The sequence below is a fragment of the Sulfurospirillum arsenophilum NBRC 109478 genome (genome assembly GCF_000813345.1).
Classification (GTDB): domain Bacteria; phylum Campylobacterota; class Campylobacteria; order Campylobacterales; family Sulfurospirillaceae; genus Sulfurospirillum; species Sulfurospirillum arsenophilum.
This window is the reverse complement of record NZ_BBQF01000004.1, coordinates 1-57,671: the sequence shown is the minus strand read 5'-3', so window position 1 is coordinate 57,671 and position 57,671 is coordinate 1. Positions and strand designations below refer to the sequence as shown.

Here is a 57,671-nt window from a genome sequence, read left to right as displayed (position 1 = left end):
TGGAAATGTCGAGAGTGTCGATGAGCCTCATCAAAAGTGTGCCATCCTTAATGCGCTGATGCAAAAACTTCAGCCCGAAGGTGGATACGATGTGATTGAAGCAAATAACCCAATGTATAAAAAAGCAATCGAAAATATAGGTATTTGCGCGCTTCATCCACAATCAATCTCTTTTAAACTCAAAGCAGGGCAAAATCTCACGGAAGAGCGTAGAAATTTGTTGATTGAAAAATTAACAGAGCGTGGAGAGCCACTTGATCTTTTGAGTGTAAAATTGATTCGGCAGATGAACGAGAAAGTGTAAATTTAAGAAGGAAGAGGCTTTACATGTAAAGCCTCTTTTGAGAAAATTCTAATTAAGCGTTTGCTTCTTTGAGCGCAGCTTCAATGTACATTTCACGTAGTTTTTTCACCATAGGACCAGGTTTTCCACTGCCGATAGGCTTACCATCAATCTCGATGATCGGTAGAACAAAAATAGTTGCACTTGCCATAAACGCTTCATCTGCATTTAACGCTTCTTCAATGGTAAATAGACGCTCTTCAACTTTAATGTTATGCGCTTTTGTGTACTCCATAAGAAGTTTTCTACGAATACTTGGCAAAATAGCATTTGAAAGAGGACGTGTAATGATGACACCGTCTTTAATGATAAACGCCGCTGATGAAGTTCCTTCAGTAACGAAACCATCTTCAACCATCCAACCCTCATAAGCACCTTTTTGGTGGACTTCTTCTTTAGCCAAAACTTGACCGAGAAGTGAGATAGACTTGATGTCGCGTCTTTTCCATCTAATATCAGCGCAACTGACTACTTTAATACCTTTGTCTGCAAGAGGGTTTTTGATGATCTCTTTTTTAAAGGTAAATGCCATAAACGTTGTTGGGGTATTTTCAGGGAAGTAGAATTCACGAGGTGCGACACCACGCGTCACTTGCATATAGATGCCACCTTCCACGATCTCATTTTTAGCAATCAAAGTGTCTAAAATGGTTTCAATCTCAACTTTACAAAAAGGCGCTTTAAGACCAATTTTGCTCATACTCGCATTGAAACGCTCATAAAAAGGCTCTTTATCAATTACTTTTCCATTAATAACAGGTACAACTTCGTAGATGCCATCACCAAAAAGATAACCACGATCGAAAATCGATACTTTGGCATCTTCCTCTTTACAAAAATCTCCGTTTAAAAAAACAATACTGCTCATTACAGACTCCAAAAAAAATAATACGTAATTGTATCAAAAGGTTTCTTAGGCATTTGTGCAATTAGTAGGCAGAAGTTTTTTCTTTACATGTAAAGAGTTAATATTTTTTCCTTTTTTGAATTATAATGTATACTGGCATAGGTAAATAAAAGTATATTACTTACAATAATGTAACCAATAGAAATATAAGTTAGCTTAGGATAGAATTTTACAAAATAAAATTACAAGGAACGCATATGAAAAAAACAGTTAATAAAGAATTGGTCTCGATTGAAGCGAACGCAGTTGCCTATTTGACTGCGTTCAATCGCGCAGACGTTGCTGGCATATTAGCAACATATGCTGATGACGGTGTATTAATGGCCCCTGGTATGCCTACGGTAGTGGGCAAAGATGAACTTGCCATGATCTATCCTGCTGTCTTCGATCAAGTAGGATTTGCCATGACCTATGAAATAAAAGAGGTTGTACAAATCAGCATCGACTGGGCGTTTGTTCGAAGTGCGACCAAAGGCATCGAAACCAACAAGGCAACTGGTGTCGCCATACCTTCGGAGTATCAGGAGCTATTCTTGTTACGTAAATCAGCTACTGGAGCGTGGCAGACTGCACGATACAGCACGTCCAAGATCAGTCCTACGGTTTAAGTAGTAAAAGAGGTTAGGGCTTCTCTTTTAACTTTTTGTTTATATCTTCAAGGAATGAAAGGAAAAAAGGGGACAGTTTCCACCTTTCCCCTCCCTTAATTTTTAGCAATTTTTCATTTTAAGCCACTTTTTTTTCATCTTGTTTTAGAAACCTATTCATTTCGTAAACTTGCTTGTTTTTAAACAGGAAAGGAAAAGAGGACAGGCTACTTTAATTAACCTCTAAGCATAACTCCTAAGAAGATAGCGACAATTCCCAAGACAATATTGAAAGGCAATAAAATATTTGGGAGCAATCGCATGTGCTCTTTGGCACTGGCAAAATTTCCTAGATCAAAACATTTTTGTGCTTGCATTCGTTTGATATACATGTACGTATAGTTGAGCGTCATAATCGTCCAAAGGGTTTCTTTTATATGAACCATAACTCCTGATAAACCTGTCCCTTGTATGATGATAACTCCGCAAAGAGCAATGATGCCAATAAAAGGCATAACAAGATGAAACAGCCGACCTACGATGTGTAATGTTTTGCCAAGTTTTATTTTTGGCTCGTCAATGCTTTGAAGCACAGGATGTACGGCAATTTTAATGGCAATCATACCTCCTACCCACACAACCGCTGAAAAAATGTGTAAAAATATAATGATCGTTTTATATTCTTCAAACCATGTTTGCATACGCTTTCCTTTCCATATTATAGCAATGGATTATACTCAATGACCCACCTTTGCATATTGACTTTTTACATGTAAATATTTCGCTTTATATTTTTATTTTTTCAAGCGTATTTTTTTCTACGGAACACAATATGCAAAAGTGTCTGGTGAAATATAAACTCACAAAGGAGAACAAAATGGCTGAACTCAGACAAATTGCTTTTTACGGCAAAGGCGGAATTGGTAAATCTACCACTTCACAAAATACATTAGCGGCAATGGCGCACTACTTCGGTAAGAAAATTCTTATCGTTGGATGTGATCCTAAAGCAGACTCTACACGACTTATCTTGCATGAAAAAGCACAATGTACCATTATGCAACTAGCAAGTGAGGCAGGTACTGTTGAAGACCTCGAACTTGAAGATGTATGTAAACCAGGTGCGGCTGAGTTTGATCCAGATAACACAGATATTACAGAAGGTTTTATTATGTGTGCTGAGTCTGGTGGACCAGAGCCAGGAGTTGGTTGTGCAGGACGTGGTGTTATTACAGCGATTAACTTCCTTGAGGAAGAGGGTGCTTATGACCAAGATTTAGATTTCGTCTCATACGACGTTCTTGGCGACGTTGTTTGTGGTGGATTTGCGATGCCAATTCGTGAAGGTAAAGCTCAAGAGATCTACATCGTTATGTCAGGTGAAATGATGGCTATGTATGCGGCGAACAACATCTCTAAAGGTATTTTGAAATACGCAAACACTGGTGGTGTTAGACTTGCTGGTCTTATCTGTAATGCACGTATGACAGACCGTGAGTATGACTTGGCAAAACATCTTGCTGAGCAAATTGGAACACAACTCATTCACTTCGTACCTCGTTCTAACCACGTACAACGTGCAGAGCTTCGTCGTATGACCGTTGTTGAGTTTGCTGATAAAACAGACCAAGCATTTGAGTACAAAGAGCTTGCTCGTAAAATCATCGCGAACGATCTTAAAGTGATCCCTAAACCGTTAGAGATGGATGACCTTGAGGCATTGTTGATGGAATTTGGTTTGGAAGAAGAAGTCGAAGCAGATGCTATCGGCAAAAAAGCAACAGCTTAATTAAAAAAAGATAAGGAGCACATTATGTTTATTTGCGGATACCACTTCCCAGCATCTTTGGGAAATAAAATTAGTCATGAGCAAGTTGTAGAGAGAGTCACAGCAGAAGTTGGCGATATCTCAGATGTCAGTTATGCAGTCCTTACAAGTGAAAACCGTGATGGCATCAAACAAGAAGATCTTAGAGTTGAAAAAGGATCATTCCTTTTCACAGCATTGGCTGATTACTATAAAAAATCAGACATTGAAGGTGAATACAAAATGATTTATTACACCAACAAGTATCAAATGAGTGAAGTCTCTAAAGCAGTTGACGGTGGCGCTACAGCAGCTGTGTGTAAAAAGCTTGACGATATGCTTCTCTACAGGGTCAAAGTCGCTTAAACAAGCGTTCTAAGTAAAAGCACCAAAATGGTGCATGGGCACTCTGCCGAAGAGATCCCAGTGATAACGTAGTCTTTGGAGCTTTGCTCTAAAGGCGTGTTAAAAAATAGGAAGGAAAAGAGCATGACAACAGAAACACTACTAAGCCAACAAGAAGCCGCTATCGCGGAAGTGCTTGCTGCTTACCCTGAAAAGGCTAAAAAAAGTAGAGAAAAACACCTTGGCGTTGATATGCCTGAGGGTGTTAAAGGTGCTTGTGATGCAACCAAGAGCAACAAACAGACCGTTCCAGGTGTCATGAGCCAAAGAGGTTGTGCTTATGCTGGAAGTAAGGGTGTTGTTTGGGGTCCTGTGAAAGATATGATTCATATCTCTCACGGACCGGTTGGTTGTGGTCAATATTCACGAGCTGGAAGAAGAAATTATTACATCGGAACAACAGGTGTTGATACCTATGTAACCATGAACTTCACAACAGATTACAATGAAAAAGACATCGTTTTCGGTGGCGATAAAAAGCTTAAAGCCGCACTCGCAGAGATTGATGGTCTTTTTCCACTTAACAATGGTATTTCCATTCAAAGTGAGTGTCCTATCGGTTTGATCGGGGATGATATTCAAGCGGTGGCTAAAGGCTACAAAAAAGAGTCTGGCAAGCCTACCGTTGCGGTTTCTTGCGAAGGTTTCCGTGGTGTTTCTCAAAGTCTCGGTCACCATATCGCGAACGATATGATTCGTGATGAGGTTTTACCTGATAATTCGTATAAAAAAGATTTTGAATCAACTCCGTATGATGTTGCGATTATCGGCGACTATAACATCGGTGGTGATGCGTGGAGTTCAAGAATTTTACTTGAAGAGATGGGTCTTCGTGTTATTGCTCAATGGAGTGGTGATGCAACCTATAAAGAGTTAACTATCGCTCCAAAAGCGAAAATCAACCTTCTTCACTGCTACAGAAGTATGAACTACGTTGTTCGTCACATGGAGCAAGAATTTGGTGTGCCTTGGATGGAATATAACTTCTTTGGTCCAAGTAAAACAACAGAGAGCTTACGCAAAATTGCGGCGTTCTTTGATGAGAGCATTCAAGCTAAAACCGAAGCGGTTATCGCTAAATACACTGCAATGACAGACGCTGTTGTTGCTAAATACCGCCCGAAATTAGAAGGCAAAACCGTTATGTTGTACGTTGGTGGTCTACGTCCTCGTCACGTTATCGGGGCTTACGAAGATTTAGGAATGAAAATTATTGGTACAGGTTATGAGTTCGGACATGGTGATGACTACAAACGTACCAAAGAAGAACTTAACGGTACTACATTGATCTATGACGATACCAACGAGTACGAATTAGAGCAATTTGTCAAAAGACTTAAACCAGATCTTGTAGCGAGCGGTGTTAAAGAGAAGTACGTTTTCCAAAAAATGGGATTACCATTTAGACAAATGCACTCTTGGGATTATAGTGGTCCGTATCATGGATACGATGCCTTTGCAATTTTTGCAAAAGACATGGATTTGGCGTTGAACTCCCCAGTATGGGCTCACACCAAAGCACCATGGGAATCTAACTAAGGAGAGCACAATGCAAGACGTAGAAAACATAGTAAATGGGCAAAAGCTCTTTTTAAAACCAGAGTATCAAGAAGTTTTCAAAAACAAAAAGCAATTTGAAAGTAACACAGGTTCAACGAACCCTGAAAAAGTCATCGAAATTGCTAAGTGGACAACCACATGGGAATACCGTGAGAAAAACTTAGCACGTGAGCACATCACGATCAACCCAGCCAAAGCGTGTCAACCTTTGGGTGCGGTTATGGCAGCTCTTGGGTTTGAAAACACGATGCCATATGTTCATGGAAGTCACGGTTGTGTGGCTTACTTTAGAAGTTACTTTACACGTCACTTTAAAGAACCAACTCCGTGTGTGTCTGACTCTATGAGTGAGAGTGCGGCGGTATTTGGTGGTCTTTCAAATATGAAAGAGGGTTTACGTAACTGTAAAGCGCTTTACAAACCAGACATGATTGCGGTTTCGACGACATGTATGGCAGAAGTTATCGGTGATGACTTGAACGCTTTTGTTATCGGTGCGCGTAAAGATGCTGAGGGTGAGCTTGACAATACGCCAATCCCAGCGGCACATACACCTTCATTTGTCGGTAGCCACATCACAGGTTATGACAATATGATGAACGCAATTCTTCAAGAGCTTAACATGGTTGAAGAAGGCGTTGAAGTTGAAAAAGATGCTGAACGTATCAACATCATCCCTGGTTTTGAGCCATACCTTGGAAGTTTGAAAGAAGTGAAAAAAATCGCTTCATTGTTCAGCGACAAGATTGTGATGATCGGTGACCATGAAGAGCAATGGAATACACCAGCAGGCGAGTATAAACTTTACGCTGGCGGCACACCAATAGCGGTTGCAAAAACAGCAAGAGGAGCAGGTGCTACTATCTCTCTTCAAAAGTACTCTACACAGGCTACTGCGAAGACGATCAAGGGTGACTGGAAACAAACTTATGCTACATGTAATCCAATTGGACTTGGTGGAACCGATGAGTTTGTGATGAAACTGAGCGAGCTTACAGGCAAGCCAGTGCCAAAAGAGTTGACATTGCTACGTGGACAATTGGTCGATGCGATGCAAGACAGCTACCCGTATATGCATGGTAAAAAATTCGCTATCTGGGGAGATCCTGACTTCTTGTTAGGTGTTGTCTCTTTCTTGGTTGAAATGGGAGCGATTCCAGTACACGTTCTTTGCCATAATGCGCCTCGTAAAAACTGGGAAAAAGAGATGCAAGCGATCCTTGATAAATGTTCATTCAAAGAAGAGTGTCATATCTGGGGTGGTAAAGACTTATGGCATTTAAGAAGCCTTCTCTTTACAGAACCAGTTGATTTCATGATCGGTAACGTTTATGGTAAAGAGTTGTACAGAGATACAAAAATACCATTGATTCGTATCGGTTTCCCAATCTTTGATAGACACCACTTACATAGATACTCTATCAGTGGATATGAGGGTGCGCTTAACCTTTTAACTTGGATTACCAACTCCGTCCTAGACGCGTTGGATGAAGAGACAAAAGATATCGCAAAAACTGACTACTTCTTCGACTGCGTAAGATAAGTTGAGAGCTTCGGCTCTCTTCTCTTTTCTCTTTTTTTCAATCAATCCCACTACCAATCTGTGATAAAATAAATCTTATATTTTTAACTGCATCTTTGTTGAAAATAAAGGAATAGTTTATGGCAACGAATGACGATTTAAAACAGACAAACAAACTGATACTGCGCAATTTAGAACCCGAAGATTATGCGCAAGTTAAAGAGATTATGGATCGAGTTTATCCTACATTGGGAGGATGGACACTTCTTGAATTTAAAGCCCAATTAAAGACCTTTCCTGAAGGTCAGATCTGCATCGAAGATGATGGCAAAGTGATCGCAGCGGCGCAGAGTTTGATCGTGGATTATGATAAATACGGCGATCGCCACACGTACAATCAAATCACAGGGGAAGGGCTCATCTCAACGCATGACCCTAAAGGCAATACGCTCTATGGTTTAGACATCTTTGTTGATCCTGACTACCGTGGTTTGAGGCTGGGAAGACGGCTTTACGATGCACGAAAAGAGCTCTGCTACAGGCTCAATCTCAAACGCATCATCGCAGGGGGTCGCATCCCTGGGTACGCTGAACATGCTCATGAAATGCCTCCTTCAAAATACATCGAACTTGTCAAAGACAAAGAACTTCAAGACCATGTTTTGGGCTTTCAACTTGCCAATGACTTTCACGTCAGGCGTGTTTTAAAAGGTTACCTCAAAGGCGACACCGCTTCAAAAGAGTACGCAACGCTGCTTGAGTGGAGCAATATGGACTATGAAGAGCCTCACACCAATCCTCGGATCAATCGTGGCATTGTGCGTGTTGGCATTGTCCAGTGGCAGATGCGTAGTGTCAAGAGTGTGGAAGAGTTTTTAGATCAAGTCGAATTTTTTGTGGATGCCATGGCTGGGTATAACGTCGATTTTGTGCTCTTCCCCGAATTTTTTAATGCCCCATTGATGGCACTTCGAACAGATGAAAGTCCTGAAACGGCTATTCGTACCGTTGCGGCACATACGGAGACATTAGTTGAAAAAATAGGGCAATTTGCGGTGCGTTACAATGTCAATATTATCGCGGGAAGTATGCCTGAGTATTATGATAACACGCTTTACAATGCGAGTTATTTGTGCAGGCGTGATGGTACGAAAGATTCTCAGAAAAAACTGCACATTACCCCTGATGAAGAGGCGTATTGGGGCATGCATGGAGGCGATAAACTCTGTGTGTTTGAAACCGATGTTGGGCGTATCGGCATACTGGTCTGTTACGATGTTGAGTATCCTGAACTTCCGCGTCTTTTAGCCGATAAAGGCATCGATATACTCTTTGTTCCCTACTGGACGGATACCAAAAATAGTTACCTCAGGGTGCGTCGTTGCGCGCAAGCCAGAGCGATTGAAAATGAGTGTTATGTTGCCATTTCAGGAAGTGTAGGAACCCTTCCTAGGGTTGACAATATGGACATACAGTACTCACAATCAGCGGTCTTTAGTCCCTCAGACTTTGCCTTTCCACACGATGCAACGATTGCAGAAGCGACGCCCAATACAGAGATGACTTTAGTGGCGGATCTTGATATAAGCCTTCTGAAAGAGCTCCGCGAGAGAGGAAGTGTTCGCAACCTACGTTCACGACGTAATGATCTTTACAGCTTACGTTGGAAAGGTGATAAGGAAGACTTTGTTGTGGTAAGCGGTTAGGTGTCGCGCATCTTACTTTTTACCGATGGCAGTGTCAATACGCAAAGCAATGTGGGCTGTGGTGCGTATGTGAACGTTTATGAAGGTGCGCTTTTTGATGCAGCAAAGCTTCCACCCATTCATCTCAAAGTGTTTGAGCATACCTCTTCTACTAAGCTTGAGCTTCAAACATTGTTGTGGGCGTTAGAAGAGGTTAAAACCTTTGGAGAGCAGATCGTCATTTACACCGATTCCCAAAATATTATAGGTTTGCCAAACAGGCGAGAACGTTTTGAAAAAAATGGCTATATCACAAAGCAGAAAAAGCTTCATGAGCATGCTTTACTCTACCAAGCGTTTTATAAAATGATGGATGTGTTGGAATGTTCTTTAGTGAAAGTGAAAGGGCATAAGCTTTCAGGCGATAAGGATGAAATTGATCGTTATTTTACGCTCGTTGATCGCGCATCACGCGAAGGTGTGCGAAAAAGCGTTTACATGTAAAGAAAAACAAGAGAAGAACTAAATTTCTTCTCTTATTTAGTGGCAAAGATTATTTGCCAAAATGCTTAGACGCGTGGTGTAAGGTAGATTTGGTTGATTGCCAAATAGATTCAACCCCTTTTTTCATAGTATCAAATTTCTCTTCCGTAGCAGCGACAAGTTCAGCAAGTTTGATTTTACCTTCACTCATTTTTTCTTCCAGTTGCTTGATCTGTTTATGCATCTCTATTTGAACCGTTGCACTCGCACTTGAAGCTTCTGCTTTAAATATTTCAACTTGAGCTTTACACTCATCGAATTGTGCCTTGATTTTTTGTTCATATAATTTTTTATCGCTCATTGTAGATCCTTTAATAGTTTGATATAGGTAGAATTTTCTTGGTAGTCGTATGTACGCTCTCTCCTTTATGCGATAGCTTTAAACTTTGCAGTTGTATCTTCGAGCGTTTTTATGATGGCATCCCACGTTACTTCAAAACCTTTTTTCGCTGATTCAAAACTACTTCCTGTCATTTTAATCAATTCCGCAAGTTTTATTTTTCCCTCATCGAGTTGGGTTTCAAGAAGTTTGACGTGTTTGTTCAACTCAACTTGTGAATGAGCACGTGCGGCTAAGGCTTGTGTTCTAAGTTGTATCATTCCCGATTTCCACTCATTGAGTTGAGCCTGTTTTTTTTGTTGGTAAAGTTCTTTATCGTTCATGGTATATCCTTGTTTGCGTTAGTTGCTAGATATTAAATAGAGTGTTGTAGCTTGAAATGTGCAGGGCTTACAAATGTTATTGAACACTTCATCTCTTAGATGCGTTCAAATACGCCTAATGGTAGAAAATACTGGAAGATAAGGTGTTGTGAGCGTTTTATGGAGTCAAGAGTCCTATCTACTATTTTCACTATACTCTTATTTGAAGGATTGTGGTGCTTTTAATGAATATAACTGAAATATAACTTAATTCATTACGAAAGTACCCACTCTCATCTTTTGTGTGATGTGTATAGAGCCTTACATGTAAAGCTCTATACTTTCAATAAAGGGAGCGTCAAAAGACTCTTCTTTTGTTTTAGACTTTAAATTCGTTTAACTTTTCTTGGAGTGCCACGCCCCAATTATCAAGCACGGTTGTAATCTCCATAATCTCTTCACTCTTTTGATAGGTTGCGTGAAAGATCGTTTCTATTTGCAGTGAAGCCTCTTTGATTTGCTCTGTCTCATGTTTGAGATCGACAGATTTTGTTGCAATGGCATTGGAAAGTGCTATGTTTTTATCGGCTACGTTGACCAGTTGTTCAAGCACGACATTGGCATTGGTAGAGACATCTTGAAGGATGTTAATCTCAGAGGCATTGTCTTTCATCTGCTGACTGATAGAGGTGATGGAGCTTACGATGGAGGTGATGGTTGCATTGATCTCTTCAAGGCTTTTTTGTGTCTTCTCAGCCAAAAGTCTGACTTCATCCGCAACAACGGCAAATCCACGACCGTGTTCGCCTGCACGCGCTGCTTCAATCGCGGCATTGAGTGCCAATAAATTGGTCTGATCGGCAATATCGTCGATGACAGAGAGGATGTTTTTGGTCTCTTGCGTGTCTTTACTGAGCGCATTGAGCTGTGTGACTAAAAGGTTCTCTTTGGTGACACTTTGCGCTATTTTTTTACCTAACTCGATGATGTTCTTTTGCGTGTCACTGAGGTAATTTCCGATCTGTTGCATCTCTTCTTTACTCGCATGGGCATTGTGGCTGATGTCATCAAAAACGATTTGCATGTTGTTAACATGCTTGGTGCTTTCATCGATGATGATTTTCTCTTTTTGGGTTTGAGCATGAAAAAATGAGACGATTTGTTGTAGTTGCGCTGAGATTTGGCTGTGGGTTGTGGCATGCGCTTGAAAGCCTAAAATTGCATGTCTGATTTTCTCTTTGAAAAAGACAACAGAGTCAAGCATTTTGGCAGATTCTGCATTGAAGCTGGTGTTGATCTTGATCTCTTTAGTGAGATCCATAGAGGCTAAGGCTTGGTTGATTTTAACGCTAAGATCGACACCCCATTTTTTTTCATCAATATCATGTACGATGAGGATAACGGCGATAGCATATTGAACGATAGCCCCTAGTGTGCTGGTTGTAAAAAAGTAGGCATTGAGTGGAAGTATTAAAAATGCTGCAATATGTATGACTCTCATTCTAAGAAACAGAGATTTCATTATTTTTCTCCTGTATGAAATAGAATTCGCATTCTACTTCATACGAAAAAATAAAAGATTGATCTGTATCAAAAAATAGGATAAAGTTACTCCTTTTTAAAAATAAACAGCTAAAAAGCTTTTACATGTAAAAAGATGAAGAGAAAATATGGATACTTTCTCTTCGATTTGATAGATTATCGGTCGTATTTTTTAGCGTACTCTGCATCGTTATAAATAGCTTCACCATAAAGCTCTTTTCCGAATGTTCGGATAATATTTTGTCCTTCACCTTTGGCTACAAATTCAATAAACTTGGCACTGATCGTTTTTTGAGGAGTATCTACGCCGTTTTGTTTGAGGGTATTATAGGTATTGACTAAGAAAATATCACCTCTAAAAAGAATCTTCATGTTTTTAAGCTCTTTTTGCGCCGCAACCCACGTGCTACTGTCGGTCATAAAGTAAGCACCCGTGGTATCAGCTTTTTTAAGCGTTGCGAGCATGAAATCTTTGTTGATGGTGTACCAGTTTCCCTCAGGTGAGATATTGGCTTTTTTCCAGATCTCTAGTTCTTTTTTATGAGTACCAGAGTTGTCAGCACGGGTGTAAAAAAGGGCTTTTTTGGCGGCAATACGCGAGTAGGCTTCGACAACACTTGATGAGTCTTTAATCAGTGCAGGATCGCTTTTAGGCCCTGTAATGTAAAATTCATTTGAACCAATTAACGCTCTATCACTTGCCCAACCCTCTTTAAGAGCCTCTTTTTCACCTTTAGGTGCATGCACCATAATCAAATCAACTTCTTTGTTTTTAAGCAACGAGAGCGATTCGCCTGAGCCTGCTTTGATCCAACAAAGTGTTATGTCATTGGATGTTGCAAATGCTTCGGCTAAGACTTTGACAAGACCTAACTCTCCAGGACTTCCCGTGGCAAGTTTTATCTCTAATGCGCCTTTGCCATAACGCTCTGTACACTCTGTTGCAAACATAAAACTACACAGAGCAAGCGTTGTAATAAGAACTTTTGAAAGCATGGAAACTCCTTTTGTAAGTGTTTATACTAACGTATCGCAAAATGACTAATCTCTGATTTAAAAAGAAGATTTGAGAGTGAAAAAAATGACAGATGTTTAATATTTGCATATTTCTTTTGTCAAGGAAGCAATTAAAGATCAGAAGCTTTTACATGTAAAGCTTCTGATCTTCTACAACGCCCAATTTTCGAGCTATTGCTACAGCAGCCGTTCTGCCATCCAGTGCGGCATTGACAACCAAGTTTGCTCCACGTACGACATCGCCACCCGCGAAAATGAAAGGATGGTTTGTCTCTTTGTTCTCATCGACGATGAGGGTGTTTGAACGACCCACGGCAAGACCTAGTTCATCGTAAAAGCTAAAATGTTTCGCTTCAAATCCAAGTGCTAAAATGATGCTATCGGCTGGTAAGGTTTGAACACTGTGCGGTTTGGTTTGCAATTTGTTATTTTCATCGAGGTACGTTTCCATAATCTCAAGTCCCACAACACGGTGTTCCTCATCCACCAACGCTTTTTTAGGCAGAGCGTTAAAGATAAACTGTACGCCTTCTTCTTTGGCATTGATGACTTCAGCAGGACTTCCCGGCATACTTTTCTCATCTCTACGGTAAACACAGGTTACGCTTTTGGCTTTATGGCGAATGGCAGTACGAAGCGCATCCATTGCAGAGTCGCCACCACCGATGACGACGACGTGTTTGTTACGCAAGATTGATTTTTGAAGGGCATGGTCAAAAAGGTTTTTTTGTGTTTGCGTAAGAAGCGTCATAACTTGATGCACACCATTCGCATCTTCATTTTCCATGTCAGCACTACGGCCTTTAGGCACACCGAGTCCTAAAAAGACAGCATCAAACTTCTCTTGAAGCTCGCCCAGACTGATGTCTTTTCCCACTTCGGTGCTTAGATGTACTTTCATCCCTGCTGCTTTCATCCACTCAAAACGTCTTAAGATAACACTTTTGGGTAGTTTGAAATTGGGAATACCGTACATCAAAAGTCCACCCACACGGTTTTCTCTCTCAAATAGCTCAACTTCGATGTTGGATCGTAGTAAAAAGGTCGCACAGCTCAAACTCGCTGGACCACTACCTACGACAGCGACTCTAAATTTTCGACCTTCTGCTCGACCATAGTCTGGAATCGCACCTTGCTCGTACGCTTTTTCATTTAGAAAGACTTCCACGTTGCCGATGGAAACCGCATGGTACTCTGTTTTTTCTAGCGTACACGAACTCTCGCACAACCCTTTTTTAGGGCAGACACGACCAAGAATTTCAGGAAAAGGAGATCTGGCATTGGAGAGTTCAAACGCACTTAAATAGTCATGCTCATAGGTTTTTTTAAGCCACCTAGGAATGTTGTTGTTCAAAGGACAGCCTGTTCGACAGAACTTAAACTCACTTTCAAGTCCACGTAAAAGATCGATTGGGCATTGCAGACAACGGCTTGCTTGTGCCTTTGCCTCACTCTCTTCAAAGTTATGATAAATCGGGTAATAATCCTCAACGCGTTCCTCTGCGGGGCGTTTTTTCGGATAGGCTTTTGCGATAGTTTTGTAACTTCTCATCTTTCTTCCTCAATGATCTCTATACTGTTTACATGTAACTCTTGCCCACCTACCATAGCGACATCCTCACTGTGACATTTTGGACAGATAAAATGGTTCTCACTTACGACACTTTTTTCATGGCATTTTGAGCATAAAAGTACCACCTCGCATAGCTCCACAATAAGCGTGGCATCATGGCAGATGGTATTTTCTTTAAAGGTGTCAAAACACTGTTCCAAAAAATGAATTTCGATGCCACTAAGTCTTCCCACACTGATAACAAGGCGTTTGATGGCTTTAGCATGATGCTTTTTCGCCTCTTTTTCGCACAAATCAATGAGTGAAGCGACGATGGAGTATTCATGCATGAAAGCCTAGCCTTTTTGCGCCATTAGCTTTGTGTATTCGTCATAATCCACCACCGAAATAGCACTGGTCGTACAGACGCGAATGCACGAAGGTCCTTCGACTCGGTTGAAGCAGAGGTTGCATTTAACAGCAACTCTACGGTCTTCTTTTTGGATCATCGTGATCGCACCATAAGGACAGACCAGCGAACAAGTACCGCATCCCACACACGCCTCTTCATGAATTTTGACAAAATCATCCATCTTCTCAATGACGCCATGCGGGCAGAGAGCTAAACACGAAGGAGATTCGCAGTGCATACACTGAAGTGGGGCGGTTTTACCTTCAAGCTTGACAACACGGTTACGTGAAATAAGTGGTAATTTCGTGCTGTAGGCTTCTTCAAAGCTTATGCCCGCATATGCCGCGGCACAGGCTAACTCACAACTTAAACATCCGACACATTTGGTACTGTCTGCAAGTATAAAATGGTTTCGCATCTTAACGCTCGGTACACGAGATACAAGGGTCGATGCTGTTGAAAATGAGTGCAACATCGTCAATGCTGTTGTTTGGCATCATCACTTTGAGCGCCTCCCAGTTCATGTAGGTTGGAACTCTCCACTTCATACGCTCAGGCTTTTGCGTGCCATTGGTTTTAAGGTAATACACCAGCTCACCACGAGGCGCTTCGGTACGAGAGATGGCTTCACCCTCTGGAATAAGCGTGCGCGTTGGAAGCACGATATCGCCCGTTGGTAGGGCATCAAGCGCTTGATGAAGCAGTTTCATGGACTCGAGTATTTCATAAAGCCTTACTTTGGCACGAGAGAGTACATCGCCATCTTTTTGCAAAATAACATCAAAGTGGAGCTTGTCGTACGCAGCATAAGGTGCACGTTTTCGCACATCGTTGTTAACGCCACTTGCTCGTGCTACGGGTCCAACCACGCCAAGGTTTAGAGCATTCTCATAACTCAGCACTCCAACACCGCCAATACGAGCAATTAGTGCTGGATCGGTTTCAAATAGAGCGATAAACGCTTCAATTTTACTTTTGTTTTTATCCAATGCCTTTTTAATAGAAGCGATTAGTGTTTTATCAAGATCAAACTTCACACCACCAATAGTGTTGGCACTCAGATCCATACGATTGCCCCAAATGGCTTCTTTAAGGTCTTGAAAATCTTCACGTGTCTCAAGAAGCTGTGTCATCAAGGCTTTGTTGTGAATGAGGTGTGCCAGCATACCAAGGTTAAAAAGATGGCTTGCGATGCGCTTGATCTCATCGGCAACAACACGAAGGTAAAGAGCTCGTTCAGGAAGGCTCAGCGCTGCAATTTTCTCCACCGCCATGCAATAGGTAAACGGGTGGTTGTTGGAACAAAGCGCACATACTTTTTCGGTGATGATGAGATTTTGCAAGAAATTTCTTTGAAGCACGATAGATTCGATACCACGGTGTACAAAACCGTTAATCATATCAACACTTTTAATGGTTTTACCATCACTATTTGGTTCTATTTTAAAGTAAACAGGTTCTTCAAGAGCAACGTCGAAAGGTCCTAAAATGACTTTTGTTTTATCCACGATTGACCCCTTCTTCTGCTTTCACTTTACTCCAAAGTTCTTGACTTACTTTGCCACTCATCGCTGTGGAGAGCGAGTAATACTCTTTTAAAACACTCTCTTTTAGCGCTTCATCGAGAAAAAGACGTTTTGGATTGGGATGATTGACAATAGCGATACCGTAGATTTCGCTAAGTTCTCTCTCCGTCCAGTCTGCACTTTTAAACAGAGGTGTGATGGAGGGAACACTTTTGTCGGTGATGTGCAGTTTAAGATTGAGCATGACACCACTCAGATCAAAGTGATAAACCAGTTCGTGCCCATTTTCTTTTTCATACGCGGTTATCATGCACACACGCGCATTCATGGTTTGGAGGATTTCAGCAAGCTGTAAAAGCAGATTTTTATCCGCTATTTCACACCAAAGGCTATCACTGTTAGGTTCAAAATGACAACGAAGTGCCAATGTTTTGGTTATCTCATTTAGCTTTACATGTAAAGATTTCATTTAAAGGACTCGCTTTGCAAAGGTCTGGTCACGTCTGCATTTTGGGCAGAGTTTAAAGAGAGAAGTAATGGGTTCACTCACGTTTTTAAACCCTCTTTTGAGCATCGTTAGAGGTACATTGATCATGGGTTCATGGCAGTTTGGACACTCCGTATATTCGACCATATTGGCAGTAATTGAGGTGTATTTTTCACTTTGAGGCGAAGATTGAGCTAGATCACTGCTTAATGTTATAGCCCCTGTTGGACAAAAATAGGCGCAGTTACCGCACAACGTACAGGTGTTATGCCAGATGATAAAGTCATAGCTTTGTTGGGGTGTAACGCACGAGATGTTAATCGCTCCAGCAGGACAGACAAAAACACAGGTTTGGCAAAGTACGCATTGCTCTTTATCAAAAGCAACTTTTCCTTTATAGGTGTTCATGCGCTTACCTTCACTTTCCAAAGCTCACAGGCTTTAATGAGTCCTTCTACAATACCTTGCGGTGAGGGTGGACAGCCTGCGATGTTGACATCGACATCCACAAAGCGATCCAATGGTCCCTCTATGGAGTAACTATCGCGAAAGACACCACCGCTAATCGGACAAATACCCATAGCAACCACCACCTTTTGGCTAGGTAAACGTTTCAGGGTAGCTTCTAAAAAAGGTTTGGAGCGTGTGGTGATGGAACCCGTGACGATGACAATATTTGCCTCTTCAGGGTTATTGGTGTAGGTGCAATGAAGGGTATCAAAACCAAATTTTGGAACAAGAATGCTCGCAAGTAGCTCGACATCACAGCCATTACAGGAGCCTGCGTTGATACGATAAACGTTAATATTATCTACCATAAATAGTCTCTCTAGTTTATAGTTTTTTTCTAATATTAATTAAACCAATAAAGATTGATTTAAAGTTGGCATTGTAACACAATAATTGTATTTTTAGAGACATGTATCAATGATAACATCACAAAAAAATTTGTTTTGCAAAGAGTTTTAGATGCAAAGCAGTAAAATACATTATTTACATGTAAAGGATAAAAATGCCAAAAAGAGAAGAAGCGTTGACACTGTTAAAAGCCTATAACGGCGATGCGCTTGTCACACATGGTCTTGCCGTTGAGGGGACGATGCGCTATTTTGCAAAAAAAGCAGGTGAAGATGAAGAGACGTGGGGCATTGCAGGGCTTTTGCACGATCTTGATTATGAAAAATATCCCGATCAACATTGCCATAAAACAGTAGAGATTATGCGTGAAAAGGGTTACAGCGAAGAGATTATCCGTGCCATTATGTCACATGGTTTTGGGATTTGCACGGATGTTGAACCACTCAGTCAAATGGAAAAGACACTTTATGCGGTGGATGAACTCACCGGTCTTATTACTGCGTGTGCACTGGTTCGTCCGAGTCGTTCTGTGATGGATTTGGAGCTTTCATCGGTCAAAAAGAAATTCAAAGATCTTCGTTTTGCCGCTGGTGCGAGTAGGGAAGTCATCCAAAAAGGGGCGGATATGCTAAGTGTCAGCCTTGATGAACTCATTACAGATGTTATAGCCGCGATGAGAGAAATCGCTCCAACGCTTGGGCTGGAGCTTAAAAACTAACTTAGCGACGACGCGCTTTAGAAGGCGCTTTTTTCACAACGGGACGGTAATCGACAATGGTTGCTGTCCCTTTTCCTTGGTAGCGATTCATCTCAAAATGCTCACTCAGTTTGGCAAGAAGCGATGTCATTTTACTGGAGCCATAGGTTCGTGGGTCAAAGTCAGGTGATTGGCGTTTGATGTACGCTCCAGCTGCTGAAACACTTGCCCAACCCTCATCATCTTGTGTCTTTTCCCAGCCTACCAGTAAAAGTTTTATAAGCTCTTTGAGGCTATCGTCATTGGATGCTTTATTGGAGTTTTTGACTTCAGGCGCATCGCCTAGTGTTTCGGCATTGGCACTGAGGTTTTCTGTGAAGATGAAGTCATCGCAGGCATTACGAAACGAGATAGGTGTTTTGTGTTCGCCAAATCCAAAGACGTAAATCTCTGATTCTTTCAGGCGCGAAGCAAGTTTAGTAAAGTCGCTGTCACTTGAAACAAGTGCAAACGCGTCAAATTTTTGTGTATAAAGTAAATCCATTGCATCAATAATCATTGAAGCATCGGTTGAATTTTTTCCTGTGGTGTAGGCAAACTGTTGGATGGGCTGAACCGCAAGCTCATTGAGGCTCTCTTTCCAGTTTTTGAGGTAGCTACTCGACCAGTCACCATACGCACGTTTGACAATGATATGCCCATGCGTCGAGAGTTCGGCAAGGATAAGCTCAATCTTGCTTTGTTGTGCATTGTCGGCATCGATTAAGACAACGATTCGTTTCTCTTCACTGATATTTTTCATGCTCATGCCTTTAAGTCTAATAGAAGCATTATAGCCTAGTTATGATGGCTTGGCGTGTTTCGCCGTTTTCCATAAATAAGGTAAAAAGAGTGCGATGATGATAAGTGCCGAACAACCCTCTAAAAGAAGTGTCTCGGCTGCCCCAAGGTAATGCGAGATCGTTCCGATGAGAAGTGCGCCAAGAGGTTGCATACCAAAAAAAGCCATCGCAAAATAGCTGATGACTCTTCCTCTCATGTTACTATCGGATGTTGTTTGAAGCAGGGTATTGATGATGGTGACGTGCAACATCATGCCAAAGCCTGCAATGGTGCAAAACAGATAGGAAAAGAGCAAGGTATGAGAGAGCGAGAAAAGCAGTATGCCTAGACCAAAAAGTGTGGTCGCGATGATGAGCAGTTTTCTGAGGTTACTGGTGTATTTGAGTGAAGCTAGAAGTATCGCGCCACTAAGTGCTCCCACACCTACAAAACTGTTAAGGTACCCATAAATCGAAGCATCTCCGCCTAAGGTCTCTTTGGCAATAATTGGAAACAAGGTCGTATAAGGAAGCACGAGTAAGCTCATCAAGGCGAGCAACAAGATGAGCACGCCAAGAGAGGGGGTGGATTTCAGATAGCGCAGACCATCTCGAAGATCAGCAAACATCTTTTGCGTACGTGCTTGTGGAATGTGCGCTGGCAATTGCAGCATAAGCAGTGAAATAATAACAGCGATAAAACTCAGAGCATTGAGCATAAAGCAGATGCCAGCACCAAAGGTTTCGAGTATAAAACCTGCAACGGCAGGGCCTATGAGACGGGCTAGATTGACCATGGTAGAATTGAGCGCTATGGCATTGCCAACATCTTCCTTTTTTGCGACCATGTAATGCACCAAAGACTGACGCGCTGGAACATCAAACGCATTGACAATACCCAATAAGACACTAAGTACTATAAGTTCTAGAACAGAATAGTCGGTAAAGACAACCACTAATGTCATCGCAATGGCTTGGAGCATCGAAGCAATTTGTGTAAAGAGCAATACTTTGAAACGATCATATCGATCAGCGATAGTCCCCCCGAGCAGTGAGAGCAAAAAAGAGGGAAATTGGCTTGCAAAAACACTAAGCCCTAGGATAAAAGCAGAATTTGTTTGTACGTAAATAACCCAATATACAGCGGTTCTTTGCATCCATGTGCCCATAAGAGAGATGGATTGTCCTGCAAAAAAGAGTCGATAATTTCGGCTTTGAAAAGCTCTGAAAGTGTTGATGTTCATGGTAATCATTGCTCTTGGATTGAATAAAGAAATTATAGCGGAGTTAAGATGTGAAACTGTTTTACATGTAAAAATTGTTGTACGACACTGCACTATCTTGTGTATTTTCTTTGGGTGTATCAGAAAGTAAACCCCTCATTCTCTCCTTTTCATAATCTCCATAATCTCATACAATCGTCATTCGTGTGAGCTACAATATTTGCATATTTAGATTAAGTATAATAATTTATACTTGATTAAGTTTTGCTTTTACATGTAAAGAATATTAGTTCATACTAAAAGGAGACGCACCTATGTTTGAAAATTTTAAAGCAAGGGCTGAAACATCGGGAAATACCGAAGTGAAGCGTTTTGCAACCACAGCTTTGGCTCTTGGTTTTATTGAAGAGTTCCTCGAAAAAGAGGAGGTTAAAGACGAAACTGGCTCTTATGCCGTTTGGGCAAAAAGCCCCATTTTGGAGCAATTTGATAACGAAGCGATGGCACAGAAATTTCCAGGTCTTAATTTTAAAGTAACCCGTGAATTGGCAAAAGGCGCTAAAGTGGGTATTACCCAGTTAAAATGGGGATTGGCAGAGACTGGCAGTATGGCGCAAGACTCAACCGATGTGGAACAACGCCTTGCATCTGCATTGGCGTGGATTCATGTGGCAATTCTTCCTACTTCAAAAATCATTGCAGATATTCCTGCATTGATGACGAAAATGCATCCTAAATATGATAAATACATTACGCTCATCACGGGAGCGAGTAAAACAGCTGATATTGAACGTGTGCTTGCCATTGGGGTGCATGGACCTGAGCGATTGGTGATTGTGTGTGTCGATGATTTAGAATTAGAAGGAGTAGCGTCATGAAAGAAGGTATGTCAGCATCTATCCATAAAGCACTTGAAAATCAAAACCTTGCAGGCATTTTAGACAGATGGAATTATCCTGCAACGAGAGCAAAAGCGTTTGAAGGTGTCGATTTTGAAGCACTGCGTTCGAAAATCGCAGGCATTAAAGGTGAAGCGGCAGGTCGTCTTGATGAGTTGGCTGAGACGTTTAAGAAAAATGCAGAAGCCAATGGCATCAAAGTGTTTCGTGCCAACAGTGCTGAGGCAGCACGACAATACATTGCGAATCTTTGCAAAGAAAAAGGTGTCAAAAAAATCGTCAAATCAAAATCCATGGCAACCGAAGAGATTCATCTCAACCATTTTCTGGATGAATTTGGCATCCAATCCGACGAAACAGATTTGGGTGAATGGATTTGCCAACTCGCGCACCAAACGCCTTCCCACATGGTTATGCCAGCACTTCACTTAACGAAAGAAGAGATTTCAGACCTGTTTGCTGAGGAGACAAAGCAACCTTTGGATAATGACATTCAAAAGCTGGTAAAAGTCGCACGAAAAGCGATTCGTGAGAAATTTTTTGAAGCCGATATGGGCATTTCAGGAGCGAACATTGCCATTGCAGAGACAGGCTCCATCGTTATTTGTACGAATGAAGGTAATGCTCGTTTAGTAACGACGCTTCCAAAGGTACACGTCGCTTTAGTCGGTCTTGAAAAACTGGTTCCTAACTACACGGATGCCGCACCTATTTTAGCCGCCCTCCCACGCAATGCAACCAGTCAGCTCATGACAAGTTATGCATCGTTTATCTCCGCACCTACGCTCAATGATGATAGGACAATGAAAGAGGTGCATATCGTTTTAATGGACAACAACCGTATAAAGATGGCAGAAGACCCTAAATTTAAAGAAGCGCTTCAGTGCATTCGCTGTGCCGCCTGTTTGAACGTCTGCCCTGTTTACCGCTTGGTCACAGGACACGTTTTTGGCGATATTTACACCGGTGGTATCGGTACAATTTTAACGGCATGGTTCAATGAACTTAAATCGGCTGAGGATATACAAGCGTTGTGTATTGGATGCGATAAATGTAAGGAGATATGTCCTGGTAAGATTGACATCCCTGGACTCATCTTAGAGATTCGTCGTCGTGCTGCTACAAAAGAGGGTTTGCCGTTTATCTATAAAAGTGCGCTTCAAGTCATCAACAACCGCAAGGTGTTCCACACGATGCTACGCACGGCTTCAGTGTTGCAAAAACCTTTTGTGAAAGAAGGATTTATACGACACTTGCCGATGTTCCTCTCAGGTTTGTCCGAGTATCGAAGCTTGCCTTCCGTGGCAGCTGTTCCATTTCGAGATGTCTTTAAAACCATAAAACAACCAAAATGTACCGAAAAAGCAGCCTTTTATGCAGGGTGTGCGCTTGATTTTGTCTATCCAGATGCAGGCGTGGCGATTGTTAAGATTTTGAACAAAGCGGGCATAGAAGTACTTTTCCCAGAAGAGCAATCGTGCTGTGGTATTCCACATTGGGGAAGTGGCTCGTTTGATATGGCAGCGGACGCTGCAGAGCGCAATATCTTGCCGCTTTTAGAAGGAAATCCTGAGTACGTTGTGGTGAGTTGTGCCAGCTGTACCACCGCTTTGAAAAAAGAGTGGATCAAGATACTCAAAGAACAACACAGAGAATCGTTAATCCCCGATGCCAAAAAAGTAGCATCTAGAACCTATATGTTCACCGAATTGGTGGATAAATTGATTAAAGAGAAGAGACTTACGCCAAAAGAGGGCATAGAACTTCACACGTTAACCTACCACGATTCATGCCATGCTAAACGCCATGTGGGTGTTTTCAAAGAGCCAAGAGATGCGCTCAGTGCCGCTGGGTATGAGATTAAAGAGATGAATGAGTGCGATACGTGTTGTGGTATGGGTGGTTCTTATACCCTTAAACAACCTGAAATTTCAATGCAAATGCTCAAACGAAAACTGCAAAACATTGAAGAGACGGGTGCCGAATTTGTGACAGCTGAGTGCCCAGGTTGTCTGATTCAATTAAGAGGAGGTCTTGATAAATCAGGCTCTAAAGTCAAGGCGATTCACCCTGCTGAATTGATGGTCGATAAGTTCAAATAAATCCCTAGCAAGGAAGAGTTCATCTCTTCCTTGTTCTTTAGGATCTTGCGTGCTCGTCTTTGATCTCTTTTGCCGTGGCTTTGCGAACCGCTAAAACCGTGGCAGTAAAGATAACATCAATACCGGCAAGTGGATGGTTTCCATCAAGTGTGACATTGTCTTTGGTAATCTCTTTGATGGTATAAGAGATTTTTTGATCTTCTACTGCTTCGTCTTCATCTTCGATCACTTCGATAAATTGCTCTCCGACATAGATGTTGTCATCAAATTCGCCACGCTCTTCGATAGTGACTAGTGAGTCATCGTATTCACCAAACGACTCTTTGGGAGTGAGTTGTACTTTGATGCTGTCGCCTACAGTTTTACCATCCAACGCTTGTTCGATTTTGGCAAAAACATCGTTATAGCCACCATGAAGGTAAATAAGCGGATCTGCACCTGAGTCAAGCAGATTTTTAGTAGTATCGGTGATGGTGTATTCGAGGGTTACGACAGAATTTTTAGAGATGGTCATTGTTTTTTCCTTTTTTAGTGTTAATTTATTTTTTGTATAAACCAGTCAAATCGTCCTGAGCAGGTTACAATCTCATTGTTATCTTTTATCTCCACGTCAACGCTGATCGATGCGCGACCTTTTTTTGCTAATTGCTCTTCAAATTTTTCTTTCATGGCATCATCAATGTGTGCCAAACCATAAATTTCACCGATTGCTGGTTTTTTGAATTTTATCTCTGATTCTCTTAAAATAGGTACTACATGACCAGACAGATGTGGAAACATTTTCTGCAATGCCTCACCACTAAGGGTTTCCGCAAGTGTAAATTGTGCACTTGCATGAATGGTTTGGATATGGTTTTCATTGCTTTTATTCATAGGTAATGTTAAATAGCCATTATTATTACGTATTAAACCTACTTTTTGGACAAAGGGTATTTCTAATACATTCATCGGAGTATTTCTCTTTTTTGCAAATAATCCCTGAGTCGTGTTATGCCCTCACGCATATGATCAATGCTTCTCGTGTAAGCAAAGCGAAGGTAGTGACGTGTACCATTGCTTCCAAAGTCGATACCCGGAGTGGTTGCAACGTGGATGTTTTCTAAAAGCTCTTTGGCAAAAGCAAAGCTATCATCCGAGTACTTCGAGATGTTCGCCCAGATGTAAAAAGCACCCTCAGGTTTTGCGTCGATCTCAAAAAGGTGTGAGAGTTCAGTGTATAAGAAGTCACGACGGGCTTTGAATTCGGCTTTTATTTCTGCGAGATACGTTTCATCAAACGCTTCAAGGGCTCCGTATTGGCTGAGTGTGGGGGCGGAGATGAAAAGGTTTTGTGCGACGATTTCAGCATGGCGTACTTGCTCTTTGGGGACAATGACCCAACCAAGTCTTTGACCGGGCATGCAGTAATATTTGGAAAATCCGTTGATCACCAAGACATTTTTGCCAAATTCAAGTGCACTGTGGGCGTTTTCTTCATAGGTCAAACCGTGGTAAAGTTCATCGGAGATAAACGCGATATTGTGGGCTTCGCAGTACTCGACAAGTTCTTTAAGATTCTCTTTTTTGTAGATATTTCCCGTTGGATTGGCAGGCGAAGAGATTTGGAGTGAGTCAAGCTGATGCGGTACCAAATCTTTTACATGTAATTCAAAATCGTCCTCTTTACCGATAGGCATAAACAGAGGTTTGATGTCAAGAAGATGCGCAAAGTTTTTGTAACAAGGATATGAGGGATCACTCAGTCCCAAGGTCGCTCCACCTTTTAGGGTAAGCGCATAGGCGATTAAGAAAGCACCGCTGGTTCCCGGTGTTAAGAAGATTTGGTCAATGTCTATTTTCACCTTGTAAGTTGTAGCGTAATGCTGTGCAATTTTTTCACGTAAAGCAATTAAACCATGGCTTTGCGTGTAAGAAAATCGGTTTTCATCAATGCTTACATGTAACGCTTTTTTAACATTAGGAGAGGGTGGAAGATCAGGCTGTCCGATCTCAAAATGGATGCTGTCTTCAAACTTTTCAGCCTCTTTGACGATGTCCATGACAATAAAAGAACTCATTTTTTTGCAACGCATATACTGACCTTTAGGTTTTAAAGCGGATATTATAGCTCATTTGAAGGGTAGAGAAGCGATTGCTTCCCTTAAGCTACGGTTTGGAGAAATTGAACTTTGAGTTCTTCGTAAGGCAAATAACGTCCGATAACCACGAGTAAAGATTTACGCTCGCTCTCAAACGGTGCTCCAAAATCAAACCCTACGACTTTGTGGACACCTTGAACGATTAAACGACGCTCATCACTGTTCACGGCAAGGACACCTTTGTAGCGCAGCATATCGTTGCCGTACTCTTCAACAAGTGTCTCCATAAATTCACCGATTTTTTTGATGTCAAGTTCGCCTGCTTCAAAGACATACGATTGGATGTCATCACTCCAAGATTGGGTCTGTTTTTGAGCACTAAAACTTTTAAACTGAATGTTTTGAACATCTTTAGCTTGGTAGAAACCTTGGTTTACATGTAAAGCATCACTCAGATCAAATGCTCCAATACCTATCCAAATCTCTTTAGGTAAAGCTCCCTTATACGCTTCAAAAATCTCGGCTTTGGAGTTGATGGCATTGATGCGAGAGAGAACGATCTCTTTTTGCATATCATCGATGCTATCGGCTTTGGTGAGGATGATGCGATCGGCAAAACCGATTTGTGATGCGGCAACTCTGTGTTCATCGAGCTGTTTAAGGATATGAATGCCGTCCACCAGTGTAATCACCGCATCCAACATGATGCGCTCACGAATAATCTCATCGACAAAAAAGGCTTGAACAATCGGTGCAGGATCCGCCAGTCCCGTTGTTTCTAAAAGCAGATGATCGGCTTTAAACGCGCCAGAGTCTATTTTTGCAAGCAATTCGTGAAGTGCTTGGGTTAACTCGCCTCTGATGCTACAACAGACACAGCCATTGCTCAGTTCAACGATTTCTACATCGGCATCTTTTTTGAGCAGCGCTCCATCAACATTGACGGCACCAAACTCATTTTCGATGATGGCAATTCGTTCACCCTGATTGTGTTCTAAAAGATAGTTGATAAGTGTAGTCTTACCTGCGCCTAAAAAGCCTGTTAAAATCGTGACAGGAAGTGGGGTAGAAGTTAGATGATGTTCATTAGCAACAGCGTGAACTGCCATTTTTACCTCCATAACGTGCTTCAACACGTTCTCTATAAAATTCTTCATAACTCATAGGTGTTTGTTCTGGATGTGTGAGACGAATGTGTTGCACATACGTATCATAATCAGGCACACCCACCATCAAACGTGCGGCTTGACCCAAATATTTTCCAGCTTTCGCGAGATTTTCAAACATCATTTTTTCCTAGTAAAAGATTGCACAAAGAGGTGATGAAACACCTCTTTGTGATTGTAGATTTAGTGCGCAGTACCGCTTATGATTGCTTCTGCATTTGCAGGCATTGGAGCATAAGGGACTTCATTGGTTGTAGGTTGTTCAGATTTAAGCGCTTTAAGGCACGCTTGAACTGTAAAGCCAATCATAACAACAACGACTGCCATAAAACCGAGGATCAAAACACCATCAAGTTGGTTATTGAAAATAACTTGCTCAACGGATGCTTGAGATTTAAAGACCGCATTTGGTTTAAAGTTACCACTTGTTAAAAGTGCTTGAAGTTGGTTTGCTTTGGCAAAGAAACTGACCGCTGGATCAGAACTAAATGCTTTTAACCAGCCTGCACTCATCGTACAAACAACAAGCCATGTTGCTGGAACAATAGAAACCCATGCATATGCTTGTTGTTTCATTTTGAAGAGAACCACAGTACAAAGCATCAACGCGATCGCTGCTAGCATTTGGTTGGTAATACCAAAGAGTGGCCATAACGTATTGATACCGCCCAATGGATCGACAACGCCCACATAAAGGAAGTAACCCCAAGAAGCAACAACCAACGCTGTTGCTAGTAAGTTTGCAAACATTGAGTTGGTTCTTTTCAAGTTTGGATTGATGAGTCCGAGTAAATCTTGCAACATAAAGCGCGCTGCACGTGTACCTGCATCAACCGCAGTCAAAATGAAGAGTGCTTCAAATAAAATTGCGAAGTGATACCAAAAAGACATCGAACCTAATCCTCCAAGTGCTGAGTGAATGATCTGTGCCATACCAACTGCTAGAGTAGGTGCGCCACCCGCACGAGAGATAATGCTTTTTTCACCAACATCAGCTGCAATTTGAGTGAGAACATCAGGTGTGACAACAAAGCCCCAGTTACTAACGGTTGTAGAAGCTGCCATAGCAATGTCTGCTAAACCTGTTGGGTTCAGTGCGCCCATAGGGCTGTTCATCGCAAAGTAAACACCTGGATCAATGATAGAAGCTGAAATCAACGCCATCATTGCAACGAAAGACTCCATCAACATACCACCGTAACCGATCATACGTGCTTGTGTTTCATTGGCAAGCATTTTAGGTGTTGTACCTGAAGAGATGAGTGCGTGGAAACCAGAAACCGCACCACATGCAATTGTAATAAACAAGAATGGGAACAGACTTCCTGCCCATACTGGTCCATGTCCATCAAAAGCGTATTTGGTGACAGCTGGCATTTGCATATTAGGCATTAAAACAATGATACCAATAGCAAGACCAATAATAGCACCGATTTTTAGGAAGGTAGAGAGGTAATCACGAGGTGCAAGAAGTAACCATACAGGAAGTACAGCTGCAACGAAACCATAGATAACCAATGCCCATGTAAGTGCAACACCGCTAAGGTCAAAGTAAGGAGCCCATGTTGGACTTGCTGCAACTTCTCCACCAACGATAATGCCAAAGATAAGACCAGCAATACCAAAAACAGAAGCTTCAAGAATTTTACCTGGGCGGATAAAGCGTAGGTAAATTCCCATAAAGAAGGCTAATGGGATGGTAAATGCTACGGTAAATGTACCCCAAGGACTGTGAGTAAGGGCTTTAACAACAACCATTGCAAGAACTGCCAAGATAATGATCATGATCATAAAACATGCAATAAGTGCAATAACACCCGGGATGGTGCCCATTTCTGTTTTGACAAGCTCTCCGAGTGATCGACCATCACGTCTTGTGGAGACAAAGAGAACCATATAATCTTGTACAGCACCTGCTATAACAACACCGATTAAGATCCAAAGCATACTTGGAAGATAACCCATTTGAGCTGCTAAAACAGGACCGACCAATGGACCAGCACCTGCGATTGCCGCAAAATGGTGACCAAAGAGAATGACTTTGTTGGTTGGAACATAATCAAGTCCGTCATTATGACGAAACGCTGGTGTCATACGTGTAGCATCAACTTTTAAAACCTTATCTGCAATGTAAAGGCTGTAAAAGCGATAACCAATCAAATAAACACACACCGATGCTGTTAACACCCACATAGCATTAATCGTTTCACCGTGATTTAATGCAATATAGCCAAACGCAATAGCGCCTAGGATGGCTACAAATAACCAAGCAATCTTTGAAGATGTGCTTGAACTGTTTGCTGACATATCTTACCTCCGTATAAAATTTGCAATCGTAACAACAATCAAGGTAACGCTTGACATTGCTAAAGCGTTCCTGAAAGAGAATCACCTTAACAACGCCAAAAGTTAGCATATGTTTTTTTAGTTTAGGATTAATTACAGACATCTTTGATAAAAGATAATGCATTTTGCTGTGCTGTGTTTCAAAAAGTGGTTTATCTCATAAACTAGGGAGTTCACGCATATTTATAATAACCTAAAAAATGTTTTTTAGGTTATTGCTTTTAAGGTTATGACACTTTTGTCAATGATGCACGGAACGCTTCTTGTATATGCTTATAAAAGCTCACTTAAGAGAGGTTCATAATGCGTTTTACTCATGCAACTCCCGAAGCAACGTACGGTTTTGCTAAACGTTTTTCACATTACAAGGACTTTTATGCCAGACATGATGGTCTTATTTTTTCAAAACTGGGTTTTGGGACCTTTAAAAAAGAGCCCTATAAAGAAGAAAATTATACATTTGATTATAAAGAGGCCCTAAAAACGGCTATAAAAAATGGTGTCAATGTCATCGACACAGCCATCAACTATCGCTATCAGCAAAGTGAGCGTGAAATTGGGGAAGTATTGGAAGCACTTTTCAAGAGTGGTGAGGTCAAGAGGGAAGAGCTTATCATTTGTTCCAAAGGTGGCTTCGTACCGCTTGATTTTCCTTTTCCTCAAAATCCTTACGAGTGGATTAGTGAGCATATCATCCAAAAAGGATTAGCGACATCAGATGAGATCGAGTTAGATCAGCACTGTATGACACCAGAGTTCTTGAAAGATTCGCTGGAGCGCTCCCTTGGCAATTTACATGTAAAGTGTTTGGACATCTATTTTTTACATAATCCAGAGACGCAACTCACCAAAATAGGCTACAACCAGTTTCTCAAAAAGCTTGAAGAAATATTCGCATGTTTTGAAAAGATGGTAAGGGAAGGCAAAATAAAAGCGTATGGTTTGGCAGTCTGGAACGCATTTACCTATGAAGAGGGCAATAGCGAGTACATCCGTCTTGAAGATGTTTACGATGTAGCGCACAAAGTTGGTGGAGCAAATCATCATTTTAAGTACATTCAACTGCCATTCAACATCGCTAAAACTCATGCCTACAGTGTGCCAAATCAAAAAATGAGTGATGGCAACTACTACACGCCTCTGCAAGTTGCTCATAAACTAGGGCTTGGTGTCATGAGCAGCTCTTCACTTCTACAGATGCACCTTTTTCAAAAGCCTTTTAAGCCTGAAGTGGGGTATCTTTTGGATTCAAAGATGGAGTTGCAAAGCGATGTTCAGCTTGCCCTTCAGTTTGTGCGTTCAACCAGAGGCATCGTTACTTCGTTGTTTAGCTCTTGCAAAAGTGAACACGTAAGCAGTAATCTAGGCATTGCGACGATAAATGCCACCAACAGTGCCAAATACAATCTTCTTTATAAGGTGGAGCGATAACATGACATATGACGTAGTCGTAATAGGTTCAGGCATCGCAGGGCTTATGGCAGCGATCGAAGCCAAGAGTGAAACCAACAGTGTTGCGATCATCACAAAAAGCAACATTTTTAAGTCCAACAGTGCAGTTGCCAGTGGTGGAATCAACGCTGTTTTAGATGAAAAAAATGAAGTCGAGATTCAAAAACACTGTGATGACACGATGAAAAGCTCCAAAGATCTTGGGGATAAAAAAGCGATTAGTTATCTTTGTCACCAAGCACCTCTGATTATTAAAAAATTAGAAGCGTATGGTGTGGTGTTTGATCGAGATGAAAATGGCGATATTTTGCAACGAAGTTTTGGTGGTGGAAGTTCTAAACGTACCTGTTTTGTGGGCGATAGCACGGGTTCTGCCATCACGCAGGCACTCATTAAAAAAGCAAAACTGGTTGGAGTGGATTTTTTAGTCAACCATTTTGTCATGGATATCACCAAAATAGAAGAGTACATCAGCGGTGTGGTTGCGCTTAAAAAACTAGACTCAACCGTGACCGTTTACCCTGCCAAAGCAGTTGTCTTTGCCGGCGGTGGGTATGCAGGCATTTACAGAGGGTTTAGCACCAACGCGCAAGACTGTACGGGTGATCTTTTAAGCGTGGCATTAAGAGCGGGTATGAGTCTTAAAGACATGGAGTTTGTACAGTTTCACCCAACAGGATTTGCCAAGACCAGTTACTTAGTCTCAGAAGCGGCGCGTGGGGAGGGTGGACATCTTGTAAACTCTGATGGGGAACGTTTTGTCAATGAGTTAGGCACTCGTGATGTGCTTGCACGCGCCATTTTTGAGCAGATGAGGGCAGGTAAAAAAGTCTATCTTGACATGCGTCATATCTCCAAAGAGATTTTAGAGACACGTATTCCTTCTTTGTATAAAAATGCTTACAATCAAGTGGGTGTTGATCTATCAGATGAGCTTTTAGAGATCAAACCTGTGGCACACTACAGTATGGGAGGCATCGCTTCATCGATGACATCAAGTGAACTCAAAGGACTCTTCATTTGTGGGGAGAGTGCAGCACTTGGTGTTCATGGCGCGAACCGTTTGGGTGGAAATTCGCTTTTAGAAGGTGCTGTTTTTGGAGAACTTGCAGGTAAAAAAGCGCGTGAGTACGCATTCAATAAGGGGTTTTTACCGATTGATTACAACGTTGTGATTAAAAATATGGATTTGGTGCAACGCATTTTTGATGGAGATTGTTCCAAAAACTTCAATGCGATGCGCATCTCTGTGGGAAAAATAATGTTTGATAAAGCGGGGATTTTTCGCAATGAAGTAAGCCTTCAAGAGGCATTTGACTATATGAAATACTTGCGTTTAGAGTCTAATACACTGCATTGTATTGACAAAGGGAAACACAATAACGTTGAGTTGATTTCGATTTTAGAACTTCGTAACGCGTTGGAGCTCAGCGAAGCCGTTATACTCTCAGCCATGCAGCGCAAAGAGAGTAGAGGGGCACATTTTAGGGAGGATTTTGCCTTTACATGTAAAGAGGGTGATCGTCATGTTCTCATTAAAGAGCTTCAAAAAGGGTTCTTTAAAGTTCAGTACGAAGAGAGTGGTTTGACGAAGTGGCTCAAGAAAATTTTAACATAAGGGAAAGTCAATGGCAAAAGTAATGCTAAGAGAAGAGGGCGGAGAAATCTGCTTTTATATTGCAAAAAAAGATATGGAAGAGATGATCACAAAAATCGAATTTGAGAGTGAAGAGAAATGGGGTGGCGAAGTGGAGCTTAGCAATGGTGAGACATGGTGGATTCAACCAGGTCCAAAAAAACTTCCTAAAGAAGAGGTTTGTAAAAAACTCTCCGATTGATTTGATTAAAATATAAACATAAAAGATGAACATTAATTGTCCATCTTTCTATATAATATTTTAAACAGTTAAAGGAGTGCAAATGGTTGCGTTTGATGCCAAATGTGGGGATTGCCTCACGACCAGAGAACTGATGACACTCTATGAAACAGCCATGGTTGTTTCAAATTCTCAGAATTTAGTAGCATCGCTTGAAAAAGCGTTATTTATTTTAAAAACGAGATTGCATTTAGAAAAATGCGTTATTCATACACTGAATGATGAAAATCTTTTAACTGTTTACGCCTGTATTGATTTTAGTAAGCATCAAAAAGAGCTTGCAACGTATAAACTAGGTGAGGGCGCAACAGGGTTTGCTGCACAAAGTAAAGAGCCTGTTGTCATTGAAAATTTACATAACGATATGATGTTTTTAAACAAATCAGGCAATCGCGATCAAAACGCTATCTCATACATAGCCGTTCCTATGCTGGTCGATCAAGAGGTTATTGGTGTTTTGGGTGCGAGCATTACGAAAACAACAGCGATTGATTTTGAAAGTACGATTCGTGTTTTGACTATTTTAAGCTCTATTTTTGCGCAGTCAATCAGGTCGCATGACATCAATCTCAAAGAAAAAGAGCGCCTTAAAGAGCTCAAACTTTACTATAAAATGGAGTGGGACTCAAAAGTGCACAATTTTGGCGATATCATTGGTGAGAGCCCAAAAATGAAGAGTGTTTACCATGTTGTTGAGCGTATCGCTGAGAGCAATGTGACGGTTTTGGTACGGGGCGAAACGGGTACGGGAAAAGAACTTGTAGCTGCAGCGATTCATAAGCGCTCTAAACGTCGTGAAGAGCCATTTATCAAACTTAACTGTGCCGCCATTACCGATACACTCATTGAGAGTGAGTTATTTGGGCATGAAAAAGGAGCGTTTACGGACGCTAAAGAGGCACGTAAAGGGCGTTTTGAACTTGCAGATGGCGGTACACTCTTTTTGGATGAAATCGGCGATATTTCAGCCTCTGCACAAGTGAAACTTTTACGTGTTTTACAAGAGCGAGAGTTTGAACGTGTGGGTGGCTCTAAAACCGTTAAAGTCAATGTACGCCTTGTTGCCGCGACCAATCGAAACCTTGAAGAGATGGTTAAAAATGGTAGCTTTAGAGAAGATTTGTACTACCGACTTAATGTTATACCCATTGATCTGCCACCGCTTCGTGAGCGTGGCGATGACATTGCTCTTTTGGTGAATTTCTTTTTGCAAAAATCGATGAGCAACCACAAAAAACGTATCGTCATCACCGATGAAGCGATGGAGATACTCTGCCAGTACACATGGCCTGGAAATGTGCGCGAACTTGAAAATACGGTTGAACGCATCGTTCTAATGGGCAGTGAAGATGGCATAAGTGCCGATGAAATGTTACTACTGCTTCCAGCCTTTAATCAAAAATTGATGTGTCAACGAAGGATATTAAGTGAAGAAGAGTGAATTAGAAGCACAAATTAAAGAGGGCAGTTTAATTCCCTTTCTTGGGATGGGTGTCTTTAAAGAGACTAAAACAGCAGATGGAGATCAAATCCCCTTTGATAGCGACTCAATGATCTTAAGCCTCAACGGTGGTCGTGCGATGTCACCTCGTTTGATGTATGAGTATTCCCGTGCGGCTATGAGTTTGGAGCAACGTAAAGGAAGACCGTTCATTGAGCAGATGACAAACCATATCTTTACACACAAGCCTTACCCCATGCCAGAAGTTTATACATGGCTCAAAACCTTGATGCCACACTATGTAGTTGATCTCAATTTGGATGATTCACTTCTGAAACTTTACGCAGAGGTTGATCATTTTTTGATTACAGGGGTGAGCCGTATTATGGCGGGATATGATCGTTTTTTGGTTTACATGTACACTTCTGTAACCAAAGAGTACCATCGTGTGGAAAAAGAGTTATTAAGTCCGATGTTGCCCATTCTCTTTAAGCCTTTAGGGTGCACGGTTCCTGAAAAAAGCTTTATTATCAGTGATGCAGATTTTGTGGATTGGCTCACGGAAGCGATGGGTGGTTACGCACTTCCTCCATTCTTGAAAACGTTTAAAAATGACAAAGAGTATCTGTTTTTAGGGATTGATTTTGATCGTGATACGTATCGTATGGTTGCGAATGAAGTCACATTGGGGCTTAATGGCGGATACTTAGTGAATGATAAAGAAAAAATCAGTAAAAAAGAGGAGAAGTTTCTAACATCTCATAAAATTGAAAAGTTAGAAACTCCATTGGGAAGTTTTTTAAAGGGTGCCTAATAAGGCACTCTTCTTTATATTATTCTTCGACAGTTACTTCAACAGGATCGCTTTCCCAAACACCGTGTTTTGTACAGTAGCTTTGAGCAACGAGGTTTAGTTTTTTACCCGTTGGAACGATGGTAAACGTTACTTCTGCTTGTCCTTTTTTGTCTTGTCCCCCAAGGGTTCCAGAGACAAAATCAGCGCGTGCTAAAAGAACATCTGCATTGTAAAGTTGAACGTTTGCGATGTAGTGGTCAAAATCATCGGGATGAGTATAGGCATTGCCAACTTTGACAGTCACTTTAAAGGGTGCATTTTGTTTTGCAGTCGCGTCACAGGCGATAAATGGAGAGTGTCTATCGATATAATCTTTTCGTGCTTCTCTCTCAACGGTGTCAATATCAACATAACGATTGATTTTTGGCATTGTAAAACTCCTTTTTAATATTAAGTTGTGAAATGATATTAAAGTCTCACACAAATGTCTCTTAAGAAAGAGATAAAATAAGTCCTATTTATATTTTTTTAAGGAGCAGAGACGAGCTGCTCCTTAGAATGAAGGTTAGATAAGAGTTATGGCTACTTTGTGTTGATCCAAACCAATGGCTTTTTTATTGGTTTCACCAAAAGCAAGCAGTAGCAGTTCTGCAAGGCTTAAAACGCTCAGCCCAATATCGCGTCCTGAAACTTTTTCAAGCTCTTTTTGGTAAAAATCAAACATGATAAAGCTTCGTGCATCACTTACCAGTACAAAATCAGCGGCATTGTCAAACATATCAAGCATTGCTTTTGAACCTAGTTTTTTAGCAAGGAGTGGTGAAGCGTCAAAAACTTCAAAACCATCACTCTCATAAGTGCTTTCGTGTTTGATCTGTTTTAGTTTGATAAGGTCAAGAAGTTGGATTAAGAGATCTTCTTTACGGTATTTTTTAGCCCTGCATGCGTTAGAGCCTAAGAAACGAGCTGTTTGAAAGTTTCCAAATGGATTTTTAAGCAAACTTGCCAGTTTTTCAGCGCCCACTTCTTCAAGAAGCAGTTGTTCTAAAGAGACAACATTGACGTCTAAATTAAGCGATACATTATGCTTTTGCAAACGCTCAGCGATTTCAAATTTAAGGTTAGCATCGTTTAAAAGAATATCTTTAGTATGCGCATGCGAGATCAAAGAACTTTGCTCAAAACAGAGAATATCGCGTTTCTCATCGGCTGCTAACGTAAGGTTATAGGCATAATGCTCTAAAAATTTGAGACGGTCTAGCCCCATAAACTCACTTCCAAGATCATTTTTTGCCCCTTTGAAAGAGGGTGCGTCAATGTTTAAAAGTTCGATGAGTTTTCGTGCCGCCAAAATCATTGGGGCCGTTTTTTCACGTTGGATTAGGGTATCAAAAAGAAAATAGTTTTTCATGGCTTTATCCTTACAAAAGATCGATGTAATGCGAAAATTTTTCAACAAGTGGGTTAGCAAATGGTCTGAGTTTCATCACTTCGTTTTTAAGCTCGGTGATCTTCTTCTCAACATCTGCACCACAAGGGTAAATTTTCTTACACAGTCTTACATGTAAAAATACGCCAGTGTGTTCATTGGCAACAATTTCTAAAATTTCACGTTTACGTTCAGGGTGTTTCTGCATCATATCATAGGCAAACGCAAAGAGCGCGTCGCCTTGGAAGCCTTCGATCAAATCAAGAACGCTTGATGCGTAATGGTAGATAATATACTGCTCAAAAAGTGCTTTGTCCTTAATATCAACCAACGTTTCGATCAATGCAAAACTTTTGTAAAAATCATCGGTATTGATGATCATATCTTTGGTAACATGCTTGGTGTTGAGAGGCTCTAATGTGAGTGATTTTCCAAAAGAGGTAATTATGCCATCGATACTTGCATCGCTAAAAAGCGCTTTGCCATTGATTTTCAAGGCAGCTAATTTGCCTTTTGGGTAATCAAAACTGCAATCTTCAGATTGAATAAGGGCAAAAAGATCGTTAACACTAAGGCTACGATCGATCGTGATAAAATGTTTTTTATAATAAGGTAAAAAATCCGTTTTAGCGTCAAAGCGAAAGACGCTCAGCTCGAGCTTACACTCCATATTTGAGGACTCCTTTTAGGTAATTAATTTATTCTATCGCAAGATTACTTGTAAGATTCTGTTACACAAAAGTTAACTATAGCAGTTGTTTGCGTTTGTGAGGGTGTTGTTTCTTTTTTGTGAGGATCTTGCCTAATGGCTTCTTAATGCACAACATCCTACAATAAGAAAGTTTAAAGCACTAAAGGTGCGTGGGCATTCTGCCAAAGAAAACCAAGTGTTAACGTAGTTTTCAAAGCTTTGCTTTGAAAGCGTATTAAAAGTTCTGCAAGAACTCTAATGTGAGAGGCAACATGTCAAAAGAGGCATTTTTTATCTCCAACTTTTCGAGCCAAATGATTGGCGATGATGGGGCTGTTATCGGTAAACAGGTTTATTCAAAAGACCTTTTTTGTGAGGATATTCACTTTAAAAGAGCGTGGATGAGCTTGCCTCAAATCGCTGAAAAAAGCATGTTGGTTAACTTCTCCGATGCCATTGCAATGAATGCCAAGCCCAAATGGGCAATGATTGGAGTGGTGATTCCCAAACAGTTTAGTTACGCGGAGCTGAATGAGCTTGCTCAAGGCTTCCAAAACGTTGCTAAGGCTTATGGCATAGAGATTATCGGAGGCGATACCACTGCTGGGAAAAAGCTGATGATCTCCATCAGTGTCATCTCTGAACTTCAAGGCAAAGCGCTTTACCGTAAAAATGCAAAAGTGGGTGATTTCGTAGCATTCACAGGAGCGCTTGGTAACTCCTATAAAGAGCTGACAAAACTTTTACGCGGTGGTCATATTGGCAAAGCGTCACGTTTTATGAAACCTGATTTAAAAGCGAAGTTTATCTATAAAGCTGCCAAGCATTTAAATGCGGGTATGGATATCTCCGATGGACTCTCCAAAGACCTCTCAAGGCTTCTCAAAGCCAGTGGAAATTTGGGTTTACATGTAAAGCACACAATGCCCAAACGAACGCTGTGCAGCGGCGAAGAGTATGAGATGCTTTTCACTTTTGATGCACGTAAAAAAAAGCTAATAGAGCGCATAGCCAAACAGTCACGTACAAAAATGACTATTATTGGCAAAGTAGTGCGTAAACGCTATGCCTGTCGTTGTAAAGAACACCATTTTTAACCATTTCAAGGATATGTATGATTAGACAATTTTTTCTCACCCATTCGCCCATTAGTGCGATGTTTACCAAAAACAGCAGTGACTTCGTGGTCAGTGAAATTCCTCTTTACCCTTTCAGTGGTGAGGGTGAGCATCTGGTTTTACATGTAAGAAAAAAAGATATGACAACATGGGATATGTTGCAGTACCTTAGTGAAGTGACAGGGTGTAAAGTCCGTGACTTTGGGTATGCAGGACTCAAAGACAAAGATGGCATGACCACACAGTACATTTCACTGCACAAAAATTTCGAGACAAAACTCGCCAATTTTACACACGATAAGATCAAAATACTCGATACTACCTACCATAACAATAAAATCCGTACAGGGCATCTCAAAGGCAATCGCTTTTTTGTGCGCCTTAAAAAAGTCAACCCAATCGATGCGCGAAAACTTCAAGATGGACTCAAAAAGATCAGCAAAGAGGGTTTCCCTAACTTCTTTGGGTATCAGCGTTTTGGTATAGATGGCGATAACTATGTTAAAGGTAAAGCAATCTTAGAAGGAAAACGTCAAGAGCGCAACCATAAGATGAAAGAATTTTTTATCAATGCTTATCAAAGTTATCTCTTTAACAACTGGCTTTCCAAGCGCATTGAGCTAAGTCGTTTGATCGAAGAATTTAACTTAGCGGATGCAACACGTGCAACGAATTTACCTAAAGAGATGGTCGATAGCCTTAAAAAACAGCCACAATTTTTCAAGTTGATGCATGGCGATGTTTTACATCATTACCCTGCTGGGAAAGCGTTTGTGTGTGAAAATGTAGAAGAAGAGTTACCGCGTTTTTTAGAGCATGGCATTACTATAGCAGGTTGGTTACTGGGTGACAAAAACATTCGAGCAGAGTATGAAGCTGGTGTGATTGAAAAGCAAATTTTTGAAGAGTGTGAACCTTTCTTAGACAAACTTAATGGAAGCAGACGTTTTGCGTGGAGCTTTGCAGAGGATGTTGAGGGCGTTTATAAAGAAGAAGAGGCTTGGTTTGAAATGCACTTTTCATTGCCTAAAGGCTCGTATGCGACCGTAATTATAGAAGAGCTAATAAAAGATACGCTATAATCCACGCTTCAAAAGGTACAGTAGGTGATTGCTTGAGAGTTTCTCTTAAGAGGAAAGTCCGGGCTGCATGTGAGACATGGTTCCGTCTAACGGACGGCTAGGGTAACCTAAGGGATTAGTGCAACAGAGAGTAAACTACCTAGAATTTTTCTAGGAAAAGGTGAAACGGTGGGGTAAGAGCCCACCAGTGCTTTAAGTAATTAAGGCAGCTATGTAAACCCAACCTGCAGCAAGAAGGGATGGTTTTGGTCTCACACACGATAAACCCTTCGCTAGAGGTCTACCGTAAGATAGATCGTAGATAAATAATCACCCACGACAGAACCCGGCTTATCGCTGTACCTTTTGTCCACAAAGCCTAAAATAAGGATGTTTTTGGAAAATCTGATTTTTTTAGCGCATGTTGTGCTTTTGATGGTACTTTCTCCTATTATTTCTCGTCTTTTTCGTATTCCTACCCCTGTTGTTGAAATTTTACTAGGCTCTTTTGCAGTTTGGATAGGTCTTTTACATGTAGACAATGATGTCTTTCGCAGTCTCGCTAAAATAGGGTTTTTCTACTTGATGTTCCTTGCTGGCCTTGAGATTGACATACAGCGGTTTTTGCACTATCGTGATCGTTTTTTAAAAAAAGCTATTTTGTATTTTATCTGTTTGTACAGTATCTCCATTATTCTTTATATTGTCTTTGGACTTTCACCTGTGTATATCGTAGCGATTCCTATCGTTTCACTCGGCATGATTATGGCGCTCATTAACCAGCATGGACGAAGCCACAAATGGTTGGAGCTTTCGCTAATTATTGGTGTTATTGGAGAATTGATTAGTATTGGGGCTCTTGTTATTTTTGATGGTGCGATTACGCATGGGCTTGGCTGGTATTTTTTCAAAAGTATTTTAATTCTTATTGCCGTTCTTTTTTCATCCTATTTCCTTTATCGCTTACTCAAAATTATCTTTTGGTGGTATCCAAATCTAAAACGTATCATCATGCCCAATAACGATACGATGCATCAAAGTTTACGCTTTAGTATGGCACTCTTTTTTGTGTTGATTGCAACGATGCAATGGCTTGAAATTGATATGGTTTTGGGCGCTTTCATCGCAGGTATTTTTATCTCTAACTTTTTTGCCCATAAAAAAGAGCTTCCACATCAACTCTCGATGTTTGGCTTTGGCTTTTTAGTTCCTCTCTTTTTTATCTTTGTTGGAACAACCCTCGATCTTAATCTTGTCTTTACCACGCATATTTTAACCCATGCACTCTGGATTGTGATAGCCATGGTGGGTGCGCGTATGGCAAGCTCATTTGCAGCATATTACAGCTATTTGGGATTGCGAAGTACAATATTATTTAGTCTTGGTGACTCGATGCCCCTTACTTTCTTGGTTGCTATTGCAACAATTGCTGTCAAAAATGGTGCGATTGGAAATGAGGAGTATGCTTCGTTTATTGTGGCTGCTTTGATGGAAGGTATTGTGATTATGACGTTGATTCAATTTTTGATGTTTATTTTCAACCGTTTTGATAAGAAGAATGAAGAAAAACTATAGCAAAAATGCCATAATGAACGTGTAAGTTTTAAAGCCCTACGCAATCTCTTTAGATGTTACAAAATATCAGCTAATTATTAACTAATTGTTAATATGATAAGATTATTAGCTAAAAAATAGATTTATGTGGAGATTGGATGCGAAGATGGCTGTTTGCTTTTTCTGGTGTGCTGAGTTTAAGCATCAATGCCTTTTGCGATAGTTCGATTGAAGGGCTTTTAAATACAATCGAAAAGAAAAGCGATCTCTCCGAAAAAACCAAGTTAGAAAACAGTGGTTTTTCTACGATTTATACTTGCAATGACCTAGCTATGATGCAAGTGCGAAACCTCAGTGATATTTTAAAATACACAATGGACGGTTATCGTACCAGCCGTTATGGTTTACCCGATCCCCTTACCTTTGGGCCTGTTCCTTTTTCTTCCAGTTTAATACGCATTTTTATTGATGACCAAGAGATTACCACTGCAATGTATGGTAGTGGTATGGTGATTCTAGGTGACTTAGACTTAGGGTTTGCCGATCATATTGAAGTGTATAATCTTTCCACCTCTTTTGCCTATTCGAGTGAGCCAACTTCCGTACTCATTCGTATTTTTTCCAAAAAAGCAGATAGAGACGGTCGAGGTAGCTTTCAAAGCATGGTCACCAGTCGTGGTGGTTCAACCCAAAATGTCCAGTATATTGGAAAAGAAAACGAAATAGACTACATAACACGTATCTCTGCATCCAATGATATACGCAAAGAGTACGAGACAAGCAAAGATGATCTTAACCGTGATGTAAAGCGTTACAATGTGTTTACAAGCATCAAAGACGAGACACAAAGTATTCTTATCAATGCCTCAAAAACCAATAAAGGCGGTTGGCTAGGGCCTAGTATGGACGCTAGTTTGGATACCTCTAAAATTACTTCAGAAGATGCACATCTGGGTTACTCTAAAACGTTTGACGATCTCAAATTTTCGATTGCGTATGATGGCTTAAAAGATCATACCTTGTATGAAGACACCCCATTGTTTTCCTATAAAGGTACACCAATTCGTAGTATTGAAAATAAAAGTCATAGCTCTGCACTTTCTACTGAGCTCAAATACGCTACCCAAATAGGTGATCATCATCTTATCACTGGAGCGAAGTATCGCGATAAAATAATCAATTTCGACTCAGTTCAGATGAATGGAAGTGATATTCCTAAAAGTGGTCTTACACGTCAATCGGTAGGTTCTCTTTTTGTAGAAGATAGTTATGCTTTTACAGACACGTTAGTAGGCACTCTGGGCGTACAAAATAGCCACGTCAATAATAATAGCGGCTATGATAGTGAAGATGTGCAGATGCTTCGTGCTGGCATTACCTATACCAATGATCACTGGACTTCTAAAAGCTTTGTGTTTCATACTGAGAGTTATATAGAGCCTTATTTGATAGGTTCCTTTTACATGAAATCGGCTTATCCTGAAAAGATGACACTTGATTCTATTGCCCAAGAGTTTAAATACGAAGAAGGCCCATCGCTTTATGAATTTTTTATAAGCTACGCTTGGATGCAAGATGCTCCTTTTGTCAATGCTGATTTACGCGTAGATACTGCCAAGGGGATCACAACACATTTTAGCTCTTACCTTCAGTATACGTACAATTATGAAGCCATGAATAAAATTTCACTGGCGTATCGCTATAAAGAGATCGATCATGCAGGGTATCTCAAAGAGTTTAGAAATCATCAAGTGGTGTTACGAAACCAAAACCGTTACCGTAAGTTCGACTTTTTTGAAGAGATGTTTGTGACACGTAGCGAATACTACAATGATACAGGCTACGATTTAACGCTTGGTGTACGCTATAACGTTAGCGATCATTTAATCATCAGTCTCAAAGGACAAAATCTTTTGAATAAAGGTGAAAAACAATATATGACACGGTTTGATTTTTCAACAATGTCATCTATGGAAACTTTAAGTATTCCTGTTCAAGAACGCATTGTCATGTTAGGGTTCGAATGGCTCTTTTAAAACAGTTTTTTGTATGGGGAATGCTTTTGTCCTTTGCTTTTGCGCAGACTCCCGAACAAGAATTGATTGTGAAAGTACTCAAACTTATCTCTATAAAAAATGTGCCTGTTGTTGTTTACGAACATAACCCTTCTATCTCTTTACAGGGAAGTACCTTTACCAACCTTGCGGGGCAATGTAGCCATGCGGATATCGTCTATGGAAGTAACTTTGAAACGTTACCACAACCCTGTAAATCACTTCCTCGCTTTTCGACAGACTATGAAATTTTTCAAAAAGATGAATATGTCATAGGCTCTTTTTACTGGCGTAAAGGTCGACCACAATTGCGTTTTGACAAAGAGCGATGTGATCGTTTTGAAATTTTCTTACCTGAAGAGTTGGTACGCTATGTTCAGTAAAATAACGTTCTCACGTCTGTTTATTTTTGTTACGATGGTTCTTTTTGTAACAACACTCTTGCTCTACCTTTTCTTTACACAGACCAAAGAAAATATCGTCACGAGTTTTGAACGCACGGGTGTGGAAGAGGTTGAAGAGATATCACGTAATATTTCGCAGTATATTTTAAATTCCAATAGCTCCATGAATCTTCATCAGGCTTTATTGGAAGATCGTGGGTTTAAAGATACTTTGGAGTATTTCCTCGCCACCTTTCAAACGCAAAGAATTAAAAATATCTTTATTGTCGATAAACCCAATGAAAATTCCATTCTTTTTCGAGTTCTCCTTGATGGTGGCAAAGAGAAGAGTGATAAGTTCCAATTTGAAGAGCTATTTGAACCTGAAAACTCATCCTGGGCGGAAGTCATACGTTTTCACGAACCTAAAGTTATTTATCAAGATAGCGTGGATGCATTATGGGCGACTTTTTTATATCCTATGGTTCAAAGAGATGGACATGTAGCCATTTTAGCTCTTGATTTCTCCAAAGAACATTACCAAAAAGTAGTTTCATCCCTTGTAGGACTTGAAGTTTTTCTCAGAACTTTAGTGCCTTTTTTATTCTTCATTTTCCTTATTATGGTGATTGTCATTCAACTGGACAATAAGAGAGAAAAAGAGAAAATAGAGGTACAAAAAGCCCTCGAAGAGCTCAATCTTACCTTAGAAGATCGCATTTCCGATGAGGTTGAAAAGAACAGACAAAAAGACCAACAACTGATTCATCAATCACGTTTGGCCTCTATGGGTGAAATGATCAATATGATTGCCCATCAATGGAGACAGCCTTTAAGTGCCATTAGTTCAACCGTGCAAGGGTTGAATTTAAAGTTGACATTGAAAAAATATGACGAAACACTGTTTAGTGAAAAATTGAGCGATGTTAATTGTTATGCACAGTATCTAAGCCAAACGATTGATGATTTTAGGCAGTTTTTTAAAACGAGTAAAGAGAAAAAAGAGGTTACGCTAGAAGAGGTCATTGAAAAAGTTTTAGGCATTATTCATGTGACCTTGGAGAATAAAAAAATTACGCTTAGCATGGATTTTCAATCTAATGAGCCTTTAATGACTTATTCTAATGAACTTATGCAGGTTTTGCTCAATTTGGTTAAAAATGCTGAAGATAGTTTAATGGAAAACAGAATAGAAAATCCGTGGATCAAAATAGCGACTTCTAAGCAGGATAGTAATCTGATTTTAGAAGTCAGTGATAATGGGGGAGGCATTCCGCATGAGATTATTGAGCGTATTTTTGATCCTTATTTTAGTACGAAGGTGCAAAAAGATGGTACAGGATTGGGACTTTATATGAGTCAAAAAATTATAGAAGAGCACTGTGGTGGAAGTTTGAGAGCATCGAACAGTTCCCAAGGGGCTGTTTTTACGATACTATTACCGCGTTGAATTCTTGAGTAATACAAAAGGGATAATGATGGAGTCAGTCTTTAAAAAATGTATTGTTGATGCCCGTAATTTAACACTATTATACGTTGAAGACAATGTTGGTGCCCGTGCAGGTTCGATGTTGATTTTTGAAGAATTTTTTGGACATGTCATCGAAGCTGTTGATGGTGAAGATGGATTGGAAAAGTTTAAACAGAACCATGTTGACTTAATTATTACCGATATAAATATGCCAATATTGAATGGCCTTGAGATGGCAGAACGCATTCGAAAAATGAGTCCACAAACACCTATTTTGATTCTCTCTGCGTATAATGAAGCGGAGTATTTTATTGAGAGTATTCGCTTAGGTGTTGAGGGGTATCTTCTTAAACCTGTCGAAATAGGGCAATTTATGGAAGTTTTAGGAAGAGTCATTGAGAAGATTCATCTAAGATCCGAACACGACAAGTTGCAAACACTTCTAACACAGTATGTTGAAATAACCGATAAAAGCGCCATTGTCTCCAAAACAGATAAAGAGGGTGTTATTACCTATGTCAATGATGCTTTTTGTACGATTTCTGGATTTTCGCGCGATGAAGTCATTGGTGAGAAACATAGCATCGTTAGCCACAAAGATACGCCACAACAACTTTTCAAAGAGCTTTGGGAAACTATAAGCAGTGGTGAAATGTGGCAAGGAATTATTAAAAACCGTTGTAAAAATGGGAGCAGTTATTACATCAAAACAGCGATTAAACCTATTTTCAATCCTCAAGGTGAAGTAGTTGAGTACATAGCGCTTTACAATGACATTACAGAAGTAATGAACCCCAAAAAGCAACTTTTTGACTATATTAACAGTACTCCAGAGGCGGTTGTTGTTCTTTTGAAAATCGAAGATTTTTCAACGGTGGAAGATTTTTACAGCAACGATTTGGTTGATCTTTTAGAGCACATTTTAGGCGAGAAGCTTTTAGAAGGCATTACCAAAGAGTGTCCTTTTGGAAAAATTTATACGTTGGGTTTTGGAGAGTATGCTTTAGCGATCGATAAGAACAAATGCCCACTGAGTGTTGATATGTTGGGTCAAAAAATTAAAGAGCTTTTAAAAACCATTGAAGCATCGACCATTCATCTTAATGAGATTGAGTACAGTGCTTCGTTATTGGCTAGTTTAGCGTATGGTGGCAAAGAGCCTTACCAAAGTGCTCATTTTGGCATCAAAAAAGCAGAACGCGCTAAGATTAATTTTATAGTTGCAACAGACTTAATTTTAGAGATGCAAGCTCAAGCACAGGTTAATATGGGGATCATTGTTGCGGTTAAAAAAGCACTGAGTTCTTCAGGAATTATCTCTTATTTTCAGCCCATTATTGACAATAAAACACGCAAAATTGCTAAATTTGAATCATTGGTAAGACTGGTAGATGATAACCATAATTTGTGGTTTCCCTCCGACTTCTTGGAAATATCGAAAAAAGGGCGTTACTACACTCAAATAACCCAACAAGTTCTAAATAATTCATTTCAAGCACTCTATGAAACGGAAGCTGGAATTACGATCAACCTTTCTGCTGTGGATATTGAAGAGCAAGTCACACGTCAAAAGATCATCAATCTTTTGGACTTGCATAAAGAGCATACGCATAGAATCACGTTTGAGCTTTTAGAAGATGCGAATGTCAAAGAGTTTGAAACAATCAAAGAGTTTATTAAAGAGGTTAAAGCATGCGGTGTTTCGATTGCCATTGATGATTTCGGCAGTGGATATTCTAATTTTGAGAGACTGCTTGATTATGAACCCGATATTATCAAGATTGACGGAAGCTTGGTCAAAAATATCGCAACCGATGATTATTCGATATCTATTGTTAAAACGATTGTTAGTTTTGCCAATGAACATGACATCAAAACGGTTGCTGAGTTTGTTGAAAATGAAGCAATCTTTAACATTCTAAAAGAACTTGGTGTTGATTATTCGCAAGGGTATTACTTTAGTAAGCCAAAATTGTTGGAAGAATACAAAGGCATAGTGGGGTTTTAAAACGACCTCTTTGGGTACTTGAAAAAACCAATAAATCAGAGTACAATTGTCCTTAATAGTTCGTGCTAGGAGGGCTGGTAAACCAGCTGAGATAAAGAATGGTGATTCTTTGATCCTTATACCAAGCGTATGTGCTTGATATGCACCTGATCTGGGTAATGCCAGCGTAGGAAAGCTCAATCAAACCAACACACCTCCTCATTTAAGCCCTCCCACGATCTTCATCATTTTTACATGTAAGCGTTACATGTAAACGCAATTCAACCTATTTTTCGAGGAAAAAGCATGAAACATTGTTTAACCATAGCAGGCTCAGACAGCTGTGGCGGAGCGGGCATCCAAGCCGATCTTAAAGCCTTTAGTGCCAATGGAACGTATGGCATGAGCGTTATCACCGCGATTACGGCGCAAAATACCCAAGGTGTTTTTGATGTACAAGACATTAATCCCTCTGTGATAGAACATCAAATCGAAGCGATTTTTGACGACATTCGTGTGGATGCTGTAAAAATTGGTATGGTTTCTCGTCCTGAAACGATAGAAATTATCGCTTCGACGCTTAAAAAATACTCTTTACCACCTCTTGTCATTGACCCTGTGATGATCTCTAAAAGTGGGTATGACCTTTTACAACCCGAAGCCAAAAAGGCGCTTATCGAAATTCTTTTGCCGATGGCTACGCTTATCACTCCCAATCTTCCCGAAGCAGAAGTAATCGTAGGCTATAAAATTGATACGATTGAATTGATGCAAAAAGCTGCCCTTGATCTGCATAAATTGGGTTGTAAGTATGTGCTGGTTAAAGGAGGGCATTTGGAAAATGATGCCACCGACGTGCTTTACGATGGCAAAGCGTTTCATCTTTTACACTCCAAACGTTTAGAGACGATTAACACGCATGGTACGGGTTGTACGCTCTCATCTGCCATTGCTGCAAACCTAGCAAAGGGAATAAGCGTAAAGGCGGCAGTTGAGGAAGCCAAAGCGTATATCACCGAAGCGATTACGCATGGATTTAAACTAGGCCATGGCGTAGGGCCAGTGCACCATTTTTACGCACTTTACAAAAAAGCAGGGATTGAGTCATGATGGAAGAAAAAACAAGTTTAAGTGGTTTTGGATTGTTCGCACTCTGGTTTGGTGCGGCAGTCTCGATGGCAGAGATTTTTACAGGTGGTCTTTTAGCGCCACTTGGATTTAGTGAAGGCTTAAAAGCAATTCTTTTAGGACATCTTATCGGCGGTCTGATTTTGATTTTGGGCGGTTACATCGGAGCCAAAAGCAAGCTTCCCTCCATCATGTCCACGCGCATCTCATTTGGGCGTTATGGCTCATACCTTTTTTCACTTCTCAATGTACTTCAACTCATCGGCTGGACAGCGGTGATGATCATTTCAGGTGGGCGTGCTGCCAATGAGCTAGGCATTAGCTTGTTTGGATTTGATAGCATTAATACGTGGGCGATTGCGATTGGCATTTTTATAGGGCTTTGGATTTGGCTTGGAAAAGTGGGGTTTCAAAAACTCAATGTTGTAGCGGTTGTTCTTCTTTTTGCACTGACACTGGTGTTGTGTGGCGTTGTGTTTCAAGAGGGAAGCATTTTACATGTAAAGCCAACTGATGAGATGAGTTTTGGCGCTGCTTTAGAGCTTAGCATCATTATGCCGCTTTCGTGGTTGCCGTTGATTTCGGACTATACACGCTTTTCAAAGAGTAAAAAAGGTGGACTTATCGGCAGTTTTACGGGCTATTTTATCGGTAGTTCACTCATGTATGCCATTGGTCTAGCCATAGCACTTTATGCACAAGACGCCAGTGTGGGAACGATGATGATGGCATTGCATTTAGGTTTTGCCGCTCTTGGCATCGTACTTCTCTCCACCATTACGACGACATTTCTAGATGCTTACTCCGCAGGTGTCACTTTTACCAATATCTTCCCCCAAATGAGCGAGCGCAAGATTGCACTTGTGATGGCCGTTCTTGGTCTTTTGGTCGCACTGTTTACGCCTATAGAACAGTATGAGAATTTTCTGTATGCGATAGGTTCTGTTTTTGGGCCACTGTTTGCGATTGTGCTCAGTGATTATTTTATCTTTAAAAAAGTACAGATTGAGCCTACTTTAGCTTTACATGTAGGATCACTCATTGTTTGGGCTATGGGTGTGGTGCTTTATTATCAGTTCATAACGCTTGATTTACCTTTGGGCTCAACCCTTCCAACGATGCTTGCAACGAGCATCATTTTTATCATCACTAAAAAGGTTATGACATCATGGACATGCAAGAGCAATTAAAAGAGGTATTTGAAGCTTTACAAAACAAGCGCGCTTTAATCCATCACATTACCAATTATGTCACGGTCAATGACTGCGCCAATGTTGTTTTAGCCATTGGTGCTTCCCCGATTATGGCAGATGAGATCAGCGAAGTTGAAGAGATGGTCAGCATTTGCAATGCGCTGGTGCTTAACATCGGAACATCCAATGAGCGAACCATTGCTTCGATGCTCAAAGCTGGTAAGACAGCAAACGCCAAAGGCATTCCTGTAGTGCTTGACCCCGTTGGTGTGGGTGCAACAACGTTTCGCCGCCAAAGTGTTGAAAAGCTGATGGAGGCGATCTCTTTTAGCGTTATCAGAGGCAATATGGCTGAGATCAAAACCATTGCAGGGCTTGAAGCGAAAAGTGCAGGGGTTGACTCCTTGGAAGAGGAGAGCGATGGCGCTAAAATCGCTTTTACTCTAGCGAAGAAATTGGGTTGTGTGATCGCGATTACGGGTAAAATTGACATCGTATCGGATGGCATGAGCACGTATGCCCTTGAAAATGGCAATGTAGCTCTCACTAAGCTGACTGGAACAGGGTGCATGAGCACCTCACTCATTGGTAGTTTTTTAGGTGCTTCAAACAATTCCCTTGCAAGTGCAATAGCTGGTATTTTAACTATGTCTATTGCGGGTGAAGTAGCGGATAAAAGCAAAGGAATGGACACCTTTCACACGTCACTGCTCGATGCAATAAGCCAAATGGATGCGAAGTGTATAATCAACAAAGCCAAGATAGGCTTCATTAAATAATAAAAATTATTATTTAATATCTATTTTAGTTTTAATGATGTAAGATTATTCCATTACCATCAAAGGAGTAAATCATGGCAAGAGTCGGAAATTCTATTATTAAAGGTATTGAGGTTCAAGAGATCATTACAACACTAAATCGTGCGTATGCCGATGAGTGGTTAGCGTACTATCAGTATTTCATTGAAGCAAAAGTCGTTAAAGGATTGATGAAAGATGCGGCGATTGCTGAGCTTGTTCAACATGCAGCCGATGAATTGCGACATGCCACGATGATAGCCGATCGTATCATCCAATTGGGCGGTGCTCCACTTCTCCATCCAGCAGATTGGCTCAAACAGAGCAACTGTGGTTACGATGCTCCCAATGATTTTGATGTCGTTGCCATTTTAAATGACTCCATCAAAGGTGAGCAGTGCGCGATTGCGACTTACTCAAGCATTGTTGATCTTACACGCAATAAAGACATCGTTACCTACGATATCGTGTCGCAGATTTTGGCGGATGAAGTTATGCACGAAGAAGACCTTCAAAACTTGCACGATGATATTACTGAATTTATCAGTGATCTTAAAAAATCGATGAAGTAATAAAGGTGTAGGTATGATCGATGTCACGTTAGAGCAGTTCATACCTGCCTTTCTTCTTACTCTTTTTGCGGGACTTAGCACGGGATTTGGCGCACTTATCGCCTTTTTTTCCAAAAACAAAAGCCACACTTTTTTATCAATTGGTTTAGGGTTTTCAGCAGGCGTGATGGTTTATGTCTCGTTTGTTGAGATTCTTTATAAATCAAAAATAGCATTTACTACGATCTATGCGAGTCCCATCATTGGGGAGTCTTTAGCGTTGGTCTGTTTCTTTGGAGGCATTGGCATTAGTGCGCTGATTGATTATTTTATTCCCGATGATGTCAATCCGCATGAGCCAAAATCCAACAAAGAGCTGAGTGTTCTCAAAGAGGGTTATCAAGAGACATTACTCAAAGATTCTGCACTTAAACGTACAGGTATTTTTACAGCCCTTGCGATTGGAATTCATAATTTTCCAGAGGGCTTTGCCACATTCATTGCGGCACTTGATAATGTTCAAATTGGTTTAACCATAGCACTTGCCATTGCCATTCACAATATACCAGAAGGGATGGCCGTCTCTTTGCCCATCTACCATGCGACAGGAAACCGTAAGAGTGCGTTTTGGTATGCCTTTACTTCTGGGCTGGCAGAACCTATAGGCGCACTTGTTGGATTTTTTCTTTTACTTCCCATTATGGGAGAACTAACCCTTGGGATTACCTTTGGCATTGTAGCGGGCATTATGGTGTATATCTCGTTTGATGAACTGTTACCTTCTGCTAGAGTGTATGGAAATGCCCATACAACGATTTTAGGCATTGTGCTTGGAATGATGGTAATGGCAGTGAGTTTGGTTGCTTTTAAATTGATCTGATTCTTCAAAAATTGCTAAAGATACCAATAAAATTGTTGATAGTGTTGAAGAAATTGCAAGTGCTGCGGATCATCTCTCTAAATTGGCGGAAAATCTCAACCAAAAACTAAGCCAGTTTAAATAAACTCTCTGCATTTTCCAATGGTCTCATGCAAGGTGAAGACCATTGGTTCTTTCATAATTACTATGCTCCAAATAAACGTTTCCAATGTTCACATTTATTAATATGTTTAATAAATGTCACATTATTTTGACGAAATATAAGGAGTATTAGGAAATATTTAGGTTATACTTCCTGCTAAATTTTTGATGAAAAGGAACATGTATGTTTGGACATAGCAAAGTAGTATTGCAAGAAAGTAACGAGCGACTTACTCAGGAAAATGAACGCCTTAAGGAAGAGAACATTAGCTTACAAAGCAAGTTAGAAACACTACTTCACGCCGAGTCAAAAACACAAGTCACATTGAGTGAAAATCGCCTCAAAACAGAGCTTATTAACAGTATGCTTGGAGGATGTGGAAACAGTGTCAAAGAGATTCAGCATGATATCGAGCAAAATCTTGAAGCTTCTAAAGAGATCGTTCAGATCAGTAGTTCAACGGTAGAGAGTATTTCAAATCTTAATGCTATTTCTAGTAATCTTTTAGACTCACTTTCACAGATTTCTCACTCTTCATCAGAATCACGTAACATGGCGGAAAATCTACATCACAGTGTCGATGAAATTGCGAGTGTTATAAACCTTATTAAAGATATTTCAGATCAAACCAATTTACTAGCACTCAATGCTGCCATTGAAGCAGCGCGTGCAGGTGAGCATGGTCGAGGTTTTGCCGTTGTTGCTGATGAAGTGCGTAAGCTTGCTGAGCGAACTCAAAAAGCGACTGCTGAAGTGGAGATGAACATCAACGTTCTCAAACAAAATGCCAATTTGATGTTCAAACAAAATGAAGAGATTGAAGGTGTTGCTGTAGAGTCAAATCAACATATTGAAAACTTTAAAATTGAATTTGATGCTTTACAAAACAGTGCTTCAATCATTCAAAATGACTCTCAACATATTAGCTTTGAAGTTTTTACCGCACTTGCTAAACTCGACCACGTTCTCTTTAAGGTTTCAGGATACGGCTCCGTTTTTGATCAAGAGCATAAAGAACTAAGTGATCATACCAATTGTCGTTTGGGTAAATGGTACGCAGGTGTTGGCAAAGAGAATTTTAGTGCAACAACAGCGTTTAAAGCTTTGGAAGAGCCTCATAAAGTTGTCCACAGTGAGATTAATCAAGCGATTAAATGTGTGAAAGGGGGTACCTGTTTAAACGATATTAATGTCGTCATTAACCATTTTGCTAAGGCAGAAGATTCTTCCAAAAAACTGTTTGGTTTACTGAACCAAATGTTGGAAGAAAAAAAGAAAAACGCATAGGAAGTCTGCTTGAAATTTGAGTTTTTAGGAACAGCAGACACGGGTGGTATTCCTCTGCACCAGTGTCATTGTGCGATTTGTGAAGAGGCAAGACTAAATGGAATAAACAATCGCTCCACCAGTGCTTACTTGGAACTGGATGATGGGAGTGTCATCCTCTTTGATGCAGGGGATGATCTTTTGAGTGAGAAGTTCAATACGACACGTATCAGGGCAGTTTTTCTTACCCACTTTCATGCTGACCACTGTTTAGGTCTCATTCGCCTTCGCAAATCAGTCGATACGATTACGTGTTATATTCCCGATGACATCCAAGGGTTTGGCGATCTTTTTATCCATAAAGATTCCATGGAGTATCATGTTCTTCAACCGTTTGAGTCTATTGAAATTGCAGGTATTAAAATTGTTGCTGTTCCTCTGCTTCATTCTAAGCTGACACATGGCTATGTTATCTTTACATGTAAAGGTGTTGTAGCGTATTTGACGGATTGTGCGAGCATCCCTTTGGAGTCACTTGCTTATTTGCAAAGCCAAACGATAGACCATCTTTTTATTGATGCGGCTTATACACCATGGTTTGAGTCGAAAAAGCATTTAAACTGGGAGAGTGCAGGGGAATATATAGAGAGAATTAAACCAAAAAATGGCTATTTGATTCATGCGAGTTGCAAAACCTTACTTCCTTTGCATGAAAAGAAAATAAGGTCGAAATACCCTTATATTGATAAGGGTTTTAGTATAGAGGTGTGAAGAGGCTTACTCTTCATCCTCATCGTCTTCAAACTCTTCTTCTTCCTCTTCGAAATAGATGTTATCTTCATTGCCATCATAGTTATAATCACTTCGAGAAATTGGATCATCTTCGTCTTCATCAAATTCATCGTCTTCGTCTATTTCCTCTTCATACTCATCTTCACTCATTAAGATATCTTCGACCTTGTCGAGGAACGCATCGATATCTCCTGTGAAGAGGTGTTCAAACCGCATTGCATCGAGGATAAATTCACTCGAACAACCGCTTTCTAAAAGGAGTTCTTTCAAGTCACGCATACTTTTTCACCTTTGCTTTTTTTGCAATTCTACACTAATTTTGAATGTTTTTCAATTGTATTTCGTAAGATTCAAAGAGCTCATCATGGTTTACATGTAACGTCTCAAATTGCTCGTAAAGCTTTTCAAGTACCTCTTCATCGCTCTTTAGCTCTTTAGAGAGCCGTTGCAATTCACCAATGTCATTTCCTGATGAACATGCAATGAGTGCTTCATTTTTGGCTTTGATACCTTCTTCAAGTTTCATAATTTTGGCTTCACACTGCTCAATCTGCTTTTTAAGTGGAGAGATTTTGGTACTTCTTTCTTGAATAAGCTTGGTGCGAAGTTTTTTGCTCTCATTATAATCGCTATTGACAACTTTCTTAGGTGCCGTATCACTCTCTTCTTCCCAACCAATTTTTTCTAAAAATTCATCGTAATTGCCATCAAAAAATTCAGCTTTATCATGGTGGAAGATGATGAGCGCATCGGCAAGTTCACGAAGCATCATCTCCGAGTGGGTAACAAGAATGGTTGAGCCTTCAAAGCTTTTGATGGCATCGCACAGTGAGTCAATAGAGTACATATCAAGGTGGTTGGTTGGTTCATCCAAAAAGAGAAGGTTGGCAGGGGTTGCGATGATCTTTCCAAGCATAACACGACTTCGCTCACCTCCTGAGAGAATACTAATCTCTTTTTCACCCATCTTTCCACTAAACATCATTCCTCCACAGATGGCACGAACACGCGTGATGCCTAAAAGTGGATCGACTTCATAAATTTCATCGATGATGCTGTTCTTTGTGTTCAGCCTTTGGATGTTGGTTTGCCCAAAGTGAGCAAAAACAGTCTCTGGATGGAAGTTGAGAATGCCTTGTTGTAGTGGTAATTCACCTGCTAAAACATTTAAAAGCGTTGATTTTCCTTTACCATTTCTACCGATGATGGCTAGGCATTTTCCTTTTTCAAGTTTAAACGAGAGGTTTTGAAAAAGTGGTTGTGTCGGGTCATATCCAAATCCAATATTTTGGGCATCAAGTACAAACTTGGCAGGTGTTTTTTTATAGTTAAATGAAAAAGAGAGATTGCTCTCCTCTTCAAGATCATCCATTTCTCCCATTTTTTCAAGCTGTTTGGCTTTGCTTTGCGCCATGACTGCTTTGGAAGCACGTGCTTTTTGGCGTGTTACAAAGTCTTCAAGTTCCGCACGCTTTTTATCGAGATTGGCTTTGGTTTTAAGGTAACGCTCATCGTCTTCTTCGAGTTTGGCATAGTATTTGTGACTGTTGCCTTCAATGATCATCAAACTCTTACGACGAAGTCCCATGGTGTGCGTTGTAACAGCATCCATAAAATCACGATCGTGCGTGATAAGAATAATCTCGCCCTTAAACTCTCGTAAAAAGGTTTTTAACCAACGCATAGAGATGATGTCAAGGTAGTTAGTGGGTTCATCCAACAGTAAAAGGGAAGGGTTGGTAGCAAGGAGTTTGACCAAATTCATACGAATTTGATAGCCTCCTGAAAAGCTCGTCGGATCTTTGTCCAAATCTTCTTGACTAAAGCCTAAGCCAAAAAGCATCTTCTCGATTTTATAGGTATCAAACGCTTCATCCCCATGCAGAACAGAGGCACACTCCGCTCGTACGGTTTTATAGGTAAACTGAATATGCTGGCGAAGCGTACCAATGGTGTAATTTTTAGGAATGAGAATATCGCCAGAATCAGCTTCTTCTTCGCCCAAAAGAATTTTAAAGAGGGTGGATTTACCCGAACCATTACGGCCGACAAAGCCTATTTTATTGCCTTTTGTGAGCATAAAACTAATGTTTTCAAAAAGGGTCTGTGCACCAAAGTGCTTCGAAAGATTTGAGACTTGAATCATATGGAGAACTCATTACATGTAAAGATTTATGCCTTTAAAAAGGCGAGTGGTATTATAAAAAAAGTTTTGCAAGAACTTGATTAAACGGGATGAATAATTTTACCTCAAAGGAGGCAAAACTATTCTGATTTTTTATTAATGGTGTTGAGCGTGTCTAGGATAGACTCTTTTTTGGCAGAACCATCAGGTCCAGAGATACGCATTGTAAATTCAACACGACCATTTTTTTCACGACCCTCTGCTGTATCGTTGCTTGCAATAGGTTTTGTCTCTCCATAACCCGCAGAGCTTAAGCGATCTTTGGCAATGCCATTGCGAACAAGAACACGAATAACCGCGTTTGCGCGAGCAGTGGAGAGTTCAAGGTTGTCTTGGAATTTAGAACCACTTGGAAGTGCCGTCGTGTCCGTATAGCCTTTGACAATAACTTCAACATTTTTAGGAAGCATTGCAATAATGTCTGAAACACGTTTTAAGAAAAGCATTGAATCACTGTTAATAATTTCAGCAGAACCTGGTGCAAAAAGCATTTTAGTTGGAAGTTTTAAAATAGCACCATCGATTTTTTGCTCAAGAGCACCTTCGCCAATGTTCATTTTCTCGATCATTTGAGCTAAACGTGCAATCTCTTCAAGTTGAGCGGAAGATCCGCCAGAATTGCCTTTGTCTTTATCTTTCGCTGCTTCACCCGATTTGACGGCCATGCTCATAACAGGGGTTGCTTCTTCGGGTTTGGCACTGTAGTCATAGATTTTGACGAACTCTTCTTTAAGAGCTTTCATCTTTTCAGTATTAACAGAGGCAAGTGCGTAAAGAGCGATAAAAAGTGCCAAAAGTAAACTGAGAAAGTCAGCATAAGGTACTGCCCATTTTTCTCCAGCAGGACACTCTGTTGGTTTACACTTTTTTTTACCCACGTACGTTCCTTATGATTTATCGAATTGGCTTTTTTTCTCTTCAAGTGGAGAGAGATAATTGAGTAATTTCATTTCAAGTGTACGAGGATTGTCACCGTGCGAAATTCCTAAAATACCTGCCAAAATAACATGTTTTTCTTTGATAAAATCGTGTGATTTTGCTTTGAGTTTATTTCCCCAAGGTCCCATGAAAATGTATGCACCTGCAATACCTGTAACGGTTGCGGTAAACGCACCTGCAATACCTGCTGCCATTTCAGCTGGATTGTCCAGTTTTTGAAGTGCCAAGATAAGACCCAAAACCGCACCAATCAGACCAATAACGGGGCATGATTCGCCAGCAAGTAACCAGTAGTGCGCTGCTCCGTGGTAATACTCTGCAGTCTCTTCGATAAGAACTTCCAGTGTCTCTTCAATTTCATGCGCTTCTACGCCATCAACTGCCATACTAAGACCTTTTTTGAAGAACTCATCTTCCATCAAGTTGGCATGTGATTCAAGGGCTAGGATGCCATCACGTCTAGCGATAATAGCAAAATCAATAATTTGTTTAATACGCTCATGCAGATTAACTGGTGATTTTTTAAAAACAATCTTAAATTCTTTAAAAGCGGCTCTTACATATTCTGGTGCAGTTCCCGTCATAGCGGAAGCCATAGCGGTAGGTACAACAATAATAAACGAAGTAATGTGAAGAACATGGATAGGATTTCCACCTTCCATAATATCCCCAACGGCAATGGCGGTAATTGAAATCACCATGCCCAAGATGACGGTTAAGTCCATATAGTTTGCTCCAAGAATAATATTCAAACGCTTTCAAGCATTATCGGTTAAAATACAAAAAACTTTACATGTAAAGCAATGATATAACAATATTCCTTATATCTGTGTTGCTATTTTTAGCTCTTTTTGGATTGAAAAACGTATTTGTTGTATAATGGCACAAAACTGCAAAAGGAGGAAAAACGAAGTATGAATGAATATGACTCATGCGAAAATCCATCCAATAAACCTTTAAGTTGTAAAGCAGAATCACGTTGTACCAAATTTCTTGATGTTGCTTATCGTCTTTTTTTAGAAAATGGTTATGAAAAAGTAAGCATGAATGACATCGTAAAGCACGCTGGAGGTTCACTAGCTACACTTTATAAACATTTTGGTAATAAAGAGCAGCTCTTTATTTATGTATTGGAGCAAAAGACGGAAGAACTCTTCGGTGAGTGGGGACGTCAGAGTGTTTGTTATTCCGGACGTGTTGAAGCCTTTTTGACGATGATTGGAAAGTCTTATTTAGAGTTAGTTGCCGATGATGATGCTATTTTATTTTATCGACTCATTGTTTCATTAGGTTATTTGGATGAGACAATACTGACAAAACAAACCATTCTAAATTTGATGATGCTTCCTATAGATGTTATTGCAGAGTATTTTGAAAATGAAAAAAAGAGTGGACGTATTGATGTAGAAGATACAACATTGTGCGCACATCAGTTTTTAAATGCGCTTGAAGAGCCTTTTATGTTTTCAAGAGTTTTAGGCGTTGAGACAGATGTTTCAGAAAAAACACGTCTAAAAGCACTCACTCAACTTGTTAAAATTTTCTGTCGCGGATTAGGTATTTCCCAATAATTACTTTTTTTACGGTTAAGGAAAAATAACTTGACTTATTTAGTTTTTGTGACTATAATTCGCTCATAAAATGTAATGTAATCTACATTACACTAATTAATGGAGCTCAAAAATGACTAAAAACAGAGTATATATGACGTATGCAAGATACGCCTTGGTAGCGACATTGGGCGCTTTTTTAGTAGC

58 protein-coding genes, 1 other RNA gene and 1 pseudogene (1 of these 60 running past the window's edge) are annotated in these 57,671 nt (G+C 40.5%); 32 read left to right on the top strand and 28 right to left on the bottom strand.

All coding sequences use genetic code 11. The features are described 5' to 3' along the window. A protein-coding gene (locus SAR02S_RS10685; protein WP_041959610.1) for a pyridoxamine 5'-phosphate oxidase family protein crosses the window boundary here: on the top strand, positions 1-304 show its end. It extends 305 nt beyond the left edge of the window; the window shows 304 of its 609 coding nt (coding positions 306-609); the start codon falls outside the window, past its left edge; the stop codon is at positions 302-304. A gap of 52 nt (positions 305-356) precedes the next feature. Here the strand turns inward: SAR02S_RS10685 and SAR02S_RS10680 are convergent, their stop codons facing one another. After that, positions 357-1,211, bottom strand: a complete 855-nt coding sequence (locus tag SAR02S_RS10680; RefSeq protein WP_041959608.1) for a D-amino-acid transaminase — start codon at positions 1,209-1,211, stop codon at positions 357-359. Between the two features lie 236 nt (positions 1,212-1,447). Between SAR02S_RS10680 and SAR02S_RS10675 the strand changes: the two genes are divergently transcribed. Beyond that, positions 1,448-1,858 (top strand): YybH family protein, encoded by a 411-nt coding sequence (locus SAR02S_RS10675; RefSeq protein WP_041959607.1) that lies wholly within the window; start codon positions 1,448-1,450, stop codon positions 1,856-1,858. A 215-nt stretch (positions 1,859-2,073) separates the two neighbouring features. Here SAR02S_RS10675 and SAR02S_RS10670 read toward each other — a convergent pair whose 3' ends face one another. Beyond that, positions 2,074-2,538, bottom strand: coding sequence for a hypothetical protein (locus SAR02S_RS10670; RefSeq protein WP_041959605.1), 465 nt, complete (start codon positions 2,536-2,538; stop codon positions 2,074-2,076). A gap of 176 nt (positions 2,539-2,714) precedes the next feature. On the opposite strand from SAR02S_RS10670, the gene nifH reads away from it, so the two are divergent. The 6 genes from nifH to SAR02S_RS10640 all read left to right on the top strand — a co-directional run bounded on the left by nifH (position 2,715) and on the right by SAR02S_RS10640 (position 9,320). Continuing rightward, positions 2,715-3,626 carry a nitrogenase iron protein gene (gene nifH, locus SAR02S_RS10665; protein WP_041959604.1) on the top strand — a complete coding sequence of 304 codons (912 nt, stop codon included), beginning with the start codon at positions 2,715-2,717 and terminating at the stop codon, positions 3,624-3,626. A gap of 24 nt (positions 3,627-3,650) precedes the next feature. Further along, a complete protein-coding gene (locus tag SAR02S_RS10660) occupies positions 3,651-4,010 on the top strand; it encodes a hypothetical protein (RefSeq protein WP_041959602.1) in 360 nt (119 codons plus the stop codon). Between the two features lie 123 nt (positions 4,011-4,133). Beyond that, positions 4,134-5,588 carry a nitrogenase molybdenum-iron protein alpha chain gene (gene nifD, locus SAR02S_RS10655; RefSeq protein WP_041959600.1) on the top strand — a complete coding sequence of 485 codons (1,455 nt, stop codon included), beginning with the start codon at positions 4,134-4,136 and terminating at the stop codon, positions 5,586-5,588. Positions 5,589-5,598: 10 nt separating this feature from the next. Beyond that, positions 5,599-7,152 (top strand): nitrogenase molybdenum-iron protein subunit beta, encoded by a 1,554-nt coding sequence (gene nifK / locus SAR02S_RS10650; RefSeq protein WP_041959599.1) that lies wholly within the window; start codon positions 5,599-5,601, stop codon positions 7,150-7,152. Positions 7,153-7,271: 119 nt separating this feature from the next. Then, complete coding sequence (locus SAR02S_RS10645) at positions 7,272-8,837, top strand: bifunctional GNAT family N-acetyltransferase/carbon-nitrogen hydrolase family protein (RefSeq protein WP_041959597.1); 1,566 nt, start codon at positions 7,272-7,274, stop codon at positions 8,835-8,837. Continuing rightward, positions 8,838-9,320, top strand: a complete 483-nt coding sequence (locus SAR02S_RS10640; RefSeq protein WP_041959595.1) for a ribonuclease HI — start codon at positions 8,838-8,840, stop codon at positions 9,318-9,320. It begins immediately after the preceding gene. Between the two features lie 49 nt (positions 9,321-9,369). Here SAR02S_RS10640 and SAR02S_RS10635 read toward each other — a convergent pair whose 3' ends face one another. The 11 genes and pseudogenes from SAR02S_RS10635 to SAR02S_RS10585 form a co-directional block, all read right to left on the bottom strand. Continuing rightward, positions 9,370-9,660, bottom strand: coding sequence for a sll1863 family stress response protein (locus SAR02S_RS10635; RefSeq protein ID WP_041959594.1), 291 nt, complete (start codon positions 9,658-9,660; stop codon positions 9,370-9,372). A gap of 65 nt (positions 9,661-9,725) precedes the next feature. Further along, positions 9,726-10,022, bottom strand: a complete 297-nt coding sequence (locus SAR02S_RS10630; RefSeq protein WP_041959592.1) for a sll1863 family stress response protein — start codon at positions 10,020-10,022, stop codon at positions 9,726-9,728. 358 nt (positions 10,023-10,380) lie between these two features. After that, positions 10,381-10,887, bottom strand: a pseudogene (locus SAR02S_RS13730) (methyl-accepting chemotaxis protein); the annotation flags it as partial. 812 nt (positions 10,888-11,699) lie between these two features. Then, the gene (locus SAR02S_RS10620; protein WP_041959590.1) at positions 11,700-12,539 is read right to left on the bottom strand and encodes an ABC transporter substrate-binding protein; all 840 of its coding nucleotides are present in this window, start codon (positions 12,537-12,539) and stop codon (positions 11,700-11,702) included. 148 nt (positions 12,540-12,687) lie between these two features. Continuing rightward, complete coding sequence (locus SAR02S_RS10615; RefSeq protein ID WP_041959587.1) at positions 12,688-14,112, bottom strand: glutamate synthase subunit beta; 1,425 nt, start codon at positions 14,110-14,112, stop codon at positions 12,688-12,690. Further along, on the bottom strand, positions 14,109-14,462 hold the full coding sequence (locus SAR02S_RS10610; protein WP_041959585.1) for a hydrogenase maturation nickel metallochaperone HypA/HybF: 354 nt from the start codon (positions 14,460-14,462) through the stop codon (positions 14,109-14,111). Before SAR02S_RS10610 ends, SAR02S_RS10615 begins: the two co-directional genes overlap by 4 nt. 6 nt (positions 14,463-14,468) lie before the next feature. Continuing rightward, positions 14,469-14,942, bottom strand: a complete 474-nt coding sequence (locus tag SAR02S_RS10605) for a 4Fe-4S dicluster domain-containing protein (RefSeq protein ID WP_041959584.1) — start codon at positions 14,940-14,942, stop codon at positions 14,469-14,471. 1 nt (position 14,943) lies between these two features. Further along, a complete protein-coding gene (locus tag SAR02S_RS10600) occupies positions 14,944-16,032 on the bottom strand; it encodes a hydrogenase large subunit (protein ID WP_041959582.1) in 1,089 nt (362 codons plus the stop codon). Continuing rightward, positions 16,025-16,519 carry an NADH-quinone oxidoreductase subunit C gene (locus tag SAR02S_RS10595; protein ID WP_041959580.1) on the bottom strand — a complete coding sequence of 165 codons (495 nt, stop codon included), beginning with the start codon at positions 16,517-16,519 and terminating at the stop codon, positions 16,025-16,027. The genes SAR02S_RS10600 and SAR02S_RS10595 overlap by 8 nt, the downstream gene beginning before the upstream one ends. Next, positions 16,520-16,945, bottom strand: coding sequence for a 4Fe-4S binding protein (locus SAR02S_RS10590; protein ID WP_052433611.1), 426 nt, complete (start codon positions 16,943-16,945; stop codon positions 16,520-16,522). Continuing rightward, positions 16,942-17,355 (bottom strand): NADH-quinone oxidoreductase subunit B family protein, encoded by a 414-nt coding sequence (locus tag SAR02S_RS10585; protein WP_041959576.1) that lies wholly within the window; start codon positions 17,353-17,355, stop codon positions 16,942-16,944. The genes SAR02S_RS10590 and SAR02S_RS10585 overlap by 4 nt, the downstream gene beginning before the upstream one ends. 194 nt (positions 17,356-17,549) lie before the next feature. Here SAR02S_RS10585 and SAR02S_RS10580 point away from each other — a divergent pair, with 194 nt between their 5' ends. After that, positions 17,550-18,113, top strand: a complete 564-nt coding sequence (locus SAR02S_RS10580) for an HD domain-containing protein (protein WP_041959574.1) — start codon at positions 17,550-17,552, stop codon at positions 18,111-18,113. Between the two features lies 1 nt (position 18,114). Here SAR02S_RS10580 and SAR02S_RS10575 read toward each other — a convergent pair whose 3' ends face one another. Then, the gene (locus tag SAR02S_RS10575; RefSeq protein ID WP_041959572.1) at positions 18,115-18,894 is read right to left on the bottom strand and encodes an NYN domain-containing protein; all 780 of its coding nucleotides are present in this window, start codon (positions 18,892-18,894) and stop codon (positions 18,115-18,117) included. 39 nt (positions 18,895-18,933) lie between these two features. Further along, entirely contained in the window at positions 18,934-20,157 is a 1,224-nt protein-coding gene (locus SAR02S_RS10570) for an MFS transporter (protein ID WP_041959570.1), read from the bottom strand. A gap of 293 nt (positions 20,158-20,450) precedes the next feature. Here SAR02S_RS10570 and SAR02S_RS10565 point away from each other — a divergent pair, with 293 nt between their 5' ends. Together SAR02S_RS10565 and ldhH are read left to right on the top strand one after the other, a co-directional pair. Continuing rightward, positions 20,451-21,014, top strand: coding sequence for a LutC/YkgG family protein (locus SAR02S_RS10565; RefSeq protein ID WP_041959568.1), 564 nt, complete (start codon positions 20,451-20,453; stop codon positions 21,012-21,014). Further along, positions 21,011-23,137: an L-lactate dehydrogenase (quinone) large subunit LdhH gene (gene ldhH / locus SAR02S_RS10560; protein ID WP_041959566.1), complete on the top strand. Its 2,127-nt coding sequence runs from the start codon at positions 21,011-21,013 to the stop codon at positions 23,135-23,137. The genes SAR02S_RS10565 and ldhH overlap by 4 nt, the downstream gene beginning before the upstream one ends. Before the next feature lie 37 nt (positions 23,138-23,174). On the opposite strand, the gene SAR02S_RS10555 is transcribed toward ldhH, so the two are convergent. The 6 genes from SAR02S_RS10555 to cstA all read right to left on the bottom strand — a co-directional run bounded on the left by SAR02S_RS10555 (position 23,175) and on the right by cstA (position 28,688). Further along, the gene (locus tag SAR02S_RS10555; protein ID WP_041959564.1) at positions 23,175-23,651 is read right to left on the bottom strand and encodes an FKBP-type peptidyl-prolyl cis-trans isomerase; all 477 of its coding nucleotides are present in this window, start codon (positions 23,649-23,651) and stop codon (positions 23,175-23,177) included. A gap of 20 nt (positions 23,652-23,671) precedes the next feature. Beyond that, complete coding sequence (locus SAR02S_RS10550) at positions 23,672-24,085, bottom strand: YiiD C-terminal domain-containing protein (protein ID WP_052433609.1); 414 nt, start codon at positions 24,083-24,085, stop codon at positions 23,672-23,674. Next, a complete protein-coding gene (locus tag SAR02S_RS10545) occupies positions 24,082-25,209 on the bottom strand; it encodes a pyridoxal phosphate-dependent aminotransferase (RefSeq protein ID WP_041959562.1) in 1,128 nt (375 codons plus the stop codon). The genes SAR02S_RS10550 and SAR02S_RS10545 overlap by 4 nt, the downstream gene beginning before the upstream one ends. Positions 25,210-25,277: 68 nt before the next feature. After that, a complete protein-coding gene (locus SAR02S_RS10540; protein ID WP_041959560.1) occupies positions 25,278-26,324 on the bottom strand; it encodes a CobW family GTP-binding protein in 1,047 nt (348 codons plus the stop codon). Further along, on the bottom strand, positions 26,302-26,502 hold the full coding sequence (locus SAR02S_RS10535) for a YbdD/YjiX family protein (protein WP_041959557.1): 201 nt from the start codon (positions 26,500-26,502) through the stop codon (positions 26,302-26,304). The genes SAR02S_RS10540 and SAR02S_RS10535 overlap by 23 nt, the downstream gene beginning before the upstream one ends. Before the next feature lie 62 nt (positions 26,503-26,564). Further along, positions 26,565-28,688, bottom strand: a complete 2,124-nt coding sequence (cstA, locus tag SAR02S_RS10530; RefSeq protein WP_041959555.1) for a pyruvate/proton symporter CstA — start codon at positions 28,686-28,688, stop codon at positions 26,565-26,567. A 342-nt stretch (positions 28,689-29,030) separates the two neighbouring features. Here cstA and SAR02S_RS10525 point away from each other — a divergent pair, with 342 nt between their 5' ends. The 5 genes from SAR02S_RS10525 (at position 29,031) to SAR02S_RS10505 (ending at position 34,311) form a co-directional block, all read left to right on the top strand. Further along, complete coding sequence (locus SAR02S_RS10525; protein WP_041959553.1) at positions 29,031-30,158, top strand: aldo/keto reductase; 1,128 nt, start codon at positions 29,031-29,033, stop codon at positions 30,156-30,158. A gap of 1 nt (position 30,159) precedes the next feature. Then, the gene (locus tag SAR02S_RS10520; RefSeq protein ID WP_041959551.1) at positions 30,160-31,797 is read left to right on the top strand and encodes an L-aspartate oxidase; all 1,638 of its coding nucleotides are present in this window, start codon (positions 30,160-30,162) and stop codon (positions 31,795-31,797) included. Positions 31,798-31,807: 10 nt separating this feature from the next. After that, on the top strand, positions 31,808-32,017 hold the full coding sequence (gene nifT, locus SAR02S_RS10515; RefSeq protein WP_041959547.1) for a putative nitrogen fixation protein NifT: 210 nt from the start codon (positions 31,808-31,810) through the stop codon (positions 32,015-32,017). Between the two features lie 82 nt (positions 32,018-32,099). Then, positions 32,100-33,497, top strand: coding sequence for a sigma 54-interacting transcriptional regulator (locus tag SAR02S_RS10510; protein WP_041959545.1), 1,398 nt, complete (start codon positions 32,100-32,102; stop codon positions 33,495-33,497). After that, positions 33,484-34,311 carry an SIR2 family protein gene (locus SAR02S_RS10505; protein WP_041959543.1) on the top strand — a complete coding sequence of 276 codons (828 nt, stop codon included), beginning with the start codon at positions 33,484-33,486 and terminating at the stop codon, positions 34,309-34,311. The genes SAR02S_RS10510 and SAR02S_RS10505 overlap by 14 nt, the downstream gene beginning before the upstream one ends. A gap of 19 nt (positions 34,312-34,330) precedes the next feature. Here SAR02S_RS10505 and SAR02S_RS10500 read toward each other — a convergent pair whose 3' ends face one another. From SAR02S_RS10500 to SAR02S_RS10490, 3 genes are all read right to left on the bottom strand, one after another. Then, positions 34,331-34,723, bottom strand: coding sequence for a class II SORL domain-containing protein (locus SAR02S_RS10500; RefSeq protein ID WP_041959542.1), 393 nt, complete (start codon positions 34,721-34,723; stop codon positions 34,331-34,333). A gap of 135 nt (positions 34,724-34,858) precedes the next feature. Beyond that, on the bottom strand, positions 34,859-35,704 hold the full coding sequence (locus SAR02S_RS10495; protein WP_041959539.1) for an HdrB C-terminal domain-containing protein: 846 nt from the start codon (positions 35,702-35,704) through the stop codon (positions 34,859-34,861). 10 nt (positions 35,705-35,714) lie between these two features. Further along, positions 35,715-36,392, bottom strand: a complete 678-nt coding sequence (locus SAR02S_RS10490) for a DUF5644 domain-containing protein (RefSeq protein WP_041959537.1) — start codon at positions 36,390-36,392, stop codon at positions 35,715-35,717. A 293-nt stretch (positions 36,393-36,685) separates the two neighbouring features. On the opposite strand from SAR02S_RS10490, the gene SAR02S_RS10485 reads away from it, so the two are divergent. From SAR02S_RS10485 to SAR02S_RS10420, 15 genes are all read left to right on the top strand, one after another. Then, entirely contained in the window at positions 36,686-37,510 is an 825-nt protein-coding gene (locus SAR02S_RS10485) for a thiamine-phosphate kinase (protein ID WP_041959535.1), read from the top strand. Between the two features lie 17 nt (positions 37,511-37,527). Then, the gene (gene truD / locus SAR02S_RS10480; RefSeq protein WP_041959533.1) at positions 37,528-38,613 is read left to right on the top strand and encodes a tRNA pseudouridine(13) synthase TruD; all 1,086 of its coding nucleotides are present in this window, start codon (positions 37,528-37,530) and stop codon (positions 38,611-38,613) included. 12 nt (positions 38,614-38,625) lie between these two features. After that, positions 38,626-38,962, top strand: an RNA gene (rnpB, locus tag SAR02S_RS13300) — RNase P RNA component class A. A gap of 26 nt (positions 38,963-38,988) precedes the next feature. Further along, positions 38,989-40,167 (top strand): cation:proton antiporter, encoded by a 1,179-nt coding sequence (locus tag SAR02S_RS10475; protein ID WP_052433608.1) that lies wholly within the window; start codon positions 38,989-38,991, stop codon positions 40,165-40,167. Positions 40,168-40,304: 137 nt separating this feature from the next. Then, positions 40,305-42,182, top strand: coding sequence for a TonB-dependent receptor domain-containing protein (locus SAR02S_RS10470; protein WP_041959529.1), 1,878 nt, complete (start codon positions 40,305-40,307; stop codon positions 42,180-42,182). Continuing rightward, positions 42,170-42,583, top strand: a complete 414-nt coding sequence (locus tag SAR02S_RS10465; RefSeq protein ID WP_041959526.1) for a hypothetical protein — start codon at positions 42,170-42,172, stop codon at positions 42,581-42,583. The genes SAR02S_RS10470 and SAR02S_RS10465 overlap by 13 nt, the downstream gene beginning before the upstream one ends. Then, a complete protein-coding gene (locus SAR02S_RS10460; protein ID WP_052433607.1) occupies positions 42,573-44,033 on the top strand; it encodes a sensor histidine kinase in 1,461 nt (486 codons plus the stop codon). The genes SAR02S_RS10465 and SAR02S_RS10460 overlap by 11 nt, the downstream gene beginning before the upstream one ends. Positions 44,034-44,061: 28 nt before the next feature. Continuing rightward, entirely contained in the window at positions 44,062-46,062 is a 2,001-nt protein-coding gene (locus SAR02S_RS10455; protein WP_052433606.1) for an EAL domain-containing protein, read from the top strand. A gap of 285 nt (positions 46,063-46,347) precedes the next feature. Next, positions 46,348-47,151: a bifunctional hydroxymethylpyrimidine kinase/phosphomethylpyrimidine kinase gene (thiD, locus tag SAR02S_RS10450; protein ID WP_041959524.1), complete on the top strand. Its 804-nt coding sequence runs from the start codon at positions 46,348-46,350 to the stop codon at positions 47,149-47,151. Beyond that, positions 47,148-48,359, top strand: a complete 1,212-nt coding sequence (cytX, locus tag SAR02S_RS10445; protein WP_041959523.1) for a putative hydroxymethylpyrimidine transporter CytX — start codon at positions 47,148-47,150, stop codon at positions 48,357-48,359. The genes thiD and cytX overlap by 4 nt, the downstream gene beginning before the upstream one ends. Further along, complete coding sequence (gene thiM / locus SAR02S_RS10440; RefSeq protein ID WP_232294041.1) at positions 48,344-49,141, top strand: hydroxyethylthiazole kinase; 798 nt, start codon at positions 48,344-48,346, stop codon at positions 49,139-49,141. Before cytX ends, thiM begins: the two co-directional genes overlap by 16 nt. Before the next feature lie 74 nt (positions 49,142-49,215). Further along, a complete protein-coding gene (locus tag SAR02S_RS10435; protein ID WP_041959521.1) occupies positions 49,216-49,731 on the top strand; it encodes a ferritin-like domain-containing protein in 516 nt (171 codons plus the stop codon). A gap of 16 nt (positions 49,732-49,747) precedes the next feature. Next, positions 49,748-50,590 carry a zinc transporter ZupT gene (gene zupT / locus SAR02S_RS10430; protein ID WP_041959959.1) on the top strand — a complete coding sequence of 281 codons (843 nt, stop codon included), beginning with the start codon at positions 49,748-49,750 and terminating at the stop codon, positions 50,588-50,590. 325 nt (positions 50,591-50,915) lie between these two features. Next, a complete protein-coding gene (locus SAR02S_RS13685) occupies positions 50,916-52,019 on the top strand; it encodes a methyl-accepting chemotaxis protein (RefSeq protein ID WP_041959519.1) in 1,104 nt (367 codons plus the stop codon). A 9-nt stretch (positions 52,020-52,028) separates the two neighbouring features. Next, a complete protein-coding gene (locus SAR02S_RS10420) occupies positions 52,029-52,769 on the top strand; it encodes an MBL fold metallo-hydrolase (RefSeq protein ID WP_041959517.1) in 741 nt (246 codons plus the stop codon). 6 nt (positions 52,770-52,775) lie between these two features. Here SAR02S_RS10420 and SAR02S_RS10415 read toward each other — a convergent pair whose 3' ends face one another. The 4 genes from SAR02S_RS10415 to motA all read right to left on the bottom strand — a co-directional run bounded on the left by SAR02S_RS10415 (position 52,776) and on the right by motA (position 56,639). Continuing rightward, positions 52,776-53,069, bottom strand: coding sequence for a hypothetical protein (locus SAR02S_RS10415; RefSeq protein ID WP_041959515.1), 294 nt, complete (start codon positions 53,067-53,069; stop codon positions 52,776-52,778). A 34-nt stretch (positions 53,070-53,103) separates the two neighbouring features. After that, positions 53,104-54,936, bottom strand: coding sequence for an ABC-F family ATP-binding cassette domain-containing protein (locus SAR02S_RS10410; RefSeq protein ID WP_041959513.1), 1,833 nt, complete (start codon positions 54,934-54,936; stop codon positions 53,104-53,106). Positions 54,937-55,055: 119 nt separating this feature from the next. Beyond that, positions 55,056-55,853, bottom strand: coding sequence for a flagellar motor protein MotB (motB, locus tag SAR02S_RS10405; RefSeq protein WP_041959511.1), 798 nt, complete (start codon positions 55,851-55,853; stop codon positions 55,056-55,058). Positions 55,854-55,862: 9 nt separating this feature from the next. Beyond that, positions 55,863-56,639 carry a flagellar motor stator protein MotA gene (motA, locus tag SAR02S_RS10400; protein ID WP_041959509.1) on the bottom strand — a complete coding sequence of 259 codons (777 nt, stop codon included), beginning with the start codon at positions 56,637-56,639 and terminating at the stop codon, positions 55,863-55,865. Positions 56,640-56,828: 189 nt separating this feature from the next. Here motA and SAR02S_RS13680 point away from each other — a divergent pair, with 189 nt between their 5' ends. Further along, the gene (locus tag SAR02S_RS13680; protein WP_041959507.1) at positions 56,829-57,485 is read left to right on the top strand and encodes a TetR/AcrR family transcriptional regulator; all 657 of its coding nucleotides are present in this window, start codon (positions 56,829-56,831) and stop codon (positions 57,483-57,485) included. The last annotated feature ends 186 nt before the right edge of the window (positions 57,486-57,671 follow it).

Excerpts from the sequence above, each read along its gene's own strand:
- truD (WP_041959533.1), top strand. The coding sequence starts at position 37,528 with ATGATTAGACAATTTTTTCTCACCCATTCGCCCATTAGTGCGATGTTT.
- SAR02S_RS10465 (WP_041959526.1), top strand. The coding sequence starts at position 42,170 with ATGGCTCTTTTAAAACAGTTTTTTGTATGGGGAATGCTTTTGTCCTTT.
- nifK (WP_041959599.1), top strand. The coding sequence starts at position 5,599 with ATGCAAGACGTAGAAAACATAGTAAATGGGCAAAAGCTCTTTTTAAAA.
- SAR02S_RS10615 (WP_041959587.1), bottom strand. The coding sequence starts at position 14,112 with ATGAGAAGTTACAAAACTATCGCAAAAGCCTATCCGAAAAAACGCCCC.
- SAR02S_RS10580 (WP_041959574.1), top strand. The coding sequence starts at position 17,550 with ATGCCAAAAAGAGAAGAAGCGTTGACACTGTTAAAAGCCTATAACGGC.
- SAR02S_RS10610 (WP_041959585.1), bottom strand. The coding sequence starts at position 14,462 with ATGCATGAATACTCCATCGTCGCTTCACTCATTGATTTGTGCGAAAAA.
- SAR02S_RS10540 (WP_041959560.1), bottom strand. The coding sequence starts at position 26,324 with ATGGCAGTTCACGCTGTTGCTAATGAACATCATCTAACTTCTACCCCA.
- SAR02S_RS10660 (WP_041959602.1), top strand. The coding sequence starts at position 3,651 with ATGTTTATTTGCGGATACCACTTCCCAGCATCTTTGGGAAATAAAATT.
- SAR02S_RS13680 (WP_041959507.1), top strand. The coding sequence starts at position 56,829 with ATGAATGAATATGACTCATGCGAAAATCCATCCAATAAACCTTTAAGT.
- SAR02S_RS10585 (WP_041959576.1), bottom strand. The coding sequence starts at position 17,355 with ATGGTAGATAATATTAACGTTTATCGTATCAACGCAGGCTCCTGTAAT.
- SAR02S_RS10590 (WP_052433611.1), bottom strand. The coding sequence starts at position 16,945 with ATGAACACCTATAAAGGAAAAGTTGCTTTTGATAAAGAGCAATGCGTA.
- SAR02S_RS10675 (WP_041959607.1), top strand. The coding sequence starts at position 1,448 with ATGAAAAAAACAGTTAATAAAGAATTGGTCTCGATTGAAGCGAACGCA.
- SAR02S_RS10410 (WP_041959513.1), bottom strand. The coding sequence starts at position 54,936 with ATGATTCAAGTCTCAAATCTTTCGAAGCACTTTGGTGCACAGACCCTT.
- SAR02S_RS10595 (WP_041959580.1), bottom strand. The coding sequence starts at position 16,519 with ATGAAATCTTTACATGTAAAGCTAAATGAGATAACCAAAACATTGGCA.
- SAR02S_RS10575 (WP_041959572.1), bottom strand. The coding sequence starts at position 18,894 with ATGAAAAATATCAGTGAAGAGAAACGAATCGTTGTCTTAATCGATGCC.
- SAR02S_RS10460 (WP_052433607.1), top strand. The coding sequence starts at position 42,573 with ATGTTCAGTAAAATAACGTTCTCACGTCTGTTTATTTTTGTTACGATG.
- cytX (WP_041959523.1), top strand. The coding sequence starts at position 47,148 with ATGATGGAAGAAAAAACAAGTTTAAGTGGTTTTGGATTGTTCGCACTC.
- nifT (WP_041959547.1), top strand. The coding sequence starts at position 31,808 with ATGGCAAAAGTAATGCTAAGAGAAGAGGGCGGAGAAATCTGCTTTTAT.
- SAR02S_RS10645 (WP_041959597.1), top strand. The coding sequence starts at position 7,272 with ATGGCAACGAATGACGATTTAAAACAGACAAACAAACTGATACTGCGC.
- SAR02S_RS10485 (WP_041959535.1), top strand. The coding sequence starts at position 36,686 with ATGTCAAAAGAGGCATTTTTTATCTCCAACTTTTCGAGCCAAATGATT.
- SAR02S_RS10415 (WP_041959515.1), bottom strand. The coding sequence starts at position 53,069 with ATGCGTGACTTGAAAGAACTCCTTTTAGAAAGCGGTTGTTCGAGTGAA.
- SAR02S_RS10490 (WP_041959537.1), bottom strand. The coding sequence starts at position 36,392 with ATGGAGTGTAAGCTCGAGCTGAGCGTCTTTCGCTTTGACGCTAAAACG.
- SAR02S_RS10510 (WP_041959545.1), top strand. The coding sequence starts at position 32,100 with ATGGTTGCGTTTGATGCCAAATGTGGGGATTGCCTCACGACCAGAGAA.
- SAR02S_RS10630 (WP_041959592.1), bottom strand. The coding sequence starts at position 10,022 with ATGAACGATAAAGAACTTTACCAACAAAAAAAACAGGCTCAACTCAAT.
- SAR02S_RS13685 (WP_041959519.1), top strand. The coding sequence starts at position 50,916 with ATGTTTGGACATAGCAAAGTAGTATTGCAAGAAAGTAACGAGCGACTT.
- thiD (WP_041959524.1), top strand. The coding sequence starts at position 46,348 with ATGAAACATTGTTTAACCATAGCAGGCTCAGACAGCTGTGGCGGAGCG.
- thiM (WP_232294041.1), top strand. The coding sequence starts at position 48,344 with ATGCAAGAGCAATTAAAAGAGGTATTTGAAGCTTTACAAAACAAGCGC.
- motA (WP_041959509.1), bottom strand. The coding sequence starts at position 56,639 with ATGGACTTAACCGTCATCTTGGGCATGGTGATTTCAATTACCGCCATT.
- SAR02S_RS10500 (WP_041959542.1), bottom strand. The coding sequence starts at position 34,723 with ATGCCAAAAATCAATCGTTATGTTGATATTGACACCGTTGAGAGAGAA.
- SAR02S_RS10535 (WP_041959557.1), bottom strand. The coding sequence starts at position 26,502 with ATGTTTGAAAATCTCGCGAAAGCTGGAAAATATTTGGGTCAAGCCGCA.
- SAR02S_RS10670 (WP_041959605.1), bottom strand. The coding sequence starts at position 2,538 with ATGCAAACATGGTTTGAAGAATATAAAACGATCATTATATTTTTACAC.
- SAR02S_RS10555 (WP_041959564.1), bottom strand. The coding sequence starts at position 23,651 with ATGACCATCTCTAAAAATTCTGTCGTAACCCTCGAATACACCATCACC.
- SAR02S_RS10520 (WP_041959551.1), top strand. The coding sequence starts at position 30,160 with ATGACATATGACGTAGTCGTAATAGGTTCAGGCATCGCAGGGCTTATG.
- SAR02S_RS10565 (WP_041959568.1), top strand. The coding sequence starts at position 20,451 with ATGTTTGAAAATTTTAAAGCAAGGGCTGAAACATCGGGAAATACCGAA.
- nifD (WP_041959600.1), top strand. The coding sequence starts at position 4,134 with ATGACAACAGAAACACTACTAAGCCAACAAGAAGCCGCTATCGCGGAA.
- SAR02S_RS10570 (WP_041959570.1), bottom strand. The coding sequence starts at position 20,157 with ATGAACATCAACACTTTCAGAGCTTTTCAAAGCCGAAATTATCGACTC.
- SAR02S_RS10545 (WP_041959562.1), bottom strand. The coding sequence starts at position 25,209 with ATGCGTTGCAAAAAAATGAGTTCTTTTATTGTCATGGACATCGTCAAA.
- SAR02S_RS10620 (WP_041959590.1), bottom strand. The coding sequence starts at position 12,539 with ATGCTTTCAAAAGTTCTTATTACAACGCTTGCTCTGTGTAGTTTTATG.
- SAR02S_RS10455 (WP_052433606.1), top strand. The coding sequence starts at position 44,062 with ATGGAGTCAGTCTTTAAAAAATGTATTGTTGATGCCCGTAATTTAACA.
- SAR02S_RS10550 (WP_052433609.1), bottom strand. The coding sequence starts at position 24,085 with ATGAATGTATTAGAAATACCCTTTGTCCAAAAAGTAGGTTTAATACGT.
- SAR02S_RS10470 (WP_041959529.1), top strand. The coding sequence starts at position 40,305 with ATGCGAAGATGGCTGTTTGCTTTTTCTGGTGTGCTGAGTTTAAGCATC.
- ldhH (WP_041959566.1), top strand. The coding sequence starts at position 21,011 with ATGAAAGAAGGTATGTCAGCATCTATCCATAAAGCACTTGAAAATCAA.
- cstA (WP_041959555.1), bottom strand. The coding sequence starts at position 28,688 with ATGTCAGCAAACAGTTCAAGCACATCTTCAAAGATTGCTTGGTTATTT.
- SAR02S_RS10435 (WP_041959521.1), top strand. The coding sequence starts at position 49,216 with ATGGCAAGAGTCGGAAATTCTATTATTAAAGGTATTGAGGTTCAAGAG.
- nifH (WP_041959604.1), top strand. The coding sequence starts at position 2,715 with ATGGCTGAACTCAGACAAATTGCTTTTTACGGCAAAGGCGGAATTGGT.
- SAR02S_RS10525 (WP_041959553.1), top strand. The coding sequence starts at position 29,031 with ATGCGTTTTACTCATGCAACTCCCGAAGCAACGTACGGTTTTGCTAAA.
- SAR02S_RS10680 (WP_041959608.1), bottom strand. The coding sequence starts at position 1,211 with ATGAGCAGTATTGTTTTTTTAAACGGAGATTTTTGTAAAGAGGAAGAT.
- SAR02S_RS10635 (WP_041959594.1), bottom strand. The coding sequence starts at position 9,660 with ATGAGCGATAAAAAATTATATGAACAAAAAATCAAGGCACAATTCGAT.
- SAR02S_RS10495 (WP_041959539.1), bottom strand. The coding sequence starts at position 35,704 with ATGAAAAACTATTTTCTTTTTGATACCCTAATCCAACGTGAAAAAACG.
- SAR02S_RS10605 (WP_041959584.1), bottom strand. The coding sequence starts at position 14,942 with ATGCGAAACCATTTTATACTTGCAGACAGTACCAAATGTGTCGGATGT.